This is a genomic window from Ruegeria sp. CDSB013, assembly GCF_059611165.1.
Window position 1 is genome coordinate 226,853 of record NZ_JBXWPA010000005.1, and the last position, 57,671, is coordinate 284,523.

A 57,671-nucleotide genomic window follows, 5' to 3' on the forward strand; every position below is an offset into this window, starting at 1 on the left:
CTGAACCCTGAGCCGGGCGCGATCATTCCCGTCTACGAGACCCGAGATCACGCCGATCTGTGTATGCCCCAATTCAATAACATGGCTGGCGAGGTTGAACATAGCCGCGCGATTGTCAAATCCGACGGAAGGCAACTTGGAGTCCGGCAAATAGGACCATGCGACCAATGCCGGAATTTTCCGCTGGCTCAGAAAGTCGTAGATCTTGGGATCGCGGTCATGTCCGATCAGCAGCAGCCCGTCGGCCCCACGTGCAATCAGGGTCCTGATTTGCTCTTCTTCGATTTCAGGTTTGTAAGCTGAACTTGAGACCAGCAGCGTATACCCGCGCTGGTGCAGCTCTTCCTGAAAGGCCTGAAGGCCACGCGCGAAGATCGCGTTTTCCATGGTCGGTATGATCGCCCCGATGGTGAACGACCGCTTGGCGGCCATGACGCGCGCCGCAAAGTTTGGAGTGTACCCTAACGTTTCAACTGCAGACAGGACGCGTTTGCGGGTCGCTTCGACAACTCGGTCCGGGCTGTTGAGGCAACGCGACACTGTAGCCGTCGAAACGTCAGCCATTTTTGCCACATCATCCAGTGTCGGCGCCGACCGAGGTTTCTCCATTTCCAAACTCACAATTTGCTTTTGCCAATAACTCTAAACTCAACTGACGCCAGAGGGAAGTGGATATGTAAGCGCTTGCATTTTGCATGTAAGCGCTTACAAAGGGCATTGGGCCGAATCTGAAAGGGGAGTCCAAGAGATGTTTCTGGCTGCGTCCGCACTCGTGTTTGCCATCTATTTTGCGAACGTGGCGCTGGGGGCTTTTGCAAACAGCGCCTTTCTTGGTGACGTCGGAGAGATGTTGGTTCTGTTCGCGGCGTCGATTCTGTTCGTTGTCGCGATTCTAAAAAAGGAAGCCGCTCGCGACGCAAAAAGCGATGGCTGATTTTTTGCTTGGGAGGGCACATAATGAAAAACGATAGAAATGAACTGGCGTCCGTCGAACGTCGTAATTTCCTGAAGCTCAGCGCCAGTGGTTCATTTACTGCTGCGCTGGTTGCAGGTGCCGGTGGCGTTCTGTGGTCGTCCGAAGCTGTGGCGCAGACAGCCAAAGAAGAAAATGAGCGTGAAAAGGCAGCGGACCACGTCATGACGGTCGCAACCGCATATGTATTGGGCGCTTCGCGCAGCTATCCGATCATGCAGCTTGACCTGAAAGAAAACATCCAGAACGCAACAAACGGGAAAGTGTACGTCAAGCTTGCGCCTGGTGGCCAACTGGGTGCCGGTGGTGCTTTGGTACAGAAGGTGCAGGGCGGAACCATTCAGGCGGCGCAGCATTCGCTGTCCAACTTCGCACCGTTCGCGTCGACCGTTGACCTTATCAACATGCCGTATCTGTGCGGTTCGAACCAGCGGTTCACCAACCTTGTGCATTCCGACACATGGCAGAACGAAGTTCACCCGAAAGTCGAAGCAGCCGGGTTCAAGGCACTGTTCTATGTGGTGATCGACCCGCGCGTCGTTGCCGTACGTCAGGGTGGTAATGCAATCATCACGCCCGGTGACATGAGCGGTGTGAAGTTCCGCGTACCCGGCTCGAAAATGCTGCAGCAGTACTACCGCATGGTCGGTGCAAACCCGACGCCTGTTGCTTGGGGTGAAACCCCCTCAGCGATCAAGCAGGGTGTTGCGGATGCGCTCGATCCGTCGGTCGGAGCGCTGTATGTGTTTGGCTTCAAGGACATCCTCAGCCACGTGACCTTTACGCAGGCCGTTCCGGACAGCCAAGTTTATTCGTGTAACCTCGAATGGTTCAATTCGATGCCGCCGGACGTTCAGGAAGGCATCATGTGGGGTTCGGAAATGACCAGTCATCAGAACCTTTCCAAAGTTCCCTCGGCCCGTGCCTTTGCCATGGCCGAGCTGAACAAGGCCGGAGTGGAATTCCACTCGCTCAACGCGGATCAACTGGCCGAGTGGGAAAGCGTTGGGGGCTACCAAAACGCCGATTGGGATCCGTTCAAGACAGAGCTGGCCGGGTCGATGGACGCCTTTGAGAAACTGGTCGAAGCGGCCGGGACACAAGGAAAATACTACGTCCACGACGCATGACCTAAACCGGCGGACGTCTTTTTGGCGTCCGCAATCACTCAACAGCAGTCAGGCCTGAAAGGGCCCAAAACAGAAGGCCGCGCCTGACTGTTCTGTCGCCGAGGGAACCGATGACCTTACTCCAAAACATAGATCGCAACGCCGAGCGCTGGCTGCTGCTGGTGTTCTACGTGATGCTGGTCATCACCATGGCCATCGAGGTTCTGCGACGCGAGATATTCGCCTATTCCTCAATCTGGGGGGAAGAAATCGTCCGGTATTCCTTCATCTATTTGGCCTGGATCGGCGCTGCGGCGGCGGTCAAAGAGCGGGCGCACATCCGGATTGATGTGGTCATGCATTACCTCGGGCCGCGTCCCAAGGCCCTACTGTACATCTTCGGCGATCTGGTGATGTTCGCAGTCGCTGTGATCGCGCTTTACTGGTCGTACGAGGCGGTTCACGTCTCGGCCAAGTTTGGATCAGTGACTGACGGCCTCCGGGTGTCGAAAGTCTGGTTCCTGATGGCAGTGCCGACCGGATTCGCGCTGATGATCTGGCGCCTGATCCAATCGTTTATGCGTGACTTCAAATCCCTTCGCGACGGCACGCCCGTCTTCGAAGGTGACAAGCTGTTTGACTGAGGGGATTTGAGATGCTCTGGAATACTCTCAATCAAACCGTAGAACTGGGCTGGGATTTCTACCTGCCCGTCATTCTGTTCGTTGTTCTGATCGCCATGGCTGTTCCGGTTTGGGCAGCGATTGGTTCTGCCGCGATCGTAATGTTAGTCATGTCGGGCGATCTACCGCTGAGCCTGGTGGGTGAGAGTCTGTTTACCGGGATCGACGCCTTTGCCCTAACGGCTGTGCCGCTGTTTATCCTGACGGGTGACGTGCTGGTCCGTACCGGTTTGTCACGTAAATTCCTGGATGTGGCTGAGGCGCTGACTTGCTTCGCCAAAGGCGGGTTTGGCTCGGCCACCGTTTTGGTTTGCGGCATGTTCGCCGCCATTTCGGGGTCGGATGCCGCTGGCGCGGCCGCTGTCGGTCGCATGACCATCAACCGGCTGGTCGAAAGCGGGTATCCGCGCCCCTACGCCTGCGCGTTGGTCGCGGCCGGGGCCTGTACCGGCATCCTGATCCCACCGTCGATTGCCTACATCATCATCGGTCTTGTGCTGGGGATTTCTGCGTCGACCCTTTTTCTAGCAGCCCTGATCCCGGGGCTCGCCATTCTGGTTTCGATCCTGATCACCAACATCATCATGAACCGTCTCTACGCTTATGAGGGTGGCGGCATGATGACGATGGGCGAGTGGCTGGCCAATTTGGGCAAGGCCCTGAAATCCGGCTGGTACGCGTTTATCGTGCCGGGGATTATCTTCTATGGCATCTTCTCGGGTCGCCTGACCCCGACCGAGGCGGGTGCCACCGCCGTGGTTGTCACCATCATCATGGGTTTCATCCTGCGCACGCTGACATTGGCCGACTTTCCTTCGATGCTGGTCAGCTCAGCCAAGGTGAACGGGGTGATCCTGCCGATCATTGCCTTTTCGGCCCCCTTGGCCGAGGCGCTGGCGATCATGGGCGTGCCGCAAGGGTTCGTCGCCTCGATCACTTCGCTGACCGACGATCCGTACCTGCTGATCCTGCTGATGATCGGTATCCTGATTGCTGCGGGCTGCGTTATGGAAACGACGCCCAATATCGTAATCCTAGCTCCTATCCTGAAACCGCTGGCCGACAATATCGGCATGAACGAAATCCAGTTCTGCATCATGATGATTACCGCGCTGGGTGTCGGGTTTATCACGCCGCCGCTTGGTCTGAACCTGTTCGTCGTATCTGGCATTACGGGTGAGTCCATTCTGAAGATTGCGGCCCGTGCTATACCATTCGTATTAACAATGCTGATCGTAGTTCTTCTGATTGCTTACGTTCCGGCGGTTTCGACCACCTTGCTTCCTGAAATCTACCAATAGGACCTACTGAATATGCCTCGCGACTATCTGAAAAAGGCGACCCTGACGGCTCAATCTCATGCCACGGAAGTGCATGACACCGTGAAGACAATCCTTGCCGACATTGAGGCTGGCGGGGATGCCAAAGCGCTGGAATATGCGGTCAAATTCGACAAGTTTGACGGCAACGTTTTGATGACTGCCGAAGAGATCGAGGCCGCCTGCGCGCTTGTCCCCGAAAGGCTCAAGGCGGATATTCGGTTTGCTCACGACAATGTTCGCCGATTCGCCGAAACGCAGAAGTCCACGGTGTCTGACGTTGAGATGGAAATTGTCCCGGGCTTTATCGCCGGCCAAAAGGCCATCCCTGTGGACGCGGCTGGCTGCTATGTGCCCGGCGGGCGCTATAGCCATATTGCCAGCGCGATCATGACGGTCACTACGGCCAAGGTTGCCGGGTGCCGCCACATCACGGCCTGCTCGCCTCCGCGTCCAGGAGAAGGCGTTGCGCCTGCGATTGTGTATGCAGCGCATATCTGCGGTGCGGACAGCATTCTGGCCATGGGCGGCGTTCAGGGCGTGGCCGCCATGACCTATGGTTTGTTCGGCCTGCCGAGCGCAAATATTCTTGTGGGCCCAGGCAATCAGTTTGTGGCCGAGGCTAAACGTATTCTCTATGGCAAAGTTGGCATCGACATGATTGCCGGGCCGACGGACAGCCTGATCCTTGCGGACGGTTCCGCAGATGCGCATGTAGTTGCCACCGATTTGGTGAGCCAGGCGGAACACGGCTATAACTCTCCGGTTTGGCTGGTGACGGATGACCGGGACCTTGCGCAAAAAGTCATGGAGCTGGTGCCAGCGTTGATCGAGGATCTGCCTGAACTCAACCGAGAAAACGCTTTTGCTGCGTGGCGTGACTATGCCGAGGTCATCGTCTGTTCAGATCGTGAAGAAATGGCGGCCTGTTCGGACGATTACGCGCCCGAACACCTGACCGTTCAGGCCGAGGACCTGGATTGGTGGCTGGGTCGGTTGACCTGCTATGGATCGCTGTTTCTGGGTGAAGAAACAACAGTGTCCTACGGTGACAAGGCGACTGGTACGAACCACGTTCTGCCGACATCCGGCGCGGCCAGCTATACCGGCGGCTTGAGCGTCCATAAGTACATGAAGATCGTCACATGGCAGCGCGCTACACGCGAAGGCTCGAAATCCATTGCCGAGGCGACCGCTCGCATTTCCCGGTTGGAGGGTATGGAAGGGCATGCGCGGGCTGCGGACGTGCGCCTTGCCAAATACTTCCCTGACGAACAGTTCAACCTGACCGCCGATGAATAATCCGCGCGCGTTGTTCGATCTGACCGGGCGTGTCGCTTGCGTGACCGGCGCAAGCTCGGGCCTTGGGCGTCGTGCAGCGCTTGTGTTGGCCTCAGCGGGTGCGTGCGTCGTCGGCGTCGCCCGTCGACCGGAAGCATTGGCAGAATTGCAAGCTGAAGGGGGCGACAACGTGGCCACAGTTGTTGCCGACGTGGCCGATCGGTCGCGCGTGGCATCGCTCGCCGAGGAAGTCGCAGCCAGTTTTGGCGCGCCGGACATCATCGTGCATGCGGCGGGTATCAACACGCGCGAAGTGGCAGATGACGTGACCACCGAAGGCTGGGACAAGACGCTTGAGCTGAACCTGAGCGCGCCGTTCTTCCTAAGCCAGGCAATGGTTCCTGCGATGAAAGCTCGGGGGTGGGGGCGGATCGTGAATTTCGCCTCGCTTCAGACCACGCGTGCTTTTCCGGGCGGTATTGCTTATGGGGCCAGCAAGGCCGGGGTCGGGCAACTGACGCGGGCCATGGCCGAGGCTTGGTCCGCTGACGGCATCACTGCAAATGCCATCGGGCCGGGGTTTTTCCCGACCGAACTGACGCAGGCTGTGTTCAATGACCCCGACCGGGCAACCCGTAACGCGGCGCAAACCTGCATGAACCGAAACGGGCAGATGGAGGATATCGATGGGCCGATCCTTTTCTTGTGCTCACCGGCGTCCAACTACGTCACAGGGCAAGTTTTGATGGTCGACGGAGGGTTTACAGCGAAATGAAAGCGCTTGTTTATCAGGGTGTTGAGCATTTGACCTATGAGGACGTACCAGATGCTGCGCCCGACATAGGTGAGCAATTGATCCGGGTCGAGGCTGTCGGGATTTGCGGCTCGGATATGCACGCCTATTTGGGTCACGACGCGCGCCGACCTGCACCACTTATTCTGGGCCACGAGGCCGCAGGGACGATTGTTGGAGGTCCACGCGACGGTACGCGCGTCACGATCAATCCTTTGGTCAACTGCGGTGTCTGCCCGGCGTGTGAGGCAGGGCGGGAAAACCTGTGTCCCAGCCGGCAGATCATCTCGATGCCACCGCGTGAAGGGGCTTTTGCTCAATATATTGCAATGCCGGATGCAAATCTGGTTGAGGTGCCGGACCACGTATCCTTTCAGCAGGCCGCCCTGGCAGAGCCATTGGCCGTTAGCTGGCACGCGGTTCGGTTGGGGCTTGAGGCACTGCATCAGGGAATGGCGCGTGATGCGTTGGTGATAGGCGGCGGCGCGATTGGTGTGGCCGCAGCTTTGGCACTGGCGGCAGCTGACTTCGATGATGTTGTCATCGTTGAGCCGAATGACGTGCGGCGCGCCTATCTGCAAAGTTTGGGTTCTTTTAATGTGGTCGAAGCCACGGATGATACGTTCTCATTGGTTGTTGACGCAGTGGGGTATTCTGCAACCCGCGCGGCCGCTTCCGAAAAGGTTCAACCGGGCGGCGTTATCGTGCATGTTGGGTTGGGTGAGGATACGGGCGGTTTGGATATACGTCGTATGACGTTGCAGGAGATCACGTTTATCGGCACCTATACTTATACTGCCGATGATTTCCGAAAGACCGCGCAGGCGATATTCGATGGCCGTTTGGGTTCGTTGGACTGGATAGAGGAACGGACCTTGTCTGAAGCTGCTGACGCCTTTCGCGATTTGCGGAAAGGTGCCGTGGCCGCACCCAAAATCATCCTCGCACCCTGGATCTAGTCCAGGCAGAAACGGAGGTATTCATGTACAAAAAAATTCTCGTCCCAATGGCGTTGGATCATGGGATTTCACCGCACACTTTGGAAATCGCCAAGGCCTTATCGGCTGAAAGGGCCGAGATTGTGGCCCTGCATGTCTACGAGATGCCTCAGGGCTCTGTCAGTGCCTATCTCGACAAGGATGTCGTCGCCGAAGGCTTTCGCGCGGCACGCACCTTGTTGCGGGAAAAAGTTTCGGGGCTTGAGGGCGTTCAGGCCGAGATTGTCAAAGGTCACACGGCCCGCACGGTGATCGACTTTGCGACACAAAACAAATTTGACTGCATCGTCATCGGTTCGCATGAACCGGGTGTCAGCGATTATTTTCTGGGATCGACCGCCTCACGCGTCGTCCGTCATGCGCCTTGCGCCGTGCACGTGCACCGCGGGCTGTAAACCGTCAATCGCGCTAACTGCGCCCCATACAGGACTAACATATCGGACATGAACATAGACAAAAAGATCACCGACGATTTGGTGGCCAACGACATCTCATTCGTCACCACGGTTCCGTGCAAGCAATTGGCCGGCGTCATCGACGAAATCGACGCGCGTGACGGCATCTATCATATCCCATCGAACAAAGAGGATGAAGGCATGGGCCTGTGTGCCGGTGCCTGGATGGGTGGCAAACGCCCCGCGATAATCATGCAGAACACTGCCATCGGCGTAACCATCAACACGTTGGCGACGCTGATCCAGTATTACCGGATGCCTTTGCCCATGCTGATTTCATATCGTGGAGAGCTGCGCGAACCCGTCGCCTGCCAGGTTGAAATGGCGGTCCATACCAAGGCGCTTCTGGCCCAGATGAACATCCCGACCTACCATTTCCATCATCAATCGGATGTCGAGGAACTGGATGCGATCCTAAAATACACGTTCATGAGCAACAAGCCGGTCGCCATTCTGACCGACGCCAATTTCTGGGGAGGCTATGGCGACCAATGATCCGTTCTGAAATCCTGAAAGAAATCGCGCCGATCCTGCGGGATCAACTGGTTGTCTGCAACATTGGCATTCCCAGCCAGGAGTTGCACGCCATCGACGACCAGCCCACCAATTTCTACATGCTGGGCACTATGGGGTTGGCCTCAAGCATCGGCCTGGGTCTTGCCTTGTCTCAGCCAAAGCCGGTCATCACAATCGACGGTGACGGATCCATCCTGACCAACCTCGGCACCTTGCCGACCATCGCCAATAACGTGGCTGACAACTACATTCTGCTGATCGTCGATAACGGATCTTATGGGTCGACCGGGGATCAGCCGACTTACGCAGGCAAGAAGACGTCGCTTGCAGCCGTAGCGCAGGCATGTGGCTGCGAGAATGTGGTCGAGTGCCAGGCCGAAGACACTGGGGCCGCTTTGCAGGCAGCGCTCGACAGCGGCCAAATGACAATCATCGTCAGCAAGTGCGAAAGCGGCAATGCCAAGATGCCGGTAATCACGATGGACCCGGTTGTGATCCGCGACCGCTTTATGAAGGCCGTCCAAGCGTCCTAAAGAAGTCGACCTGCAGGTATTCAGCTTATGCCGTCCCGTTCGGGGCGGCGTTTCTTTGGTCGATTGCACCCCAATTTGATGCAGTTTCCTGAATGTGATATGACGCTACGTAAAGTGAATTTCAAAAACATTTTTAGAAGTTTCATCGCAAGGGGGGAAATTATGAAATTCAAGTTGCTTGCGCAAAGCGTACTTTTCGGTGCCGGGCTGTTGATGGTTGGCCTAACGCCGGCGCAGTCTCAGACCCGCGAGGAAAGTCAGGGCATGGTTCTGCTGCGCGGTTTGCCGACGTTGGATACAAATCACAGCATCGCGATTGTCGAGCTGGATCCGGAATCCGACCAGTTCGGAGAGCTACTGAGCGAAGTTGAACAGCCGGATATTCAGCATCCATTGCATCACCTCTACTACAGCCCAAACGGGCGTCTCTATTCGACCGGGTTGGACCCGTCCTGCAGCCTGGCTGAAATTGGACTATCCCGCGATTCCAGCGGAACGCCGGTGATTGAGGGCTTTACCTGTCTGGATACCCAAGGGCAGATCGTTGGCGAGGACATCATGTGGGCCACGTCGAAGGGGCAGGAGTATATGTTCGTGACCTTCATGGGTGGCACTGGAGGCGATGATGGCGGCTCGGTCGGTGTTTTCGACACTCAGACCAACGAGGTGGTCAAAATTATCGAAGCACGCAAAAGCCAAGTCGGCGAGGGTGAGCCATATATCATGTACCCACACGGGATATCTGCGTTCGACGACCGCATGGTGGTCACCTCGACGATACATCCCGATATGACGACTGGCGTTGGAAATGTGTTGACGATCATAGACCTCAACACGCTTGAACCCATCCAAAACATCGTGGTGGAAAACGAAAAGCCGTTGGATTTTCCGTCTTCACCTGTCGAGGTGCTGTTCGCACGACCTGACATGCATGCTGACATTGAACCAGCCATTCTGGCCAATACGATGTTCGGATTCGAGACCTGGAAAATCCCCTATGACGCCGGTTCCAAAACCTTTGGAGAAGCCGAAGTCATATATAGTGGCGTGGCCAATGAAACCGCTGTTCCGCTCGAGTTCTATGGCACTGAAGATGAACTGTTCATCTCTCATGGATTACCGGGTGTTGTGAAGCGCTATGAAATGGCCGCACTGCCCGAGCTTGTGTCCAGCGGGCCGGACATAGTTGCTGATCCGGGTGCACATCACATGATCTTTTTCACGTCCGCTTCGGGCCGAGACCTGATCGCCGTTCAAAATAACCTGCTCAATCTGGGCAACGCCGCTGATGACGACCCAACGGATGTGGATTTTATTGCCGACCTGAACGCACACACGATCACGATCCATGATCTTGAGACCGGCGAACGTATCGCCGAGGTCAATTTCAAGGAGCGCTACAACAAAGGCGTGGACAACGTTGAAGGGCTGTTCGGTTCGGGTTTTGTGCACCACCACTAATGCTCTGGGGGCGCTATGCTTCGGGTGTTTTTGACAGCGGCCGTCGCTGTGGTGATCGCGGCGACGGCGTGGGTCTTCTGGGACCGTGCACGCGGGCCGACGGCAACGCCGATTGCTGGCTTCTCGGCGCCCTTCGTATTTGGACGCTTTGCTGTGCCCGCGGACAACCCGCTGACGGAAGAGGCCTTTGCTCTTGGGCGGCACCTGTTTTATGACCCCATCCTGTCCGGCAACAATCAGGTGTCCTGCGCGACATGCCACGTGCAGGCCCTTGCGTTTACCGATGGATTGGCAAAGTCGCCCGCATTGTCGGGCGGAGAGCTGGAGTTCAGCTCCATGAGTTTGACCAACCTTCTTTGGGGGCAAGAGCGGTTCTTCTGGGACGGTCGCGCAACGTCGTTGGAAGCGCAGGCGTTGATGCCGATTCAACACCCGGACGAGATGGATCAGGACTTGGATGCGCTGATCACCGAACTGCAAGCATCCCGCGATTATCGACGGATGTTCCGCAAGGCATACGGGGAAGTAAGCGTCGAAAACGTGGCCCGGGCGTTGTCGACCTTCATGCGAGCGCTGATTTCGTCGGATTCAAAATACGACAGGTTTCTGCGTGGCGAAGTGCGTTTGACCGCGCAGGAAGAACATGGCCGCAAACTATTCATGGCGCATCCGGACACCAAGGTTTCGCTGCGTGGCGGGAACTGCATCGACTGCCACAGCCAGTTTTTGACTTCCGGGTTTCGGGACGCATTGGATGGGTTTTCAAACAATGGGCTGGATTCCGATGACGACCTGCCGGATGGCCTGATGGCCGTGACCGGCAATCCGGCGCACAAGGGCTTCTTCAAAGTGCCGACACTGCGCAACATCGCAGTAACTGCGCCCTACATGCATGATGGTCGGTTCGAGACGTTAGAAGAGGTCATGGATCACTACAATGACGGGATTGTCGTCAGCGATACGCTCAGCCCTTTGATCCTTGAGGCCGACAATGCACCAGAGGCCGGGCAAGGCACTGTGGGCCTGCGTATGACGCCCGACGAAGTGCAGTCCATCATCGCGTTCCTGCACACGCTGACGGATGAGGGTTTTTTGACAAACACACAGTTATCCAATCCTTTCGGAGGAGACGGCTGATGCGTATTTGGATGACGGGGCTTGCGACGCTGTTGGTCGTTGGCGGAGCGCTGTTCTTTGCTCTTGGTCCGCAGCGCACCACGTCGATCACATTGACCTTTCACGCGAAGATGGGTGACGATCCGTTGGTATTTGATGAGTTCGTGTACGAAAACCCCGGCGGGCCCGGCACGTTCAGGGTTCGTGACTTTCGGCTCTACCTCAGCAACCTGACCCTCTCGCAAGATGGGGCACTGTTTGCTGAGCCTGACAGCTATCATCTGCTCCGGTTCGACAACCCGGAAACAACCCATTCGCTCAGACTGAACGACATTCCCCTGAGCAGCATTGCGCACGTCCGTTTCATGATCGGCGTAGACCCAGAAGCCAATGGCTCGATCCAAGCGCGCGGGGACCTGGACCCGAACAGCCAAATGGCCTGGAACTGGGAGGTCGGCTACAAATTCGTCGTGATGGAAGGAACGTTGCGGATCGGGGAAGAGGTCGCTCCGCTGGTCTACCACGTTGGGTTTTCGGAAAACGCGCGCGAGGTCGATATTCAGTTGCCACCGGATTTCGGTTCTGATGGCAATGTCGACCTGCACGTGAACGTAGATGTTGCAAAGCTTTTTGACGGGCCTTCGCAAATTGACCTGCAAAAGCTCTCATCGGTCAAGTTCAACCGCGAAGACTCCGCCATGCTGGCCGACAATTACGCGACCATGATGACCCCGATGTTTCGGTGATTTCGGATCGTGCAAGCCCCTTAGAATCGATAGGTCGCGCCGATCAACGGGCCGGACTGGTCAAACGTGAAATCGTTGCCATCAATCTCGTGATCGAAAGAGATATAGCGATAACCGCCGCGGATCACCCATCTGTCGTTGATTTCATAATCCGCAGTCAGCAAGACCTGCCATGTTTCGCTGTCGTTGCTGAAGCCACCGTAATCAAAAAAGCCAGTGCCAGACCACCTGTCGTTGAATGCGACGCGGGCTCGGACGCCGATGACCGGGTCTGTCCAGCTTTCATCGACACTGACGGACCGGCCCGGGGCTGCCCCGGGAAGGACGGTGAAATCGGTCTGTGTCCGAAACCAGCGGAAACCGCCGACCAAGTCCACATAGGACGTATCTGTAGTATAAGCCCGGTACCCGACATAGCCGCTGAAAAATTGCGTTGTGAGAGAGGTTTCAAGACCAGAACTTGCCGGACCAGGCGTGTCATTGCTGAAAGAGACATCGACATAGTTGTAGTCGGCCAATAGCGACCATCGCCCGTTCGATGCACCAAAGACGCCCATGAAGGCCAGATCGAGATTTTCTAGCGCGTCAGAGAAACTCAGCGTTCCATCAACAGTGCCGCGGGCCGTTTCTTGCGTAACCTCTGTTTCAGGCATGAACAGGTATATTGTTGCCTCATAGGACCAATCGGATTGCTGCGCCACAGCGGCAGTTGTCATTGGTATCCAGACCGCCACGGCCCACGCAGCGGTTGTTATTTCCCTCTTAAAGACCATTTTGATCCTCCGTTTGTTCCAATTTGGCAATCTGATCTGATTGCTCACTCATTCAGCGGCTTCGCCAGACTGTTGAACGCGCGGTCCGACACGGTTGATATCGGTTTCCGGAAAGAACTCGGACCAGACATGCCAGAAAACACCGGCTCGCAAGGTCTCGACGCGTTGCAGTTTTCCCTGATCCGACATTCCCCAGAAATCGCAGCGCGTGATGGGCTGGCCTTTGTCATTGTACCAAACGCCAAGGCTTTCGTACTTTGGGTCCAGACTGACAACCACGTCACGCCCACCGACATTTGCGTTTACGATCCAGTCATTCTCGACCACGAAATCATCGGTCCAGCAGGCGGCGTCGTTGCGGATCGTGATCCCCCAGACATAGGTCTTGTTCGGAAGCCGGTCGTCCGAACTGTCCATATTGTCCATGACGGGCGCATCTTCCTGATGCTGGCGCGAGATCCCCCAGCCAAACGTAATTTCCGTCACCATATCCAACAGCCGCAAAAACGGGTTCGGCGAGGGCGTGTTCAGATACACCTCGCCATCGGGAAACGCTTTTTGAAATCCGCGGAACGTCATCCGATACGTGGGCCAGGGCTGCATCTTTGCGTCAGGGCGCACAGGGCAGGCAGGTCCGTCCGCGCCAGTATCGCGATCCGCCTCGCGAAATCCATAGATCTGCTGGATGGGTTCCCCGGTTTCGTTGTCCCGCAGGATCAGGTTGTTGCCATGTTGGGCCAGAACCTCAAGATCCAGGCGGTTACCCTCGATGCGTGGGGCATACCCTTGCCCAAGGTTGGCCATCGCGCAAAAGGTCATTACGATATCTTCGCCACCCAGCCCGTCGGCATTGCCGGCCAAATGGGGCCGCATGATTTGCGCATCGGGATGCGCCCGGGCATGGCCGTTGTTTTCAATAACGATGACTGGCGCGGTCGGGCCGATGAATTTTCGCGCCTCGGAAATGGGAAAGAAGGCCGCAGTGTTGAGTTGATTCCTCAGCCCCAGATGGACCCACACATAGGGAAAGCCATACAAAACCAAAACCAGAAGCGTCGTGACCAGCCACAGCCAGAACGGGCCGCCGCCCAGAATGAAATGCGCAAGTGTTGCGACGGCGAACCCGCCCAAACCGACAGCAATCAGGCGGTACTCGTGCCGGATAAAACGGATCATGTTTTTGCGTTTAACCTTAAGCACCATTTGCGAAATGTCGCCAAGATCGCGGAAATAGACGAACCCGATACCCAGTGTAACGACCAATCCCAGAGCGAAAATGATGTTTCCTGCCATATGCTTATCCTATTTTCGAGTTCCAATAGACCGCCTGCAGGAAAACCGCGGGCGGTCAGGAATTATTGCTGCGGTGACGCGCGTTTTATGAGAAACGCATCTACGGCTAGCTGGGTTTCGGGGCGGGTGTTTTCGATCCCCTCGTAGGGCGCGCCATATGCTGGAGGCACATCCGGGAATTTTTCCTTTCGTGCCATGTGACGACCCAAGATGCGCACAAATTCCTGGCCGCCCCATGCGCCAACCTCGGTCGAGACTGAAAATTCTTCACGAGTATCTCGATAGAGGTCAAAGAACTTGGCCGCGATCGGGTTCTTGCCCGGAGGCGGCAAGATGAGTTTGAGCTGATCCTTGACGATCGCCTCGGGTTTTTTGTCCGAATAGATGATCACGTGATCGCGACGCGATTTGGATTCATCGTCGAAAAGTAGCGCAGCGGATTGATCCACTCCGTCAATCAGGCGGTCGCGCGGTATGAACTCATCAGCACCGGCAAAGCGCGACAAGGTGGTATAAAGGTCCGAGACGTGGATGATACTGTTGAGCAGCCCGTCCGCTTCGATCATGCCGGGCCATCGGATAAAGGCGTCAACTCGTACGCCACCTTCAGTGGTGTCGGCCTTGCCGCCACGGAAGATCATCGGTGTGAACCCAGATTGCGGTGAATATTTGGTAAAATGGCCGTTGTCGCCCATTACAATAACGATGGTGTTCTCAGCCAATCCAAGCTCGTCAATCTTGGCAAAGAGATCTCCAAGCCATTGGTCAAGTAGCTGCATTTTGTCGACATAAAGGCCGCCATTTGCGCTTTTTGGTCCGGTCCGGCCGGTCCGTGTGTTGTCCAGTGGGATCATCGGCCAGTATTGCAGGAAGAACTGATCCTCGCCACCAGCCAAGCGCTCTAGTTCTTCCATGGTCTTGTCTTGGAAGGCTTGGTTCATCTCGTCATACTTGGCCGCGTTCCAACGTTCGCCGGGTTTCATCCTAATTTCGCGGATGGGACCCCCGGCCTCGCCTTCAATCACGGTCATCATGGCCGAGGCGTCGGGGCGGAACCACTTGTCGACAGTATACTTGTCGTCATAATCGTTGATGGCTACGGAAACCTGCTCCTTAATCGCGTCATCGTGGAATATGGTTAACTGCCCCTGCTGATGAATCGCATGCTGGGCATAGTCAAACCCCTGATTCATTGCCCAGCTTTCTGAAATGTCACCCATATGCCATTTGCCAACATGACTCGTGGAGTAGCCGGCCTGCTTAAGCACTTCAGCGAGTGTAATTTCGCCACCCGGCAGGCCTTCTCCGGCAATATCAACTTGTGTGTTCCCCATACCCATACGGACAGGCAGGCGTCCGGTCATTTGTGCCACGCGCGTCGGCGTGCACGATGGTTCGGTGTACATCCGAACCATCCGCATGGCCTGATCCGAGAAGTCATTAATGTTCGGTGTTTCATACCCGCGTATTGCATTCAGCTCTGGGATGCCCATATCCCCAAAGCCCAAGTCATCGATCAGCACACTGACGATATTTGGAGGGTTTCCACCGTTACTTTCCCGAAACGCAGCTAATGCTTGGTCAACGGCTGCGTCATCTTGGGCCCATTGCGATCCAAGCTGTGCTTGAAGGATATAGAATTCCGCATCGTGTTGAATTGGGTTTTCCTGCGCTTCAGCCGATAAGGCAGCAAAGCCCATCGACAACACAAAAACACACTGCAATTTCATTCCAATCTCCCCTTCAGAATACCGACTCCACGGCGCAGGCTGTTTGTCATATTGAAACATTATTATATTTGCTGTTGAAACGCTACGCCGCAAAAGCCGGGTGGAGGTAACCTCTCAATTTCTTAGGAAAGTCCGTCACACGCCGACCGTATGCCACGTGTCTTAGGGGCTAACAGGGGGGACCCCGGAAGGTTGCGCAAGACCACGCGAAATGTACGAGCGAAGCGACGTGGATGAACTGCGTGTTTCGGTTCGTCAAACACTTGGCCCGAACACCGACCATCCGGTCGCGCGAACCAGCTCCTGATATGCAATGCTGGCCAGATGCGAGTTGCCTTTTGCGTCTAGTCCTGGGCTCCAGGCTGTAACGGCTGCGATGCCTGGTACAATACACAGGATACCGCCTCCCACACCGCTTTTGGCGGGAAGCCCGACGCGGAATGCAAACTCGCCCGAGGCGTCATAAGATCCGCACATCATCATCAATGCGGTTACTCTCCGTGCGCGTTGTGCGGACAACACGGTTGACCCGTCGGCCGGGTTCTGGCCTGCGGCGGCCAAATAACGGCCAGCCACCGCCAATTGACGGCATGACATGGCGATGCTGCATTGGCGGAAATACAGCGACAGAACATCTTCGACTGGCGCTTTTAGGTTTCCCTCGGCCTTCATGAAATGCGCAAGTGCCCGGTTTCTGGACCCTGTCCGCATCTCAGATTCTGCAACGGCCTTGTCCACTTGAATGGACTGATCCTCTGCGAGCGTTCGGCACAGATTCAGTACGTCGTTGACCGCCTCATCAGAACTTCGGTCTTCAAGCAGAACGTCGGCCACGACAATGGCGCCGGGGTTAATAAACGGGTTTCTGGGAATTCCGCGTTCATGTTCGAGCTGGACGATGGAATTGAACGGATCGCCTGAAGGCTCTCGGCCTACCCGCTGCCAAAGGGTCGCGCCTACACGTTGAAGGGCTTCCGTCAGCGAAAAGACCTTTGAGATGCTTTGTATCGAAAACAGCGTGTCCGCGTTTCCGGCCGATACAGGCACGCCGTCAATGGGCGCGACGGCGATGCCGAACTGGTTCAGGTCAACCGTGGCAAGCTCGGGAATGTACTGGGCAACCTTCCCGCGGTCAGACATACCTGCGACGCGGTCGGCAATGTCATCCAGAATGACCTGCAACTCACCGGTTTCAATCACGCTGGGTCTCGGCATATGCCTCCTCCGTCCAGACCGAGTGATCAACGCCCTTGTCAAATTCAGGGAATTTGCTTGCCACAAAGCGGGGCTCAAGATTCTGTCTGCGCTGTGCGAAATAGTCCACGGTCAGTTTGTACACCGTGCCCGACAGCAGCACGATGGCGACCAGGTTGATGGTTGCCATTACACCCATGGCTGCGTCTGCAAAATTGAACACTGTGCTGACCGCTTGCACAGCGCCCCAGACGACCATGGCAAGACAACCCAGGCGCAAAATGTAGATGGGCACTTTGCCTTCCAGCTTCAGAAACGTCATGGCGTTTTCTGCGTATGAGTAATTGCCCAATATCGACGTAAAGCCAAAAAACACGATTGCGATTGCGATAAAATGGCGGCCGATCTCACCCAGATGGACCGCTGCCGCATCCTGAGTTAGCCGCATGCCGGTGGCCCCGTCCGGTTCGATAGCGCCAGACAGCAGGATCAGCAATGCGGTCGCGGTGGCGACCAGTATCGTATCCACGAAACAGCCAAACGCCTGAACCAAACCCTGGCTCGAAGGGTGGTGCGGTTCCGGGGTAGCAACGGCTGCGATGTTGGGGGCCGAACCCATGCCGGCCTCGTTTGAAAACAATCCGCGCTTGATGCCATTGAGCGCTGCGGCCATTACGCCACCCGTGACGCCGCCTGCGGCCTCCTGAAGGCCAAAGGCCCCTGCAACGATGGACCACAGCATTGCAGGCACCTGTGGCAGGTTCAGGACAACGACGACACAGGCCAGCAACAGGTACAGCCCGGCCATGAGTGGGACGACGATTTCGGCAAATCGCGCAATGGTTCGGATGCCGCCAAAGATGACCACAGCCGCCGCCGCTGCCAACGCCAGACCGGCAATCAATTTGTTCAGCCCAAACGCGCCTTCGAACGCCTCAGCGATTGAGTTGGATTGGACGGCGACAAAAACCAGGCCGAAACTGACGATCAGGCAGATCGAAAAGATCACCCCGGCCCAGGGCGCGTTCAGGGCATTGGCCATATAAAAAGCAGGACCGCCACGGAACCGTCCGTTTGAAGACGTGACCTTGTAAAGCTGCGCCAGTGTGCTTTCGGAATAAGCCGTGGCCATACCGACCAGGGCCACGATCCACATCCAGAAGATTGCGCCAGGGCCACCCAAGGTTAAAGCCACCGCGACACCGGCCAGATTCCCAGTGCCAACGCGTGACGCCAGACTAACGGTCAGTGCCTGAAACGGTGTAATTCCGCGTTTGTCAGTGGATTTGGACGAGGTCAGAACACTGATCATCTCGCCGAAATGTAGAAACTGCAGCGCGCCCAGACGAATGGTAAAAAATATGCCGACGCCGAGCAACCCGTAGATCAGGACGTAGTTCCAAAGAATAGTGTTAATGCCGTTAACAATTGCTTCCACCGTCCGCCTCCTGAGAACTCAAACCGTTCGAAAAAGCAGCTAAAATACTATGCTTATTCTTTCATCATGCACGAAGGGAGGGTTGTCGAGTCAAGCTTCAAACCCGAAAATCGGCGAAACGCCCGGACATATACAATTGATTTAGCGATAAGAATTCATTCGGGTGACGACTTTTTGCGCGGCTTCAACTACAGACTGACCTGCGTGTTCCGAAGGTTGTAAGCGCGCTGCGAAAAGCGCATTCGGGGCACAGACCGTCCCGAATGCCATAGTCATAGAAGCGTCCAGATGAAGTGTGCTTTGCCTATTCAGCGGCCATCTGTGCCGAAGGTGTCGACATCGAAATCACGCGCTCGTCTTCGGTCATATCTTCTTCGATCCCGTCGAAAAGTGGTGTGGAGAGATAGCGCTCGCCCGTGTCTGGCAACATCACCAGAAAAACGGATCCCTGCGGGGCTTGCTCGGCCACTTTCATAGCAACAGCAAGCGTCGAGCCACCAGATATTCCCGTAAAAATCCCTTCTTCCGACGCCAGCCGTCTGGACCATTCAATCCCCTCGGCACCGGGGACAGGGATCAATTCATCATAGTAATCCTTGTCGATCGCCTCTTGCAGAACCCATGGGATAAAGTCTGGGGTCCAGCCCTGAATGGGGTGAGGTTCAAAATTCGGATGGCTTTCCGTGGGTTGGTGGCCCTCGTTGCGGGTGTTTGTATAACCCGATGACACAATCGCCGCGTTGGCGGGTTCTGTTAGGATGATTTTCGTGCCGGGGCGCTCTGCGCGAAGAACGCGTGCGACACCGGAAACGGTCCCGCCGGTGCCATAGCCGGTGACCCAGTAGTCCAGCCGCTCACCTTCGAAATCTGCCATGATTTCTCGGGCAGTGGTGTTCTCGTGAATATCGGCATTTGCCGACGTCTCGAACTGGCTGGCCAGAAACCATCCATTCTGTTCGGCAAGTTCCTTGGCTTTGACATACATGCCAAAGCCCTTTTGAGCGCGCGGCGTCAGCACGACCTTTGCCCCCAGAAAGCGCATCAGCTTGCGGCGCTCGACCGAAAAGCTGTCGGCCATGGTCAGGACCAGGGGATACCCTTTGGCAGCACACACCATCGCAAGGCCGATCCCGGTGTTGCCGGATGTGGCCTCGACCACAGTCTGGCCGGGCTTCAGCCGCCCGTCACGTTCCGCCGCCTCGATAATGTTCAGCGCGAGACGATCCTTGACCGAAGCTGCAGGATTGAAAGCCTCGAATTTCACATAGACCGTCACATGCGACGGCGCGATCTTGTTGATGCGTATGCAGGGCGTGTCACCTACGGTGTCGAGAACGCTGTCATAAAGCCGTTTGCGTCCCTCAGTCTGTCGAATTCCCATGGCGGGGTCCCTCTTTTGGTTGGCAAAATCCGTGCCAGTTTATACCAATTTCGCTGCTTCGGCGCTTTAAACATTTGTCTTGGAGGTGACCGACGAAGTCCCGTACTGAACCGCCAGTTCAGGATGCCCATAAGCTTTTGGGTACGTCATCGGCACGAATGGGCCTGCGGGAATGACACCATTCCAGCTTCGACCAAAGTACCCTTGCCGACAGTGATCCAGCGAACTGCTGGTTGCCACCCCGGGCAGATCATGGACGCGACAAAGCCAGCGCCAGAGAAACGGGTAGTCAAGGATCTTGGCGCCATTCAGCTTCATGCGCAGGTAGTAAACCGGGTCGTGGCGGTAGAGCGTCGGGAAAAGGCGCAGATCGGCTTCTGTATATCGGTCCCCGGTCAGAAAAGGTCTGCCATCGCTGGCCAAGCGGTCTTCCAACTGCGCCAATGTTTTGAAGTATGTCCCGAAACTGGCGACATAGACGTTTTGATCAGACGAGAACCCGGCCTTGTATGCCCCGTTGTTGATGGCGACGTAGATTTGCACGTTCAGTTCGTCAATTTCAGCCCGGATCGCAGGATCATCCGGGTAGAGGTTGGGCCGGTTGGCTTCATTGCAGTAGCTGCCCAGCAGCGCTGCATTGCCATTCAGCATTCGAATGATCTCGGCGCTTTCATTGTTCACGATACGGCCGGCTATTTTGTCATACAGGATTGGGACTGAACGTTCTTCTGAGCCTTCAGCCCGGTAAATTTCGCGAACCAACCTGAAACCTTGTCCCGTTGCGGTTTCCAAGGTGCATTCAGGCAACGTTGCCCCAGTTGCTGAAGCAACAAGCTCGGGGGCGAACTGCCAGTTGTTCGGACCCTCTGGGTCGTCTTCTGTGGTGCGATTGGGAAAGGCCACATCCATCGAAATGCTGTCCTGCAAACCCAACACATTGCGCGCCAGCGTCACCCGATGACACCATGGGCAATTCAGCGCAACAAACAGGTGATAGCGCCCTGGTTCAGCCGGGAACTCTGGATCGCCGATAGCATGTCGGAAGCCACTGACGCCGCGCACGAACTCTCCTCGTGCGCGGCGCTCTGCGGCATTGGCCTGATCTTCCTGTTTGGATTGATCGGTCATGCTTGGCTTTAACCTCTTAGCCGGTGGTGAAGGATGATTGGGACGGCAAGGTCTTCCTCATCGCTCAGGTGCCGTTTCAGAAAGGCCTCGATGGCCTCTGAGGTGTCGCGCAGAGATCCGACTTCGGATCGGGCCTGAGCCTCATCCAATTGAATGAGCTTGATCACACGATTGGCCGTCCTTGTGTATTGGTCAAGAACCAGATCGAGATCGGCATGGTCTTTTTCCAAAACCTCTAGCCCGGCGTCAAAACGGGCATCCGCAGCAGAAAGCTCGGGGAAGTAGCTATGATCTTCCCAACCGTGATGGCCGTGCAAGTTTCCAACAAGCGCGTTTCCGTAATAGGACAGGCGCGCGGCATACTCTTCGGGGGAAAGGTCCTTTTCAAGATAGCTTTCTGCATCGGAGCGAACCAGCCGGGCAAGGCGCCGAAACATCAGATGGGCACCCAGCCAGTGGCGGGTTTTCTCGGTGAAGCCAGGGTGTGCTTCCCAGCTGTCGCGTGGATATTGATCGAGCAAGATCTGCATCTCGCCCGGCATATCAGCGGTGCGAATGTTGTATGTATCAAGCATGCGCTTACTCCTTTCCGCAAACATGTGTGTGGAAAACTCGTACCGTTAGGCTCAAAGGTGCACAGTTGGTGTCTATCACTGCACATCGTTAGTTTTGTGTCGCTCAAATTTGCCAGTTTGGTGCGCATGCCAAGCTCTGGCGGAATAAACCAGAAGTTCAGCCGAGGAAATTGCGCTGCATAGCGAGAGTTTGGACCCTGCGGTAAAGCGGCATTTCGCCACCCTCGGTGGCAGGCGCATTTCTCCCTTTTTGAAATTATGGTCGGTACGGCGTTCTCGCTGATGTTGAGCCGTGATGCGGCTGTTCGAATGATTTGAAAATCTCTCAGGAAATCAACGAGATCGCATGGATCGACAAACAATGAATGCGACCGCAAACCCTGAGTGTTCAGAGGTTTATGAAGTCGCGAAAAAAATCAGATATGATAGGCGTGAAAGTAATCGAGAGGGTACTCATCAACCACAGAACATTTCTTGGTATTTTCAACTTTGGCATAACAACAGCATGAGACAGGTTGCCGAACTCTACGGGGTCAACGTTGGTCTCTTCAGACGCCAGCAACCTGCGGCTACGCGTGTCCCCGGCTTAGACCCGACGGCAAAATGCTCAATTCCACCTTTGCTCGCTAGAGATGCACAGCGGCTAGCAGCGTCCGAATAGCGCAAGGCATCCCTCCGAGTAGCAGCATCGCCCGTTCCAGTGTCACGCCTGTCCGGTCCGGGAATCCAATCAGCACAGGCGGGTTATCGACGTGCGACCTACCTTGGGACTTAGGGAAGAGGGGCACAAGACGCACCATCTGCGCATCCGTTAGAGAGAAAAGATCAGACATGTTCACCGCTCGGTGTTCGAACCGGGACACACGAAGCCCAATGGAAATCAATGGGTCCTGCGCCTAATAGATAGTGCTCACTGCAGAATAGAGCCTGCGAAATCGCCTCAACCGCTGGAAGAGCGTGGCCATGTCAGCGGGCTCGAACCGATCCGTTGTTGGTGGCTGAAGCGCTAGATCGGCTTTGCCCAAAGCACCATTTCCACAGGCTGCCAGACGGGCAGCGCCATAGGCCGGACCGGAACTCGCGCCTTCCGAACGCAAAATGGGCTTGCCCGTCACCGTAGCGATCAGGCCCAGCAGGAGATCCGATTGACTGCCTCCTCCAATAGCTGCCAGTTCCGGAAGGTTGTCTATCGTGTCTCCAAAGCTCTGCGCGGCATCGGCAAAACAAAAAGCAATTGCTTCGACTACGGAACGGCAGAGATCCGCGCGCGTTGTCGAATCCTCAAGACCAAAGAAACAGGCGCGAATATGCGGATCCCCGAGGGGACTGCGTTCACCTGTCAAATACGGCAGGAAAATCGGCCCGCGATCACCGCTGACCGTTTCAGCAAGCGCAACAACTTCGGCAGCGGACAGCGCCAGTTGGCCGCCAATCCAAGAAATTGGCCTTGCGCCGTTCAGCATAGCGGCCATTTGATACCAACGGTCGGGCAATGTGTGCGCAAACGCATGCACATAGCGTTCAGGATTGGGCTTGAACCGATGGTCCGCCACGAACAACTGGCCGGACGTCCCCAGAGAAATGAACCCACGTCCCGGTTCGGTGGCGCCCAGAGATACCGCCCCTGTTGCTGCGTCTCCGCCTCCGGCAACGACGGGCACGCCGGGTTTCAGCCCGGTTTCAGCTGCGGCTTGCGCCGTCACGGTTCCGACGACGACGTGACCGTCGAAAACCTGCGGCAGCCAATCGGGCGCGACATCTGTGGCTTCGGCAACTCCGACATGCCATTTTCGCGATGCCTGATCGAGCCACATTGTACCGGCTGCATCGGACGTGTCGGTTGCCAACTCTCCATGCAGGCATAACCCGATGTAATCCTTGGGCAGCAGGATATGAGCAAGTCGGGCATAGTGTGCCGGCTCATGTTGTTTCAACCAGGCGATTTTGGGTGCCGTGAAACCCGGCAAAGGGAGGACGCCAGAGATATGACCAATCTGCGGCTGGGCTGCGCGCAGTTCATCGCATTCACGTACCGCTCTGCTGTCATTCCACAGGATCGCCGGGCGGATCGGGCGCAGATCGCGATCCAGCAAAACGGCCCCATGCATCTGACCGGACAACCCGATGGCCTGCACCTCAGACAGCGTGACTTGTTTTGCAAGTTGGCTCAATGCATCGCGTGTCGCCTGCCACCAAATATCCGGGTGCTGCTCTGACCAACCAGGCTGCGGCGAGGAAGTCTTTATGTCTATTGAAGACGTTGCAAGAATTCGATCGGTATCCGCACAGACAAGTTTGACCGCTGACGTTCCGATATCAATCCCGAGAAACATTCAATCCCCTTGCCCGCAGAAACGCCCGGACCTTGCAATGCTATTGATTTTTTAGCGCGCGCAAAGAATATGTAAAAATATGATAAGATCAAGGCGGCTCAGATCCGCAGGCAGACTGACATGACCAAAATAAAGAATATGGAAGAGTTCGCCGCCCTCAGTGGCATCTCGCGGCCTACGGTATCCAAGTACTTTCACGATCCCGACAGCGTTCGCCCGACAACGCGGGCCCGTATCGAAGAGGCGCTGGAGCGGTTCGACTATCGCCCCAATATTTATGCGGTGAACCAGAACCGGAAGCTAACCAAGAATATCGGCATCGTAGTGCCCTATCTGGCTGATCCGTTCTTTGCTGAAATCGCGCGCTATTTGGAACAAAGCTGTATCGCGGCGGGGTATCGTCCGTCCCTCTTTAGCTCTCATGGTGAACAAAAACTGGAAAACGACATTCTGGACGGGCTGCAATCCATGAAGCCTGCCGGGGTTTTGTTGGCGCCATTGGGACGGACCTCAGACCAATCAGTGATCGAGAGATTCTGCGCGAATGTGCCGACTGTTTTGTTCGACAGTAACCTTGATGGTCTGGGTGCCGCGTTTATCGGGTCGGACAATTTCAGCTTTGTGTCGCAAACCGTGGAATACATGATCCGGACGGGCGAGCCCCCGTCATTCTTCGAAATGCGAACGCCTGCAAACCCGAACGCCAATAAACGCCGAAAAGCCTATGTTGAAGTCATGGAGCGTCTCGGGTTCGAGCCGCATATCATCAAAGTCGACGGTAAGGGCTGGGCGTTTGAAGAGATCGGTCACAAGGGTGCGCTGAAAGTTCTGGCGGAAAATGAGCTGCGAACAAACTCGGTCCTGTGCAGCAATGACCGGCTGGCAATCGGTTTTCTGGCGGCTTGCTACGAACAAGGGATTCGGGTCGGTCGACGGGACGATTGCGAGCTGCGTCTGGCTTCAAATGACGATCATCCCTTCGCAAAATTTACGTGCCCCTCTCTGACCACGGCTGCGCATGACTATGACAACGTGGCCGGGCGTAGCGTCGAAACTCTGTTCGAACTCATTGAAAGTGGAGGGAAATTTGAAACTCGGTCGGAAACGTTGTTCCCTGCAAGGCTGGTTTTAAGGGATTCCGCGTAATCTTAAAATTTAACGCGCGTAAAGTTTTCATTGACGCCGCGACAATTATTGCATTACGTTCTCTGTACGACATCCAAGCTCAGGGAGGACAGGGATGTATTTGAGAAACGCACTTCGTGCGGCGACTGCAATGACACTCGTCGCGACGGCAGCAGCTCATGCGGATACCTTAACAATAGCGACCGTAAACAACGGCGACATGATCCGGATGCAGGGCTATACCGATAAATTCACCGAGGCGACCGGCATTGACGTCGAATGGGTGACGTTGGAAGAAAACGTGCTGCGTCAGCGCGTAACGACCGACATCACGACCAAAGGCGGTACGTTCGACATCATGACGATCGGCATGTATGAGACGCCGATCTGGGGCGCGAATGGCTGGCTGGTACCGCTGGATGGCCTGTCCGAAGAATACGACGTTGGTGACATTCTGCCAGCGATGGCAGGTGGGTTGAGCCATGACGGAACGCTTTTCGCGGCGCCGTTCTATGGTGAAAGCTCGATGATCATGTACCGCACTGACCTTATGGAAAAGGCGGGCATGGAAATGCCTGATGCGCCGACCTGGCAGTTCATCAAAGAAGCCGCCGCCGCGATGACCGACCGCGACGCCGAGATCAACGGCATCTGCCTTCGCGGCAAAGCCGGTTGGGGTGAAGGCGGAGCCTTTATCACTGCGATGTCCAATTCATTCGGTGCCCGCTGGTTCGACGAAGAATGGAAGCCTCAGTTCGATCAGCCCGAGTGGGCAGATACACTGAATTTCTACGTTGAAATGATGAACGAATCCGGTCCTGCCGGCTATGCCACCAATGGGTTTAACGAAAACCTGTCGCTGTTCCAGCAGGGCAAATGCGGCATGTGGATCGACGCAACAGTTGCGGCGTCTTTCGTGACCAACCCTGACGACTCTACGGTCGCGGATCACGTAGGATTTGCGCTGGCACCTGACACCGGATTGGGCAAGCGGTCCAACTGGCTTTGGGCGTGGGCACTGGCTATTCCTGCTGGCACACAGCAAGAAGATGCTGCCAAGCAATTCATCGAATGGGCGACCTCAAAGGACTACATTGAGCTAGTGGCCGAAAGCGAAGGATGGGCAAACGTTCCCCCGGGTGCACGTACGTCTCTGTACGAGAATCCGGAATACCAAAAGGTTCCGTTCGCCAAGATGACACTGGACTCAATCCTGTCAGCTGATCCGAACAGCCCGACGGTGAAACCCGTCCCGTATGTCGGCATCCAGTTTGCCGCGATCCCGGAATTCGCAGGCATCGCCACACAGGTGAGCCAGGAGTTCTCGGCGGTATATGCCGGACAGCAAACGGTTGAGGAGGCACTTGCCAAAGCGCAGGCTTTCACAGCCGAAGAAATGGAAGCCGCCGGTTACTGAGGCATCCTCCCAACGGGTGGGCAGAGGTCTGCCCCCCCGTTCAACCCTTCCACAATTCGCGTTTTTCTCGCAGGCTGAGTTACGCCTGAACAGAGAGGGTTTGCGTTATGGCTACTCAACATTCTCGATCAGTTGCCCGCCTGATGATGGCACCCGCAGTGGTCCTGCTGCTTGGCTGGATGCTCGTGCCTCTGACGATGACGCTGTATTTTTCTTTCAAGAAGTACCTTCCGCTGCGTGGAGGCGATCTGGGTTGGGTCGGGTTCGACAACTACGTTCGTTTCGTATCCTCCAGTTCCTTCTGGCCCGCGGTCCAAGCAACATTAGTAATCGTTGGCGGCGTGCTGGTGATTACGGTCATTCTGGGCATTCTGCTGGCCATGCTGCTGGATCAGCCCATGTGGGGGCAGGGCGTTGTCCGCATCCTTGTGATCGCGCCATTCTTTGTCATGCCGACCGTATCAGCGCTGGTCTGGAAGAACATGTTCATGGACCCGGTGAACGGTTTGCTGGCCCATCTATGGCGCTTTTTCGGGGCCGAGCCGATTTCGTGGCTGTCCGAGGCTTCGATGACCTCGATCGTTATGATCGTTTCCTGGCAGTGGCTTCCCTTTGCGACGCTGATCCTGCTGACGGCTATCCAGTCTCTGGACAGTGAACAGCTGGAAGCGGCCGAGATGGACGGCGCGCCGGTGCTAAAACGCTTCTATCACATCATTCTGCCGCATCTTGGTCGCGCCATTACGATTGTGATCCTGATTCAGACGATTTTTCTACTGTCGATTTTCGCCGAGATTTTCGTGACCACCGGCGGCGCCTTCGGCACCCGTACACTGACCTACATGATCTTCCAGCGCGTGTTGGAAAGCCAGAACGTTGGCCTCGGATCAGCCGGTGGTGTCTATGCAATCATCCTTGCCAATATCGTTGCCATCTTCCTGATGCGCATCGTCGGCAAAAACCTGGACGCGTGAGGAGACAAAACCATGGCCCGCACCGTCACGACACAACGCAAAACACTAAACACTGCCCTTGCCTGGGCCGTAGGTCTGCTGATCTTTTTCCCAATCCTCTGGACGATCCTGACCAGCTTCAAGACCGAGGCACAGGCGATTGCAAGCCCACCGATCTTCCTCAACTTCGACTGGACGCTCGAAAACTACGCCATCGTGCAGGAACGCTCTGACTATATGCGGTTCCTGTGGAATTCGGTCATCATCGCAGGCGGATCGACCGTTCTGGGTGTGATCGTCGCGATACCCGCAGCCTGGGCGATGGCGTTTGTTCCGTCCAAACGCACCAAGGACATTCTGTTGTGGATGCTGTCCACAAAGATGTTGCCCGCAGTTGGTGTTCTGTACCCAATTTACTTGCTGTTCATTCAGTTGGGTTTGCTGGACAGTCGCGGTGGGCTGGTCGTGGTGCTGATGCTGATCAATCTGCCGATCATCGTCTGGATGCTCTACACCTATTTCCGCGAAATTCCGGGGGAAATCCTCGAAGCGGCACGGATGGATGGTGCGACGCTGAAAGAGGAAATCCTTTATATCCTGACACCCATGGCCATCCCCGGCATCGCATCGACCGTTCTACTGAACTTCATCCTGGCCTGGAACGAGGCGTTCTGGACCCTAAACCTGACGGCCGTCGATGCGGCCCCACTTACTGCATTTATCGCCAGCTATTCCAGCCCCGAAGGCTTGTTCTTTGCCAAGCTCAGCGCGGCCTCGACCATGGCGATTGCACCCATCCTGATCCTTGGCTGGTTCAGCCAGAAACAACTTGTCCGCGGCCTGACTTTCGGCGCTGTGAAATAAGGAAGACTTCGTATGGGACGTATTCAACTCAAGTCCGTGACCAAAAGCTTCGGCGACGTAGAGGTCATTCCCCCGCTGGATCTGACCATCGAAGATGGCGAGTTCACCGTATTTGTCGGCCCCTCGGGTTGCGGCAAGTCCACTCTGCTGCGACTGATTGCGGGACTGGAAGACATGACCTCTGGCTCCATCGACATTGACGGCGCCGACGCAACAGACGTGCCGCCTGCCAAACGCGGGCTGGCGATGGTGTTCCAATCCTACGCCTTGTACCCGCACATGACCGTTCGCAAAAACATCGCATTTCCGCTGCGCATGGCGAAACTGGACCAGGCCGAGATCGACAAACGGGTCGAAGGTGCGGCGAGCGTTCTGAACCTGACTGACTACCTGGATCGCCGTCCCGGCCAACTGTCTGGCGGGCAACGTCAAAGGGTGGCCATCGGTCGGGCCATTGTACGCGAACCGGCTGCGTTCCTGTTTGATGAGCCGCTGTCGAACCTGGACGCCGCCTTGCGCGTTGGCATGCGGCTGGAAATCAGCGAACTGCACGAACGTCTGGCGACTACGATGATCTACGTCACCCACGATCAGGTCGAAGCCATGACTATGGCCGACAAGATCGTTGTGCTTCAGGCAGGTGTGATCGAACAGGTAGGCAGCCCGTTGGAGCTGTACCGTACGCCGCGCAACCTGTTTGTTGCAGGCTTCATCGGTTCGCCCAAGATGAACTTCATCGAAGGCCCCGAAGCGGAAAAGCTCGGTTCCCAAACCATCGGAATTCGCCCTGAACACATTGCGGTGTCTGAATCTGAAGGAGACTGGTCCGGCGTCGTAAGCGTTTCTGAGCACCTTGGTTCGGACACTTTCTTCCACGTCCACGAAACAGGGTTGGCCGAGACCATCACCGTCCGTGCAGATGGCGAGGTTAACTTTCGCCACGGTGACCGAATCCATCTGACACCACGACCGGATGTCATCCACCGGTTTGACGCGAAAGGCTTGCGGATCGAATGACGCGCCTGGCAGGCAAAACCGCCCTGATCACCGGGGCAGCGAGAGGCATTGGACTGGCGTTTGCCAAGGCTTATGTGGCGGAGGGCGCACGCGTCGCCATCGCCGATATAGACATGCAGCGCGCGCAGAGCGCTGCAACTGAGATCGGCGCAGCCGCGTTGGCCGTCGAGATGGACGTGACCAGCCAACAAAGCATTGAAGACGCCGTTGCTCGAACGGCGGCACATTTTGGCCCAATTGACGTTCTGATCAACAATGCGGCCATCTTCTCCGCCGCTCCAATCGTTGAAATTGAGCGCGCTGACTACAATCGCGTTTTTGACATCAACGTTGCTGGCGCGCTGTTTACGATGCAGGCCGTCGCGCGCCACATGATTGATCGCGGAACCAAAGGTCGGATCATCAACATGGCGTCGCAGGCCGGGCGCAGGGGCGAGCCATTGGTCGCCGTGTACTGTGCCAGCAAAGCCGCGATCATATCCTTGACCCAATCGGCCGGGCTGGACCTGATCTCTCACGGGATCAACGTGAATGCGATTGCCCCTGGTGTTGTCGATGGCGAGCACTGGGATGGTGTTGATGCGTTTTTCGCAAAGCACGAAGGCAAACCACTGGGTCAGAAGAAACGCGAAGTGGCTGCAGCCGTTCCTTTTGGCCGAATGGGCCGCGCCGAAGATCTGACCGGGATGGCCGTGTTTCTGGCTTCTGACGATGCCAAGTACATCGTCGCACAAACCTACAATGTCGATGGCGGAAACTGGATGAGCTGATGGATCCTGTGGCGAATGCAAACCCTCCTGTATGGTTACGGCGAAATACCCTTTCAGACCTGCCTGCGACGGTCAGAACCCCGGTGTATGAGCGTTCGGATCTGACGCCCGGCATCGTCCATATCGGACTTGGCAATTTTCATCGCGCGCATCAGGCTTGGTATGTTCACCAGTTGATGCAGTTGGGCCAGGCCCATGACTGGGCAATCATCGGGGCCGGTGTCCGAAGCTATGACGCCGACATGCGAGAACGACTGCTGGCGCAGGACTGCCTGACAACGCTGATCGAACTGGACCCAAAAGGAATGTCCGCCGAAGTGATTGGTCCGATGATCGACTACCTTCCAATCGAAGACAACAATGCCGCGCTTATCCGGACGATGGCGGACCCTGCCATACGAATTGTGTCGCTGACTGTAACTGAAGGTGGATATTTTCCGGACGCCAACACTGATGCGTTCGATACGGATCACGCAGACATTCGTCACGATGCCGAGAACCCGGACCAGCCGCGCACAGCTTTCGGCGCTATTGTCGCGGCGCTCAGGCAACGGCGTACAAATGGCTTGAAACCCTTTACTGCGCTCAGCTGCGATAATCTTCAGGGCAACGGTGGAATTCTGCGAACCTGCGTTGTTGGTTTGGCGCGTCTATCCGACCCGGATCTGGCCGATTGGATCGATCAGAATGGCGCGTTCCCAAACTCGATGGTTGACTGCATCGTGCCCGCAACGACCGAGCAGGTCGTATTGCAATGCCGCACACTGGGCGTCGACGACCGCGTACCAGTCACGCATGAGAACTTTCGCCAATGGGTGATTGAGGACGATTTCTGCGCCGGGCGACCGCCCCTCGAAGAGGTCGGAGTAACACTGACGCAGGACGTCCACAGCTACGAAGCGATGAAACTGCGCATATTAAATGGAGGTCACCAGCTGCTCGCAAATGTCGGCGAGATTCTGAATGTGCCCACGATTTCAGACTGCATGCGGGACCCGGACATCGTGGCGTTTTTCGGAAAAGTTCAGACAGAAGAGATTTTGCCTCATGTCGAAGCTGTTCCCGGGACGACAGCAAAAGAGTACCTCGGGTTGGTTAAGAGGCGATTTGCCAACACTGCCATTCACGATACAACACGTCGGGTCGCATTTGACGGGTCGGCGCGACATCCCGGGTTCCTACTACCGTCGCTGCGCGCAGCAACTGCGTCTGGCTCTTCGGTAAATGGGCTCGCGTTGGCCGAAGCATTCTGGTGCCGGATGTGCGTAGGTGTTCGTGAAGATGGCTCCGAAATCGCCCCGAATGACCCCCAATGGGAGAAACTACATAAAACCGCACAGGCGTCCAAAGCCGACCCACAGCTTTGGCTCGAACAAAGCCAATATGGCGGTGAATTTGGCCGCGGCACAAAGTTTTCTGAAGCCTTTGCCTGGTGGCTAACCGGGATCTGGCAGAGTGGCAGTCGAGCAGTTTTAACTGAATATGTCTCTAACGGCTCAATGCCACACTAAATTAGTGTCACTCAGGTTATTCAATTGCGGACACATCTTTCTTTTTTCGCCGGCTAAGGGTTGTCGCAAATTGCCTTGCTGCTTCGGCATCCATAGGATGCACAGCCTGCCCTCCAATCTTTGCTGCAACTTCCCTTGCGATCCGAACAGGGCGCGATAAGTCACTGCCCCGTATCTCGATTTGAAGGTGTTCGAGCTCGGCGCGCAGGTGCGAGATTTGTGCTTCAGCATCGAAGGCTGGATAAGAGAAGTTGCTGAGTAACAATTCGAATTGGCTTCGAACAATCTCTCGTGAAATGGCGTGGATGGCGCCCAGCGTTGCTGGCGTTGTAGGTTCGATGATAATTTTCTTTTCTTTTCTTTTTCCCCGGGCACTGGAGCAGGGATCCCCAATGCAGGTGTGGGAGGGACGTGAGTCTTGCTTCGCCCAGACAGAAACGAGATTGAGAACCGGTTTGATTGTTTTTTCGTTTGCCCAAAGGGGCTTTGGTTCACGTTAGCTGTTTGGCAATCACGCGACAGCCGGGCAATCGTGCCAGCATCTATTTTAAACCGATCCACTGATTTTATTGAATTTTTCATGGAAAGTGGCTGGGGTGGTAGGATTCGAACCTACGGTACACTGTACCAAAAACAGTTGCCTTACCACTTGGCTACACCCCAACGGTGAGGCGCTGTCTACGATTGTTGATCGGTGGGTTCAAGACCTTTCGGGTAAAAAAATGAGTGCGGATTAAAAAAAATCTGAAGGCGCTAATCGAAGATCTGAGAGTGGCTTGTTTTCATAGGTAAGGTGTTCGATCTTGCTGAGATCGGGTCGTCTGAAAGCACTGCAGAATGTATGCGGAATGAGTAGCCCATTGGCCTGATCTTACGGCGGGGATTTGAAATCCAGTGTTTCGCGAAGAGCTGGATGCGCGCATTGATGGCAGGGCGCTCAGATTGGAAACTCTGAAAGGGAAGAGAATGAAGTTTCTACGTACGCCAGATACTCGGTTTGACGAGCTCTCAGATTACCCGTTTGCACCGAGTTACACGCAGGTGGATGACACCGAAGGCGGCCAGTTGCGGATGCATTATGTGGATGAAGGGCCAGCCGAGGCTGATCACGTACTGATGATGCATGGCGAGCCAAGCTGGTCCTACCTTTACCGCCACATGATTGCGGGATTCGTCGCGCAGGGACATCGCGCGGTTGCGCCAGACCTGATCGGATTCGGACGATCCGACAAACCAACTGAACGAAGTGACTACACTTATGAACGCCACGTGGCTTGGATGGGTGAGTGGCTGCGCAAGGTGGACCTGCGCAACATCACTCTGGTTTGCCAGGACTGGGGCGGGTTGATCGGGCTGCGGTTATGGGCAGAGATGCCCGACAGGTTCGCGCGTATCGTCATTGCCAACACGGCGCTGCCGACCGGCGATCAGCCAATGGGCGAGGCGTTCGAGAACTGGCGCAGGTTTAGCCAGGAGGTCCCGGTATTTCCGGCCGGTGGAATTCTAAAAGGTGGAACTGTATCGCCCCTGTCAGAAGACGTTATCGCGGCCTATGATGCACCTTTTCCAGATGAAAGCTACAAAGCCGGGGCGCGGCAGTTTCCCATGCTGGTGCCAGCGACGCCTGATGATCCGTCCTCGGGTCCGAACCGGCAGGCGTGGGAGGTGATCCGAGGGCTAAAGACGCCTGTCCTCACAGCTTTCGGGGCCGATGATCAGGTCATGGCGGGGATTGATTCTGTGTTCCAGAAAATGTGCCCGGGGGCTGTGGGGCAGCCTCATGTCATCTTGCCGAATGCGGGACATTTTTTGCAAGAAGACGTTGGTCCGGAACTGGTCAAGTTGACCTGCGATTTCATCGCGCGCACACCCCGATCCGACTAGGTTATTCTCGGATTTCGGCTGGGTCGACGCCCCAGAGGTTCGTTTTCTGTGCCCAGCCGCGATACCCGCCCGCAGAAATCTGGCACCAGTCCAGCGAACAACTTCCCAGGCGCGCCACAACGCCCGTTTCAAACTGTGCGCTGATCGGCGCGTTTGCATCGGGGCTTGTGTAAACGGTCAGCAATTCGGCGTCGACCAACACAGTTCGAACACCGGACAACAGGGCATAGTGGACCCATCCTCCTGCTCCGTCGCGGTCCTGAACTCTGCGCCAGTTTCCGTATTCTGCCGTTATCTGCAGTGGCATGCCGCGCCGTTTGAAAACCCAATCGATTCGGTGAGTCAGGGATGGGCCGCGGCGCACATTGCCCTCAGCAGCTTTCATCGAGACAAACCGTGGAAGGGGCAGGTTGGTGACTTGGCCACGCTTGTCCTGCGCGCTGGCAGCCAAGCCACCAAACACCGTCAGGAAAACAGCGAATGCCGCCGAAACAAGGCGTTTTACGGGTAGAAAACCACTCACTTACTGTCTGCTCTTGTGCCTGTTGATCTTGCTTCGAAAAAAGGTCGACTCAATGCCTATGGGGTTCTTGTGCCCCGCCTTATCCTGCGCCACGATGACATGGCGCGCAAAGGTTTGCAAAGCAGTGGGAGTGCAGAGGTGTCAAGAGAACGTCTGAGTGTTGTCGTTACGCGACGGTTGCCCGAGGCGGTTGAAACCCGGTTGAGCGAATTGTTCGATGTGCAATTGCGCGACGATGACAACCCGATGACCCGTGAAGAACTGGTGGAGGCCGTGAAAACCGCCGATGTTCTGGTGCCAACCGTAACCGATACGATCGACGGTGGCCTTTTGGGGCAGGCGGGTGAAAACCTGCGCTTGATCGCGAATTACGGGGCGGGGGTCGACAATATCGATGTCTCGACCGCGCGTCAGAGGGGCATTCTGGTGTCGAACACCCCGGGCGTGCTGACCGACGATACCGCTGATATGACCATGGCACTGATTCTCGCTGTGACCCGTCGAATTCCCGAGGGTCTGTCTGTCATGCAAAAAGGCGATTGGACCGGGTGGGCGCCGAATGCCTTGTTGGGCGGGCGTATCGGAGGGCGGCGTTTGGGCATTTTGGGCATGGGACGTATCGGTCAGGCCGTGGCCCGCCGTGCCTGTGCTTTTGGGATGCAGGTGCACTACCATAACCGCCGCAGACTTCGCCCCGAAACCGAGCAAGAGATGGAGGCGACCTATTGGGAAAGCCTCGATCAGATGGTGGCGCGGATGGATGTGATTTCGGTCCATTGCCCGTCGACACCGTCTACCTTCCATTTGATGAATGCGCGGCGGCTGAAATTGATGAAGCCGACAGCCGTTATCGTGAATACATCAAGGGGTGAGGTGATCGACGAAAACGCTCTGACACGTCGGATACGCTCGGGCGAAATCGCCGGCGCGGGCCTGGATGTCTATGAGCATGGGACGGATGTGAACCCAAGATTGCGACAGTTACCAAACGTTGTCCTGCTGCCTCACATGGGGTCGGCCACGTTAGAGGGTCGGATCGAAATGGGCGAGAAAGTTATTATAAATATCAAGACTTTCGAAGACGGTCACCGCCCACCGGATCAGGTGGTCCCCGCAATGCTTTGATCAGGTGTTTCCCGTGTTTTGATGCGGGCGGTGCCAAATTTTAACACGCATATTTTCAGGAGGATACGATGAAACGAAGTCTGATTTCGGGAGTGTTGCTGTCGGCGGTGGTGCTGGCAGGACCATTGACTGCTCAGGAAACGGCGGACGCCGTTGCGCCCGAAGGCGCGTCCGAGGGGCAGGTGCAAGGCCTGACCGAAGAGGTGATCGCTGCGCTTGAGGCCAAGATGGCAGGGCAGCCGGTCACATCTGAAAACTGGATGGTCACTGCCGCGAATCCATTGGCGGTTGAAGCTGGCGCAAAGGTTTTGCGCGCTGGCGGGTCGGCGGCTGATGCAATGGTCGCCGTTCAGGTTGTGCTGGGGCTTGTCGAACCACAATCCTCGGGCCTTGGTGGCGGCGCATTTCTGGTTTGGTATGACGCTGCATCGGGCAAGCTGACCACACTGGACGGGCGTGAAACGGCCCCGCTTGAGGCGAACCACAGGCTGTTCCACGACGAAAACGGCGAACCGCTGAAGTTCTTTGATGCAGTTGTCGGCGGATTGTCAGTGGGTACACCTGGGACACCGGCCTTGCTGGAAGAGGCGCACCGGCGATGGGGGCGCAGTCCGTGGCCAAGCCTGTTTACCGATGGCATCGCTCTGGCGGACGACGGTTTTCTGGTATCTCCGCGCCTTGCTGGCCTGGTCGAAAAGGATGCCGAACGCCTGTCGCGCTTTCCTGCAACCGCAGAATATTTCCTGCCCGATGGTAAGCCGCTTGAGCAGGGGCAACGCCTGACCAACCCGGCCTATGCCGAAACTCTGAGTATTTTGGCCGAGGAAGGCTCAGCCGGTTTCTACGGCGGTGAGATTGCCGCTGGCATCGTCAGCACCGTACGCAACGCCGAAGGTAACCCGGGCGTTCTGTCGGGAATTGATCTGGCGCTGTATCAGGTGATCGAGCGTGAACCAGTGTGCGCAACCTATCGCGCCTATGAGGTCTGCGGCATGGGCCCGCCATCGTCAGGCGCGCTGACTGTCGGTCAGATTCTGGGCATGCTGGACGGCTATGATCTGGCTGAAATGGGCCCCGAAGACACCAATGCATGGCGCCTGATCGGTGATGCCTCGCGTCTGGCTTTTGCCGACCGCGGTCGCTACATGGCCGATCATGATTTTGTTCCTATGCCAACGCAGGGACTGGTGGATCCTGCCTATCTGTCGGATCGCGGTGCACTGCTAAGCGGCGAAGCCGCCTTGACAGAGGTCGCGCCGGGAAATCCCGAGTTCGATCATGCGTCGAATTGGGCCGACGATGTCTCGATCGAATTACCCTCGACCTCGCATATCTCGATTGTTGATCAGTACGGAAACGTCCTGTCGATGACGACGACGATTGAGAACGGGTTCGGTTCACGACTGATGACAAACGGGTTTCTTCTAAACAACGAACTGACGGATTTCTCGTTCAAGACCCACAGTGACGGTGTGCCGATTGCCAACCGGTTGGAGCCGGGCAAACGCCCACGCTCGTCGATGAGCCCGACAATTGTTATGCAGGACGGCGCACCTGTTCTGGCCATCGGATCACCGGGCGGCAGCCGTATCATCGGCTATGTTGCCAAGTCGATCATCGCCTGGGCGGATTGGGACATGGATGTGCAGCAGGCCTTGTCACTGCCGCACCTCGTCAACCGTTTTGGCACCTATGACGTGGAAGAAGGAACCGCGGCCGAAGGGTTCTCGGACGCGTTGATTGAGCTGGGTTTTGAAGTGAACCCGCGCGATCTGACATCGGGCCTGCATGCGATTGAGATCGGGGACGTTCTGATCGGCGGTGCCGATCCACGTCGTGAAGGAATTGCGCTGGGCGAATAACCCGGCGTTTCAAAGGGGAAGACCATGGTGCAGGCAGTTGCTTTGCCGCGAAACGAAGTGGGGATCGAGGCAGCTGTCGGCATCCTGAAACAAAAGTTTGGTGACCGGTTGCAAACCGGTCAGGCAATCCGGGAACAACATGGTCACACGACCACCTGGATCGAAAACCAATCCCCGGATGCTGTGGTTTTTCCGCATTCCACGGAAGAGGTCTCCGAGATCGTCAAAACCTGCGCCACGCACAAGGTACCGGTGATTGCATTTGGTACGGGTACATCGTTGGAGGGTCACGTGAACGCCCCTGCTGGTGGTATCTCGGTTGACCTGACCCAGATGAACAAGGTGCTGGCTGTGAACCCGAGTGATCTGGATTGCGTCGTACAGCCGGGTGTGACGCGCGAAGACCTGAATACCCATTTGCGGGATCAGGGCCTGTTCTTTCCGATCGACCCCGGCGCGAATGCCTCGTTGGGTGGAATGGCGGCGACGCGGGCGTCCGGGACCAACGCGGTTCGCTATGGCACGATGAAGGACAATGTCCTCAGTCTTGAGGCGGTCATGCCGGATGGGCAGATCATCCGAACCGGGCACCGGGCCAAGAAATCCTCGGCCGGTTATGACCTGACCCGACTGCTGATCGGGGCCGAAGGGACGTTGGGCATCATCACCGAGCTTACCTTGCGCCTGCAGGGCATCCCCGAGGCGATCACCTCTGCCCGTTGTTCATTCCCATCGGTGGATGCGGCCTGTCAGGCTGTCATGATGACGATCCAGTACGGTGTTCCGGTGGCGCGGATTGAGCTGCTGGATGAAATGTCGGTCAAGGCTGCCAATGCCTATTCCGGGCTGAGCCTGCCGGAAACGCCATTGCTCTTGCTCGAGTTCCACGGCTCGGAAAACGGTGCGGTCGAGCAGTCCGAAACCTTCAACCAGATCGCGGAAGAGTTCGGTGGCACCGATTTCGCGGCGACCTCAACGACTGAGGAACGCAATAAACTCTGGCAGGCCCGGCATGATATGTACTGGGCTTCCTTGCAACTGCGTCCGGGCGCCCGGGGAATCTCCACCGATGTCTGCGTCCCGATCTCGCGTTTGGCAGAGTGCGTCACAGCGACTCAGGACAAAGCGCGTGAGCTAGGGCTTATGGCCCCCGTGGTTGGGCATGTCGGGGATGGAAACTTTCATTCCTTACTACTAATCGACATGGAAAACGCGGACGAGGTCAACAAAGCCGACGATTTCGTCGGGTGGCTGAATGATCTGGCCATTTCAATGGAGGGCACATGCACGGGCGAACATGGGATCGGACAGGGCAAACAACCCTATCTGGTCAAAGAGCTTGGGCCAGCCGTCACGTATATGACTGCCATCAAAAAGGCTCTGGACCCCAATAACATCATGAACCCCGGAAAGATCCTGTCGAACACATAGAAACGGCGCAACCTTGGGAATTCCGCCTCAAAGCCACAAGGGCGCCCAATTCTGCGGCTATCAATTGCGAAAATGAGCAGCAATTGAATTTGAGGTCATAATGGGCGCGCTAAGGTTCATTGGGTTTGCGTTGATAGTAGGTCTGGTCGTTGCGGGCTTAGATTATTTTCAACAGGACAAAAAATCTGACGGTACGCTTTCGCTTAGCGGATATGTTGAAACTATCTCGGCTCGGTTCGATCAAAGCCAAAAAGAGCGGGAAGTGAAACAAGCGGCGCGAGAACGTCAAAAGCTATGGGATGCCGGTGCAAAGTCCTTTCTTCCGAACCCCCCAGAGGGTTGGGCACAATTTGCCCTGACCGAGTCTGACATCAAGGCAGTTTCCAGAGTTCTTTCAGAGTTTGGGCCGGTGCCCCTTATCAGTTCGATCAGCGGGCCAGCCGAATTGCTACAGCTCAACGCTGCCGGCAAAGATGGCGCGCTTCGAAAGCTGGATGAGACAGGCACTGTTTACGCAAAAGAAGGTGAACTGATCTGGCTTGATATCACCCTCAAACCACAAGCGGCGCGAAACACTTTGGCCGGATTGGCGCTGAGCGCGCAGGACGCGTTTCTGGATGGGATGAAGGCCGAACAAGGCTATGCGGTGATCGACGGCGTCGCCTTCATCGAAACAACCGGAAATCTACTGGATGATACCAAAAAGACCAACCATCGCGCGTTCACAGGCCGTATCGGCTTTGATCAAGAAGTTGTAATCCGCCTTCATGCAGATGCCAGCGATGCGACGATCCGAGAGTTTCTTGGCTTGGTAGATTACGCAGGCCTGAACGCAATGTTGCCGCATCCAGCGCTGGTTGTTGGAAAGGGAATCGAGGTCCCTCTGACCCGGCAGCCCGAGATCGCGGATGAAATGCACGATCTTTATGAAACGATGCAAATAGCGCAGCTAAGGTTGGGTCAGGAAAAGCTGGAAAATCTGGATGCGGCCGCTTTGGTGGCGAACACGCTAAGCAGTTCGGGCTTCAACTCTGAAGGCGTCATGGACATCACCAACGGCGAAGTCTTCGAAAATCAGGAGCTGTCGCAATTATCTTACATTCGCACCCAGAACTTGCTGCTTGAATCTGCGCTGAGCGAGGTGGAAACCGAAGTGGCCAGCACAGGTGGTATCGGCGGGTTCATTAAGGGATTGATGGGCAAAGTGGCCCACGCCGACGCAAAAGCGGATGAACCCCAGCCTCAGGTTGCTCCATCGGGTGAGGTCAAAGTCAGGAAGGGTGGTTTGGGCAAATCATCCTGTGCAACGTTGGGCAGTAGCAAACGGTGCTCTGTCGGGGGCAACTGAAACCGTTCACCTGAAAAATCGACGCTCTGCGCCGTGCACGGGTCGTTTTCTTTATATCACTGGTCGGATGAATGTCGCGCCGGGGCATTCAAATGCGCCATATGGTGTCAACTGAATTCAAGGGGAGACGCCCGGTAATGAAAACCCAAGTCAAAGCACTGGTTGTTGGCGGCGGTGCCGTCGGCACTTCGATTGCATATCACCTGGCCAAGGCAGGCTGGGACGATGTGATGCTGGTCGAACGGGATGAGCTGACCTCAGGGTCCACATGGCACGCTGCGGGGCTGTTGCCGCTGTTCAACATGTCCTATGCGACGACACACATCCACAAGTACTCGGTCGACTTCTACAAGCAGCTTGAGGAAGAAACCGGTTTGAACGCGGGCTTTGCCGTAGTTGGCAATCTGCGCATGGCACAGACGCAAGAGCGCATGGATGAATACATGCTCTATGCGTCGACGGCTGAGACTTGTGATGTCGCATATGAATGGCTGACCCCTGATCAAATCAAGGAACGCTGGCCACTGATCGAGACTTCAGATCTGAAGGGTGCGATCTATCACACCGAAGACGGTTATATTAACCCCGCTGACGTAACGCAGGCGATGGCCAAGGGCGCCCGTCAGCGCGGTGTCGACATCGTGCGCAAAATGCAGGCCGATGCCTTCCATTGGAACGGCACTCACTGGGAAGTCACCTGCACCAAAATGGTCGAGAAGGGCGGTAACCTCATCCCGTCTGACGAGCAAGTTGTGATTACCGCCGAGCATGTCGTGACCGCATCGGGCAACCACGCGCAGCGCACGGCCAAGATGCTGGGCATCAAGATGCCCGCGATCCCAGTCGAGCATACCTTTATCGTCATGGACAAAGACCCTGAGCTGGTCAAATGGCGTGAAGCGGGCAACCCCGAACACCCAGTTGTCCGTGATGCCGACAACGAATCTTATGCACGCGAGGAACGCGGCGGATGGATACTTGGCATCTATGAACATGGCGCGCCGGCGCAGTTCGAACATGGTGTACCGGACAGCTTCCGTGCTGATCTGTTCCCGCTCGATCTCGACCGAATTGCAGACCAGTATATGGCAATGGCCGAGCGCGTGCCGTCCTGTGCCGAATCCGGCCTGAAAGACGATTTTAACGGCCCGATCTGCTACACGCCCGACGGCAACCCGCTGGTTGGTCCCGCGCCTGGCTTGCGCAACATGTGGCTGGCCGAGGGATTTTCGTTCGGTATCACCGCCGCAGGCGGCACCGGCTATTATCTGGCGCAGATGATGGTCGACGGCGAAGCCGAGATCGACATGGCTTCGCTGGACCCCAAACGTTACTCGTCGAACTGGATGACCACCGAGTTTGCGGCACGCAAGAATGAAGAGTGCTATGAGCACGTCTATATCCTGCACCACCCCGATGAAGAACGCGCTGCCTGCCGCCCGCTGCGGACTGTTCCGGCCTATGACCGTCAGAAAGCGCGTGGCGCACAGTTTGGCTGGGTTAACGGCTGGGAGCGTCCGAACTATTTCGGTCCGCTGGATGCACCCGAAAACTTCGACCATGATGCCCGCTCGTTCCGCCGCGGCGGCTGGTGGCAGCATGCCGTTGACGAAGCCAAGGCGATCCGCGAAGGCGTTGGCCTGATCGACGCATCGGCCTTCACAAAGCATGTCGTCAAAGGCCCCGGTGCGACCCAGTTCCTGGATTGGTTCACCTGCAACAAGCTGCCCAAGGTCGGTCGTATCAACCTGACTTACGCACTGACCTCGCACGGTACCACCCGCACCGAATACACCATCGTCCGTAACGGCGAGAACAACTACTACATTGTCTCTGCCGGGGCCTGGACTGAGTACGACGCCGATTACCTGCGCAAGGCGGCCGAGGACAAGATGGAGGAGTTCGGTTACATCGAGATCCAGGACGTGACCACTCAGTGGGGCGTTTTTGCCATCGCCGGACCCAAATCGCGGGACGTTCTGAAAGAGGTCATCAAAGACGCCGATCCGGAAACCGCACTGTCCAACAAGCGCTTCCCATGGCTGTCGGCCCGTCAGATCGAACTGGGCATGTGCCCGGTCAACGCGATCCGCGTGGCCTATACCGGTGAGCTGGGTTGGGAACTTCACCACCCGATCGAGATGCAGAACTACCTGTTCGACCTGCTGGAAAAAGCTGGTGAGAAACACGGTATGAAGCTGGTCGGTGCCCGCGCCCAGAACTGGCTGCGTCAGGAGAAATCCTATCGCGCCTTCGGCACCGAGCTGGGCCGCGACGCGACCCCGCTGGAAGCCGACCTGCCGCGCTTTGTCGACCTGTCCAAGGACTTCTATGGCAAGGCCAAGCTGGAAGAGACTGGCGTACGCGTGAAATGCTGCACCCTGCTGATCGACGGACCGGAGGATGCCGATCCGTGGGGCCGTGAAGTGCTGTATACGCCGGAAGGTGAACGCGTCGGTCGTCTGACCTCGGGCGGTTATTCGGTGGCCTTCGAGAAATCCATCGGCATGGGCTATGTGAAGCCCGATCTGGCGGTCGAAGGCACCAAGCTGAAGGTCAAGCTTCAGGACAAATTGTGGGATGCGGTCGTAACATGCGACAGCCCCTATGATCCGAAAAACGAAACCATCCGCAAGGACGGCTGACTAAGCAAAGGCCCCGGAGATCTCCGGGGCCTTTCTTCATACTGATAGCTCGTCAAAGCATTCCAACGCCTTGGCCGCGTACATCATCGACGGTCCTCCGCCCATTTGAATGGCCATGGCCAGAACGTCTGACACTTCTTCGCGGCTTGCTCCGGCATTGATCAGAGCTTCGGTGTGTAGCGTTATGCAAGGTTCGCAGCGGGCAGCGATGGACATACCCAAAGCGATCAGCTCTTTGGTTTTGTAATCCAGCGAACCGCCTTCTTTGACGGTTTTTCCCAGCGCACCGAAGGCACGGGCGGTATCAGGGATTGCAGCGTTGAGGTTGCGCAGATTGTTGCGCGTATCCGAGAGCTTGTCTTGCCAGTTCATTTGTGGGCTTCCTTTAAACATATCACCTTGTGAATATGTTTATGGAAGCTGCCTGACTTTGATCTTGATCAGACTGCAGGTCTTTCAGCGACAAATGCCAGGTTGTTTGCCGGCATTTCAACAGCACCAATTAAACTCAGTTGAACTCGACGCAGCAGGCCCAGAATGTCGGCGTCATCCTTGTATCCGATGTCCGGGTCTTGTTGGCTCAACGCAGCATGAAAGTTCTGGTCTCCGTTACTGGTCAACTGGCCGGAGCGCATGAATGGCCCGTAGAGGATTAGCCGACCGCCCGGGTTCAGAGCCAGCGCGGCCTCGGTCACCAAGGCTTCCACCTCCGACCAGCTGATCAGATGCAGCAAGTTGATCAAGAGGATCAGGTCATTTGCCCCGTGAACAGAATGCCAACCGGGTTGGACCGCATCGAGCTCTATCGCCGGGGCTATGTTTTCTACGCCTTCGGCATACGCGTCGATTGAAGCGCGTCGTTCAGGTTCAACCTCACTGGGTTGCCAATCCAGACCGGGCAGTCGAATTGCAAAAGCCACGACGTGCTGCCCTGTACCACTGGCCAGTTCCAGCGCGCGACCGGACACAGGGGCGAACTGAGCCAGCAAATCACACAGCGCGTCGGCATTCCTGCTGGCCGCCGGAGCGACCAATTTTTGCCCATCGGATACCGTCGCCACGCTGGCATTTGCGGGAAGTTTGCGTTTCGTCATCCACGTAACCTTTCTGGCCTTAGGGCGGAAACGCTCGCCGCCTCCAATTCTGAACGAGCACCAGTCGTCAAATCTGCCACCAGCTGTGAGGCCGCCGGTGCCGTTTGAAATCCATAACCACCTTGCGCTGCCGACCAGATAAACGTGGGTTCGGCAGGGTCGGGTCCTAAGACCAGCGTACCATCCGGCGCAAAGCTGCGAAGCCCGGCCCAGTTCGCCTCGACCCTTGTGACCGACTCGGTCACCATCGCTTCGTACCGCGCCAGACCCTCGGCCAACACCATGTCGTCCGCATAGGCATCATGGGGAAAGGTCGGATCAGCCTCGCAAGGGGAAACGATCAGCTTTCCGGCATCCGGTTTCGCATACCAGCCTTCGCCAGCGCCCAACATCAAAGGCCAACCGGTCACGTCATGACCGGCAGGGGCGGGAATACGGGCCACAGATCGCCGGCGCGGTTCTATGCCGATCGGTGTAACGCCAGCCATCATGGCGATCTCATCCACCCACGCGCCTGCGGCATTCACAAGGGCTCGGGCCTCGAAGGTTTCTGCCGCTTCGACAAGCCAGTGTCGGGCTTTGATGATGCCGTTGACCTTCTGACGGGTCAGAACCAAGCCACCGTTGGCCCGGATCACACGTGCGAAATCTTGCATCATCCGGTCGGTATCAATGTCAAAAGCAACGTTGCTGGCGGCGGCAAACCCAACAGTCTGTGGATTCAGTATCGGAACCCGCGAAATGGCCTCGTCAACCGAGATTTCTGACAGACGAAGGTCAGCCTGATCCTGAAAAAACTCATCTCGTTGATCATGCCCGGCAATCAGCATCAACCCGCGTGGCGACAGATAGCCGTTCGATCTGAGGTAAGCTTCGCTCGCTGCATTCAGGGTCTTGACGGAAGGTGGTCCATACCCCTTTTCAAACAACGCCGCTGACCGGCCAGAGGTGTGATATCCCAGCGCGTCTTCGCCTTCGAGCACGACGACATGACCATGTTCGGACAAACGCGCGCCCGCGCTTAATCCGGCGATGCCGCCACCGATGACCAAGAAATCGATCATGTTAGAAACTCCGCCCTGGGATCACCCCAAAACGGGTGGATTTGAGATCTGCTTTTATTCATGCGCAAAGCTTCGCATGCGTAACACTATTGGAAAAGAGGCGTAATTTCCGCAATGTAAACTTGAACCATAGAGATTGGCCTGTCTTTAGTGCGGCCAACATCGGAATCGGAGAAAAACGTGACACCGGCAGAGCTACACCCAATGGCCACGGGGCATATCCCCTCTTACGTCACGCAGGCGGATGGCAGTGACTTTTTGCTAACCTTCATGTTTATTTTTACCGTTCTGGTGATCGTGCTGATTGGCGTTGGCTATTTCACCCTGCATTCGATCCCTGAAAAAATCGCGCATGAATCAAATCACCCTCAGTTTCAGCTCGTAGGGATCCTGGCACTGTTGGCGCTATTCACCCATAACGGCTTGTTCTGGGTGGCGGCCATACTGGTGGCTGGCTTCCAGTTCCCGGATGTAGCGGCTCCCTTGCGGGCAATTGCGGACGCGATTCGATCGCTGGGTAATAAAAGCACTGATAACCCCGCCGCCGCAGCCCCTTCGCAGACCACCGCACAGCAGGAGCAGTAAAAAATGCTTGAGACACTGATGTGCGCGCTGGTCACTGTGCTGCCCGATTACCTGTTTCGTCGCTACGTACAGGGCAAACGCATAGGTCACGAAATCACGCTGTTCACCATGTGGTATGAACTGCGCTGGGGCCTGACCACCTGTGCCATTCTTGCGCTGACGGTGATCACCACGCTGTTCTACTTCCATCCTGCAAGCAAAACGGCGGCGTCATATTTCCGCACGGTCACGATCCTTCCACAGCTCGGCGGTCGCGTGTCCGAGGTTTATGTCACCAATAACCAGCAGGTCACTGCGGGCCAGCCGATTTTCCGGATCGAAGATTTCGCTCAAACCGCACAGGTTGAGGCCGCGCATGCGCAGATCGCGCAAGTTCAGGCCTCACTGAAAGTGGCAGAGACTGATCTGGCCGAGGCCGACGCAGGCATCGCAGGCGCGCGTGCTGCATTGGATCAATCGCTTGAGGACTTGGAGCGTAACACCACCTTGCGGGACGAAGGCTCAAGCGCTGTGCGACTGGCCGAGATTGACCGGCTGGAAAACCTTGTTGCCGAGCGTGAGGCGCAGCTTACTGCGTCCCAATCCCGCCGTGCCGCTGTGGTGCAGCAGATCGAAGAACTGATCCCGGCCCAACTGGCCAGCGCCAACGCGCAACTTGATGCGGCTCTGACCGAGTTGGACAAGACAGTCGTAAGCGCAGGTGTGACGGGCCGGGTTGAACAATTCGGCCTGCAGGTGGGCGACTATGTCAGTCCTTTGCTGCGGCCTGCGGGCATTCTGGTTCCGTCAAGCTCGGGCCATAACCGGTTTCAGGCTGCATTCAACCAGATGGCCGCTCAGGTCATCAAGCCGGGCATGATCGGAGAGCTGGGCTGCATGACTAAACCCTTCACTGTCATTCCGATGGTTGTGGTCGAGGTGCAGGATGTCATCCCGTCCGGCCAGATACGCCCCACGGATGAGCTGCGCGATGTTCAGACCAACAAGATGCCCGGCTCGATTTTGGTCTATATGGAGCCGCTGTACAAAGACATGGCCGATGACATACCGCCCGGCAGCAACTGTCTGGCCAATGTCTATACCGATAACCATGAACGGCTTGAGCATGAAGATCTGGGCTTCTGGCACGCCGCTGCCTTGCATGTGATCGACACAATCGGTGTTGTTCATGCTGCCGGCTTGCGCTTGCGTCTGATCCTCATGCCCGTGAATACGTTGGTTTTGACGGGGCATTGATCCATTCAAGCGCTTTGATTTCAAACCCGGTCTGCGTGAGGCTTAAACCGCTGGGCGGTCGGGTTTGTTATCTGAGGCGAGGGACGTGTAGGCAAACGCAAGAACGCAGGCAGCGAACGCCGCAACGAAACAGAAAACCAGAGTGAACGAGCCGGTTATGGCGAATACCGAACTGCCAAGGGCCATCCCGACCGTACCGCCCAGCAGCTGAAATGTCATCGAGATGCCACTTGCCTGTCCGTGCAGAGCTTGCGGTACCGTTGACATGATGGCCCGCCTTGGGGGGACAAACAGAAATGGCACGCAGCATCCCCAGAGGAAGTAGCCGACATAGATCAGCGCGGCGACGTCTAAGTGCATTCCCAGTGCGACAATAAGTATGGCGATCGTACCCAGCGCTGTACCTGTCAGAGAAGGGCCGCGAGAGCCAAATTTGTCAGCAAGTTTCCCCGCCATCGGGGCAATGAAGATCTGCGGAAAAGCAATCGGCAACAGGGCGACACCAGCAGTCAGCGGTGAAAACCCGAGCTTTGATTGAAAGTAGGATGCACCGAACACGAACAGAGTAATCTTGCCGAATTGTGCGGTGAACAGGATCATGTTTGAAGCAGCAAACCCGGGGCCGGCAAAAAGGGAGATGGCAATCAGAGGCGATGTTGCCCTCTGTTCGACGCGGACAAATAGCACCAGAAACACAAGACCCACTGACAGGGCCATAAGAACTTCGGGCTGTGCCCAGCCTCTGTCCGGGCCCTCCATGACACCGAACACAATAGCCGCCAACCCCGTCACCAGTAGAATTAGGCCTTTCAGGTCGAACTCGCGCTCCCGTTGGTGCGGCGGATCCCGCCAGAAAACCCATGCGACCAGAGCGACCACAAGCACGATTGGGGGGTTGACCCAGAAGATCCAGCGCCAAGACAGATATTCGGTCAGAACGCCTCCAACCAGCGGACCCATTGACAGGAATACTGTCCCGATCCCGCCATATAAACCCAGTGCCAGCCCGCGTTCCTTTTCGTCAAAAGACTGGATCAGAACCACTAGCGACAGCGGGAAAATCAGTGCTGCACCGATGCCCTGTGCGGCGCGTGCTGTCAGAAGTTCAAATCCGCTTTCGGCAAACCCTCCCAGTGCAGAGGACAAGCCGAATATCAATAAACCCGCACTGAGCAAAAGCCGAATGCCCAGTACATCGCCCAATCGTCCTGCTGCGCCCGCAAAACAAGCCAGCACCAGCAGATAGATATTCACCACCCAATGCGCTTCAAGCAGAGACAGGCCAAGCTCATTGCGGATGGTTGGAAGCGCGACGCTGACGACCGTTTCGTCCAGCAGAATAACACCCAAGATGGCACCCATCGCGCCGAGTATCCACCAGCGGCTGTGGTCTTGCGCTTTGATCTCCATGGGATTTTTACGTTTCGTGTTGAGACAGGTAAAGCATTAACCCCATCAGGTCCGTCGTGTCTGCAATCGTCAAGACAGTATTTAGTTAAGGCTAGGCGAGGTGCTCCCATAGACACGAAAAAGGGCCAGCCAAATGGCCAGCCCCTCAACGTGTTCGTGTAAAGGTTTACTGCGGAATTTCGCCTTCCAAACCTTCAACATAGAAGTTCATACCTGCCAGTGTACCGTCATCGGCGGTTTCGCCTTCAGCCAGCCAGTCGCTACCGTCCTGCTTTTTCAGCGGACCGGTGAAGGGGTGGTATTCACCCGCGGCCATGGCGGCTTTCATCGCCAGTGCTTCTTCTTTGATGTCGGCTGGAACGGCGTCCGAGATCTCACCGATCTCAACCATGCCTTCCTTGATGCCGTCCCATGTGTTCACGGTTTCCCACGACCCATCCATGACCGCTTGGGTGCGTGCGATGTAGTAGGGCGCCCAGTTGTCGATGATCGACGATACGCGCGGCTTGGGGGCATATTCGCTCATGTCCGAGGCCTGACCGAAGGTGATCACGTTGCCTGCCTCTTGCGCAGCTGCCTGCGGCGCCGTCGAGTCGGTGTGTTGAAGGATCACGTCCGCGCCCTGTTCGATCAGAACGGAAGCAGCGTCAGCCTCTTTCGCCGGGTCGAACCAAGTGTAGGCCCAGATGATCTTGAACTCGACATCCGGGTTCACCTTTTTGGCGTGGATGTAGGCCGAGTTGATGCCGCGGATCACTTCGGGGATCGGGTAGGACCCGATGTAGCCGATGATGTTCGACTCGGTCATTTTACCCGCGATGTGGCCCTGAACGGCGCGGCCTTCGTAGAAGCGGGCCGAATAGACGGACACGTTTGGGGCGGTTTTGTAGCCGGTCGCGTGCTCGAACTTCACATTCGGGAATTTCTTGGCCACGTTGATGGTCGGGTCCATATACCCGAACGAGGTGGTAAAGATCAGGTCAGCACCCTCCAGTGCCATCTGGGTCATCACACGTTCCGCGTCCGGGCCTTCGGGAACGGATTCAACAAACACGGTCTCGACTTTGTCGCCGAATTCTTTCTCAACCGCCAGACGGCCTTTGTCGTGTTCATAGGTCCAGCCGCCGTCGCCCACCGGGCCGACATAGACAAAGCCTACTTTTGTTTTGTCCTGTGCGACCGCGCCGGTCGCCAGACCCAGCACCATCGCGGCGCTGGCAAGAAGTGAAGTGAATTTCATGTGGTTACTCCCCAAGTTGGTTCAATTGGCCCCGTCTAGTGCGAGGCGTGGAAGGTCCGGCCCAGTGAGGCAGGTGCGCTGCTCTTGTCGGCCGAAAGGATCACAAGCACAAGGATCGTGATGATGTAGGGCGACATTGCCAGATACTCGACTGGGATGGCAACGCCCGCTGCCTGCAGATTAAGCTGCAACACCGTGATTCCGCCAAACAAATAAGCACCCAGCAATGCACGCCATGGTTTCCAGCTGGCAAAGACCACCAGCGCAAGAGCGATCCATCCAACACCGGCGGTCATGCCCTCGGTCCACTGCGGAACGCGGATCAGGCTGATATAGGCTCCACCGAGGCCAGCGCAGGCGCCACCGAACAAGATCGCCAGGATGCGGATCTTGATAACCTTGTAGCCCAGGGCGTGTGCGGCGTCGTGGTTTTCACCCACTGCGCGCAGGATCAGACCGACACGAGTGTATTTCAACGTGGCCCAGACGGCTGCGGTCAGAGCAATACCGACATACAGGATCGGGTCATGCTGGAACAGGATTGGGCCGATCACCGGTATGTCGCTGATCAGAGGGATGTGAATGTCCCCCATGCTGGGCGGCTTGATACCCACATAACTTTGCCCAAGCAGAGCGCTGAAACCGAGGCCGAACAGCGTCAGGGCAAGGCCACTGGCGACCTGATTGGCAAGCGCGACCTGTGTCAGGAGGACAAACAGCAGCGACAGCACCGCGCCACCAATGGCAGCCGCAATAAAGCCCAGCCAGGGTGAGCCTGTCTCGACCGAGATCGCAAATCCGCTGATTGCGCCAACGATCATCATGCCTTCGACGCCAAGGTTAAGAACACCGGCTTTCTCGACGACCAGCTCTCCGATCGCGGCCAGTAGCAAGGGGGTTGCAGCGACCATTAATGATGCCACCAGAAGGACTGGGTTGATTGCTGAAAGGTCCATGATTCAGGCTACCTCGCTACGGGCCGCACGGATGCGGTAGTTGGTCAAAAGGTCGAAGGCGAGCAGGAAGAACAGCAACATTCCCTGAAACACCTGAATGGCGGCCGCAGGCAGGCCCAGTTGAGACTGTGCGATCTCGCCGCCGATATAGGTCAGTGCCATCAGGCCACCGGCCAGCAAGATGCCCAGCGGGTGCAAGCGTCCCAAGAAGGCCACGATGATCGCGGTAAAACCATACCCCACATTGAAATCGATGCTGACCACGCCGGCGGGACCGGACACTTCGAACATGCCCGCCAATCCGGCCAAAGCACCTGCCATACCGAGGCAAAACAGGATCAACCGTGCGGGGTTCACACCGGCGAACTTTGCCGCGCGGGGTGCTTCTCCGGTCAGTCGAATGTGAAAACCCAGCATGTGCCGGTTCAGCAGGACATAGGCGAAGATCACCGCAATAAAGGCCGCAACAACACCCAAGTGCATACCCGATCCCGCGATCAGCTCGGCGTTATGTGCGCTGTCGTAAGCTTGTAAATTGCGTGAACCGGGAAAACCGTGGCCCTCCGGGTTTTTCAGCAACCCCAGCGAAACAGAGGCCAGAAACTGCTCGGCCACATAGACCAGCATCAGTGAGACAAGGATTTCATTGGTACCAAAGCGCACCTTCAGGAAGGCCGGAATCATTGCCCATATCCAACCGCCAAATGCACCGGCGATCACCATGATCGGGAAGACATACCAGGCATCCAGCGGATAAAAGGCCAGACCTGTACCTGCGCCAAAGATAGCGCCCATGATGTATTGGCCTTCGGCTCCGATATTCCAAATGCCGGCACGGAAACCCAAAGACAGACCAATTGCGATCAGAACTAGCGGAGCACCTTTCACCAGCAATTGCGGGCGATAGTAGAACGAGAATTCACCGAACAAAGGCTCCCAAAAGATGGTGCCAATGGCTTGGATCGGGTTCTTGCCCAGAATGGCGAACAGGATGCCGCCGAAAACCATGGTTGCCAGCACGGCCACCAATGGGGTCGCGTAAGACCACGCTTTGGACGGCTGCGGCCGTTTCTCCAACACAATCATCCGCTCATTCCCCTGTTTTCACTTCTTTTTTGATATGTCTTAGACATGGGCCACCTCCATGCCATGCGCGCCGCCCATCATCAGGCCAATTTCGTCGACCGTCAGACCTGTGGTCGTGCGTGGAGCGCTAAGCCGGCCTTCATTGAGCGCCGCAAAGCTGTCCGAGATTTCCATCAGCTCATCCAGATCCTGAGATATGCAGATGACCGCTGTGCCTTTTGCCGCCAAATCCAGAATGGCTTGGCGAATGGACGCCGCGGCGGCTGCATCCACGCCCCATGTTGGTTGGTTCACAACAAGCACGTCAGGGTTTTGCAGGACCTCGCGTCCTATGACGAATTTCTGCAGGTTACCGCCTGACAAGGATCGCGCAGCGTTTTCAGGTCCGGGCGTGCGGACGTCAAAAGCACTAATGATCTTTTCCGCGAAGCTCTTGGTTTCTGCCCATTTGAGGAACCCGTTGTTCTCAAGTCCTTCCCGGACCGAACCAGTCAGCAACGCGTTTTCAGTCAGGCTCATGTCAGGGGCGGCCGCATGTCCCAACCGCTCTTCCGGAGCGGTCAGAATACCCAGCTTGCGACGTGCGGTCGGTCCCAATTTTCCAATCGGCTGGCCGTTGAACTTAATCGCGTCGGGCGCTGTGATGATCTCACCTGACAGAACGCCCAGCAATTCGTCCTGTCCGTTGCCAGCGACACCGCCGACGCCCAGAACCTCGCCTTTACGGACGGTCATGTGGACATTCTTCAACGCAGTACCGAATTCGGATGGTGATGGAACCGACAAACCGCTGACATCCAGGGCGACCTCACCGAACTCACGCCCCGAACGCTCGGGCGTTTGCAGGGTCGAACCCACCATCATCTCGGCCATGTCGCGCGCTGAGGTCTCAGCGGGAATGCATTCGCCGACATTCTTACCCAAACGCAGGATCGTGGCGTGGTCGCACAGCGTGCGGATTTCTTCCAGCTTATGCGAGATATACAGGATCGAGGTACCCTCGGACCGTAATTTGTTCAGCGTTTCAAACAGAATATCGACTTCCTGAGGTGTCAGAACCGATGTCGGCTCGTCCATGATCAGAAGCTTGGGGTCCTGCAGCAGACAGCGGATGATTTCGACCCGCTGACGCTCACCCGCGGACAGATCACCGACAGTGCGATAAGGATCCAGTGGCAGACCGTAAGTTTCCGAAACTTCGCGAATACGCGCAGCCAGATCGCCCATGGCTGGTGGATTCTCCATCCCCAAAGCGATGTTCTCGGCCACGTTCAAAGCGTCGAACAACGAGAAGTGCTGAAACACCATCGCAATCCCATCAGCCCGTGCGGCGCGGGGTTCGGGTGGCGCGAAGGCTTGTCCGCGCAGCAGCATGGTTCCGCTGTCGGGCTTCACCAGACCGTAGATCATTTTGACCAACGTGGATTTGCCGGCGCCGTTTTCGCCAAGCAAGGCGTGTACCTCACCCTCACCGATGTCAAAGGACACCTGATCATTGGCCACGACGCCGGGATAGGCTTTAGTCAGCCCTTGTAAGCTTAGAAGTGGAGTGGTCACGCGCTCAGGTCCTTCTTTATTTCGTTTTGCTGGGCAGGGCGCAGGATCTGCGCCGCGACACCAACTGCGATCATCTGCGGGTGTTTGCCCAAGGCTGGATCTCCGATTGGGCAGGTGATCCGGCCAATCCGCTCGGGCGCATGTCCCAAAGCGGCCAGCCGGGATCGGAACCGCGCCCATTTCGTAGCCGAGCCAATCAGGCCCGCAAAGCGGAAATCATGCAAAAGCAACCTGTTGCACAGTTCCAGGTCCAGATTGTGTGAATAAGTAAGCACTAGGTGCTCGGCATCACGCGGCGCATGGCGAACCAGCTCGGCCGGTTTGCTTGCCGGAACCGTAGTAACGCCGTTGGGTACTTCACTCGGAAAACGCTCTGGTCCGGTATCGACCCATGTGATCGACAGATCGGGCAACGGTGACAGGACATCGACCAGAGCCCGGCCAACGTGACCAGCACCCCATATCCACAGATTGCGCGCCGGTTCGTGAACTGGCTCGACCATCCAGCCGTCGGTCAACTGCGGTTGGGGCGCGACGCCCTGACCGCGGGCCCGCGACAACAGACGCTTGACCGACAGCGGCATCTCACCACCCGAAGCCGAGCGCGCAATGACTGCATCATCCAGTCGGTCGACGGCCTCAAGGTCATAGATTTCACTCAGCAGAGTTACTGCACCGCCACAACACTGGCCCATATCCGGGCCAAGCGCGTGGTGCGTTTGGCGCATGAGCGCTAATTGGGATCGGGCTGCTTCAGCCGCCTGATACTCCAACGTGCCACCGCCGATTGTGCCCGACTGCCCGTTCTCCCAAACAAGCATTGCAGCGCCAACTTCACGGGGGGATGACCCCTTGATCCCGGCGATGACCACCCGGGTCACCTTGCCGTGGGTTTTGACCGCCTCCCTCAAAGCCTCTCGATCAAATCCCATCAGGTCTCTCCCTTTACCCGCTGGACACCCTTCCAGACTTCTTCAGCCGTGGCGGGTGCATCAAGTGCCGGGTAGCTGCCCCCGCAGGCCGCCACCGCATTCGACAGGGCAAGCCACGCGGAAATACCCAGCATGAAGGGCGGCTCTCCGACCGCTTTTGAGCGATAGATCGTGTCCTCGCGGTTTTCACCGCTCCAGAGCGCGACATTGAAAACGTCAGGCCGATCCGAGCAAGCGGGAATCTTGTAGGTCGACGGCGCATGCGTGCGCAGGTTCCCTTTGCCATCCCAAACCAGCTCTTCGGTTGTCAGCCAACCGGCACCCTGTACGTATGCGCCTTCGACCTGCCCAATATCCAGCGCCGGGTTCAGCGACGCGCCTGCATCATGCAGGATATCCGTCCGCAAAATGCGGTTCTCGCCAGTCAGTGTATCGATCGCGACTTCGGTGATCGACGCGCCGTAGGCGAAATAAAAGAACGGACGCCCCCGGCCTTTGATCCGGTCCCACTCGATCTTGGGTGTCTTATAGAACCCGGTCGCAGACAGGCTGACCCGGCCCTGATAAACCAGCGCAGCTGCTTCTGAGAATGTATAGCGCTCTTCGCCAACTGAGACGTAGCCATCCGAAAACGTCACCGTTGAGGGATCGGCCTGATGTCTGTGCGCCAGATAGTCAGCCATCCGGTCGCGGATCGTGTCGCAGGCCGCTTTGACCGCCATACCGTTCAGGTCACTGCCCGAGGACGCGGCCGTGGCAGATGTGTTAGGCACTTTAGCTGTATCTGTTGCGGTGATTTTCACCATCTCCAACGGAATACCAAAGCGGGACGCGGCCACTTGCGCTACCTTTTGGAACAGACCTTGCCCCATCTCGGTACCGCCGTGGTTCAGGTGGACCGAGCCGTCCTGATACACATGCACCAACGCACCCGCCTGGTTCAGGTGGGTCAGCGTAAACGAAATGCCGAACTTGACCGGAGAAAAGCCGATGCCCTTCTTGATCACGCTGTTCTCGGCGTTCCACTTCTCAATGGCAGCCTTGCGTGCGGTGTAGTCGCTGGATTGTAGCAACTTGGCGGTCATGCCGTGCAATTCGAAATCGCTGACCTCCATCCCGTACGGCGTGGTATTGCCGCCTGCGGGCAACGGACGCACTGGCGCGTCGCCCATTTCCACTGCACCTCGGCTGGTCAGGTCTTCGTGCGGGTCAGAGTGGCCCAGCGGTTTGTCAGCGACCACGGGATCCGCAACAATATGCGCCGGCTCATAGTAGTTCCGGCGACGCAATTCGACCGGGTCCATTCCCAGCTCATACGCGGCGTGATCCATCACGCGTTCGATCCCGACCATACCCTGAGGTCCGCCGAACCCGCGATAGGCGGTGGCGGATTGAGTGTTAGTCTTCAGCCGGTGGCTTTCGATCCGGGCATTCGGCAACAGATAGGCATTGTCCGAATGCAACATCGCACGGTCCGCGACGGGCAGGGACAGGTCCTGTGCCCAACCACAAATCGCATGATGCAGGAAGGAAACGCCTTGGATGTGACCGTTCTCATCAAACCCGGCCTTATACGCAATCCGGAACGCGTGGCGCTTGCCGGTGATGATCATGTCATCATCGCGATCATAGCGCATCTTGCAGGCCTTGCCGGTTGCACGTGCAGCCACAGCGCAGGAAACGGCCAACGCGTTGCCCTGACTTTCCTTGCCGCCAAAGCCGCCGCCCATACGGCGCGTTTCAACGCGAACCGCGTGCATTGGAACACCCAGAGCGTCCGCTACTTTGTGCTGAATCTCGGTCGGGTGCTGGGTCGAGCTATGCACCAACATATCCGCGCCCTCATTGGGCACGGCCAGTGCGGCTTGACCTTCCAGATAGAAATGCTCCTGACCGCCAAGTTCAAACCCACCTTCGATCACATGCGCCGAACCCGCAATGGCAGCATCCGCATCGCCCTTGGCGTAGATGCGCGGGCCGTCCTCGAACCGGCTGTCCGCGGCAAGCGCCTCTTCAACCGTCAGGATCGGGGTTTCTTCGGCATAACCGATCTGGCCCAAACGCGCCGCTTTCCGCGCGGCAATGTGGCTGGTCGCGATAACGAGGAAAACGGGTTGCCCGATATAGTGAACCGTACCATCAGACAGCAGAGGTTCATCATGGATCGACGGTGAGACGTCATTGGCAAACGGCAGATCGTCGGCCGTCATCGCCAGAATGACACCTTCGGCCGCCTTCACCGCCGACAGGTCCATCGTGATGATCTTACCCTTGGCAATCGGGCTGATGCCAAAAGCCAGATGCAACGACCCTTTGGGCGTCGGAATGTCATCCACATACCGTGCGGTTCCCGCGACATGCAATGGCGCCGCGTCATGGGGGAGGGGTTTGGTCACGCTCATGCGGACACCTCCAATACATTTGTCACTTCGCCCTGATCCTCAAGGAAATATCGTTCGAGCAGCGCTTTGGCGGTCTGCAGCCGATAGTTGGCCGATGCGCGCATGTCCGTCATCGGAGTGAAATCACTGTCGAAGGCCGGAATGGCGGACTGAACAGTCTCATGCGTCCATGGCTTGCCAACCAGCGCGGCTTCGACATTTGAAGCCCGTTTTGGAGTGCCAGCCATACCACCAAAGGCAATACGCGCATCAGCAACCATTCCGTCCGAAACAGTGATGTTGAAACACCCACATACGGCCGAGATATCCTGATCGAACCGTTTGCTGAGTTTGTAGGCCTTCAAACGATCCGCCTGACGCGGAAAACTTACTGATTCGACAAATTCGCCAGGTGACCGGTCTTGTTTGCCGTAGTCGATAAAGAAGTCCTCCAATGCGACCGAGCGACGTTCGTCGCCCTTGCGCAGATCTAGCGTCGCGCCCAAGGCGATCAGTGCGGGCGGATTATCTCCGATGGGCGAGCCGTTTGCGATATTTCCGCCCACGGTGGCCGCGTGCCGCACCTGAACGCTGGCGTAACGGCGGATCATCTCGGCGTAAGACGGATGCAGGTCCGCCAGTGCTTCGCCCATCCGGTTCATATCGACCATCGCGCCGAACCGAACCTCGTCCTCCGTGATCGTGATCTCTTTCAGATCATCGCAGCGGTTCAGAAAAATCACTGGGTCGAGATCACGCAGTTGCTTGGTCACCCAAAGCCCAACGTCCGTCGCGCCGGCGACCAGGGTGGCGTCCGGGTGTTCCGCATAGATTTTGGCCAATTCATCCGAAGACTCCGGCAACATCTGCGATGTAACCCGCGTCGCGACTGGCTTGTCTTTCACCCAAACCGGCACCGGAACTTCTTCGGCAGCCTTGGCGGCGCGAATGATCGGCGCGTAGCCGGTGCAGCGGCACAGGTTGCCAGCAAGCTGCGTGTCATGATCCTTTGCGCCATTTGCATGACTTGCCACCATCGACATAACGAAACCGGGGGTACAGAAGCCACATTGCGAGCCGTGCAGATCCACCATCGCCTGCTGGGCTGGGTGCGCCTCGCCGTTGGGGCCACTGGCGCCTTCGACCGTGCGAACCGCCTTACCATGCAGTTGAGGCAGAAACAGGATGCAGGAATTCAGCGCCTTGTGGCCACCTTCATCCGTCACCATGACAGTGCATGCCCCGCAATCGCCTTCGTTGCAGCCTTCTTTGGTGCCGGTCAGGCCGCGATCCTCACGCAGCCAATCCAGCAGGGTCGCTGTCGGATTGACATCCGCCAGTTCCACTGTCTCTCCGTTCAGAAGAAACGTGATATTCATTCGAGAAACCCGTCGCCTTACCCGGTTGCGCCCTTGCGTGCCCCCCTTCGATGCGACGTAGAAAGAGTAGCGGGCGGATAGCTTGCCATCTGATGTTAGAAACAGCGCAGGTTGTCTGGCAAGAAAAACTACCTATGTGATACACCATTGAGCACTGACGCTGCGTGATTGTTATCTTCGTTTAGAGATCACCTGATTGAAACTAAAGCGTTTTTTGTCTTTGGCTGCTGTCGGGCTCCGAAGCACCTTCTGGAAAAGCCGAATAATCAAAGCCCATCTTTTTGGCAATCCAAAGCCAAGGTTCCTGCTTTTGCCGGGCGCGCGGCTGGGATAGCGTGGCAGTCATGAGCAGTACTCCTCGATTCATTCACCTCCGTGTTCACACCGAATATTCCCTGCTGGAAGGCGCCGTGCGGCTGAAAAAGCTGCCCGGTCTGTGTGGCAAGAT

At 56.7% G+C, this 57,671-nt stretch carries 51 protein-coding genes, 1 tRNA gene and 1 pseudogene (2 of these 53 running past the window's edge); 29 read left to right on the forward strand and 24 right to left on the reverse strand.

The annotated features are described in order from the left end of the window. Window positions 1-609: the 5' portion of a LacI family DNA-binding transcriptional regulator gene (locus AC2FJF_RS11400; protein WP_496725512.1), read on the reverse strand. It extends 417 nt beyond the left edge of the window; 609 of the gene's 1,026 nt are visible here — the first part of the coding sequence; it begins with the start codon at window positions 607-609; the stop codon falls past the left edge of the window. Between the two features lie 139 nt (window positions 610-748). Between AC2FJF_RS11400 and AC2FJF_RS11405 the strand changes: the two genes are divergently transcribed. The 13 genes from AC2FJF_RS11405 (at window position 749) to AC2FJF_RS11465 (ending at window position 11,983) form a co-directional block, all read left to right on the forward strand. Beyond that, window positions 749-934, forward strand: a complete 186-nt coding sequence (locus AC2FJF_RS11405) for a hypothetical protein (protein WP_480794296.1) — start codon at window positions 749-751, stop codon at window positions 932-934. 23 nt (window positions 935-957) lie between these two features. After that, window positions 958-2,103, forward strand: coding sequence for a TRAP transporter substrate-binding protein (locus tag AC2FJF_RS11410; RefSeq protein WP_496725513.1), 1,146 nt, complete (start codon window positions 958-960; stop codon window positions 2,101-2,103). A gap of 110 nt (window positions 2,104-2,213) precedes the next feature. Next, window positions 2,214-2,726 (forward strand): TRAP transporter small permease, encoded by a 513-nt coding sequence (locus AC2FJF_RS11415; protein WP_496725514.1) that lies wholly within the window; start codon window positions 2,214-2,216, stop codon window positions 2,724-2,726. An 11-nt stretch (window positions 2,727-2,737) separates the two neighbouring features. Next, on the forward strand, window positions 2,738-4,066 hold the full coding sequence (locus AC2FJF_RS11420) for a TRAP transporter large permease (protein WP_496725515.1): 1,329 nt from the start codon (window positions 2,738-2,740) through the stop codon (window positions 4,064-4,066). A gap of 12 nt (window positions 4,067-4,078) precedes the next feature. Beyond that, window positions 4,079-5,386: a histidinol dehydrogenase gene (gene hisD / locus AC2FJF_RS11425; protein WP_496725516.1), complete on the forward strand. Its 1,308-nt coding sequence runs from the start codon at window positions 4,079-4,081 to the stop codon at window positions 5,384-5,386. Beyond that, complete coding sequence (locus tag AC2FJF_RS11430; protein WP_496725517.1) at window positions 5,379-6,140, forward strand: SDR family NAD(P)-dependent oxidoreductase; 762 nt, start codon at window positions 5,379-5,381, stop codon at window positions 6,138-6,140. The genes hisD and AC2FJF_RS11430 overlap by 8 nt, the downstream gene beginning before the upstream one ends. Beyond that, entirely contained in the window at window positions 6,137-7,117 is a 981-nt protein-coding gene (locus AC2FJF_RS11435) for a zinc-dependent alcohol dehydrogenase (protein ID WP_496725518.1), read from the forward strand. The genes AC2FJF_RS11430 and AC2FJF_RS11435 overlap by 4 nt, the downstream gene beginning before the upstream one ends. Before the next feature lie 23 nt (window positions 7,118-7,140). Beyond that, the gene (locus tag AC2FJF_RS11440) at window positions 7,141-7,551 is read left to right on the forward strand and encodes a universal stress protein (RefSeq protein WP_496725519.1); all 411 of its coding nucleotides are present in this window, start codon (window positions 7,141-7,143) and stop codon (window positions 7,549-7,551) included. Window positions 7,552-7,599: 48 nt separating this feature from the next. After that, window positions 7,600-8,106, forward strand: coding sequence for a sulfopyruvate decarboxylase subunit alpha (comD, locus tag AC2FJF_RS11445; protein WP_496725520.1), 507 nt, complete (start codon window positions 7,600-7,602; stop codon window positions 8,104-8,106). Then, the gene (gene comE, locus AC2FJF_RS11450; protein ID WP_109312501.1) at window positions 8,103-8,660 is read left to right on the forward strand and encodes a sulfopyruvate decarboxylase subunit beta; all 558 of its coding nucleotides are present in this window, start codon (window positions 8,103-8,105) and stop codon (window positions 8,658-8,660) included. The genes comD and comE overlap by 4 nt, the downstream gene beginning before the upstream one ends. A gap of 162 nt (window positions 8,661-8,822) precedes the next feature. Continuing rightward, window positions 8,823-10,121: a hypothetical protein gene (locus tag AC2FJF_RS11455; protein WP_496725521.1), complete on the forward strand. Its 1,299-nt coding sequence runs from the start codon at window positions 8,823-8,825 to the stop codon at window positions 10,119-10,121. A gap of 15 nt (window positions 10,122-10,136) precedes the next feature. Then, window positions 10,137-11,258 (forward strand): cytochrome-c peroxidase, encoded by a 1,122-nt coding sequence (locus tag AC2FJF_RS11460; RefSeq protein ID WP_496725522.1) that lies wholly within the window; start codon window positions 10,137-10,139, stop codon window positions 11,256-11,258. Next, window positions 11,258-11,983 (forward strand): MbnP family protein, encoded by a 726-nt coding sequence (locus AC2FJF_RS11465; RefSeq protein WP_496725523.1) that lies wholly within the window; start codon window positions 11,258-11,260, stop codon window positions 11,981-11,983. Before AC2FJF_RS11460 ends, AC2FJF_RS11465 begins: the two co-directional genes overlap by 1 nt. Window positions 11,984-12,003: 20 nt before the next feature. Here AC2FJF_RS11465 and AC2FJF_RS11470 read toward each other — a convergent pair whose 3' ends face one another. From AC2FJF_RS11470 to xylB, 10 genes and pseudogenes are all read right to left on the reverse strand, one after another. After that, window positions 12,004-12,756 carry an outer membrane protein gene (locus tag AC2FJF_RS11470; protein WP_496725524.1) on the reverse strand — a complete coding sequence of 251 codons (753 nt, stop codon included), beginning with the start codon at window positions 12,754-12,756 and terminating at the stop codon, window positions 12,004-12,006. A gap of 48 nt (window positions 12,757-12,804) precedes the next feature. Continuing rightward, entirely contained in the window at window positions 12,805-14,049 is a 1,245-nt protein-coding gene (locus AC2FJF_RS11475; RefSeq protein ID WP_496725525.1) for a DUF3179 domain-containing (seleno)protein, read from the reverse strand. A gap of 62 nt (window positions 14,050-14,111) precedes the next feature. Next, window positions 14,112-15,779, reverse strand: coding sequence for a sulfatase-like hydrolase/transferase (locus AC2FJF_RS11480; protein WP_496707009.1), 1,668 nt, complete (start codon window positions 15,777-15,779; stop codon window positions 14,112-14,114). A gap of 255 nt (window positions 15,780-16,034) precedes the next feature. Continuing rightward, complete coding sequence (locus tag AC2FJF_RS11485; protein WP_496725526.1) at window positions 16,035-16,994, reverse strand: glutaminase; 960 nt, start codon at window positions 16,992-16,994, stop codon at window positions 16,035-16,037. Continuing rightward, entirely contained in the window at window positions 16,972-18,411 is a 1,440-nt protein-coding gene (locus AC2FJF_RS11490) for an alanine/glycine:cation symporter family protein (protein ID WP_496725527.1), read from the reverse strand. Before AC2FJF_RS11490 ends, AC2FJF_RS11485 begins: the two co-directional genes overlap by 23 nt. A gap of 304 nt (window positions 18,412-18,715) precedes the next feature. Beyond that, window positions 18,716-19,792 (reverse strand): PLP-dependent cysteine synthase family protein, encoded by a 1,077-nt coding sequence (locus AC2FJF_RS11495; protein ID WP_496725528.1) that lies wholly within the window; start codon window positions 19,790-19,792, stop codon window positions 18,716-18,718. Window positions 19,793-19,858: 66 nt separating this feature from the next. Beyond that, window positions 19,859-20,920, reverse strand: a complete 1,062-nt coding sequence (locus AC2FJF_RS11500; RefSeq protein WP_496725529.1) for a glutathione S-transferase C-terminal domain-containing protein — start codon at window positions 20,918-20,920, stop codon at window positions 19,859-19,861. A gap of 8 nt (window positions 20,921-20,928) precedes the next feature. Further along, window positions 20,929-21,495 (reverse strand): hemerythrin domain-containing protein, encoded by a 567-nt coding sequence (locus tag AC2FJF_RS11505; protein WP_496725530.1) that lies wholly within the window; start codon window positions 21,493-21,495, stop codon window positions 20,929-20,931. Window positions 21,496-22,199: 704 nt separating this feature from the next. Continuing rightward, a pseudogene (locus AC2FJF_RS11510) lies at window positions 22,200-22,328 on the reverse strand (IS5/IS1182 family transposase); the annotation flags it as partial. Between the two features lie 63 nt (window positions 22,329-22,391). Then, a complete protein-coding gene (xylB, locus tag AC2FJF_RS11515; protein ID WP_496725531.1) occupies window positions 22,392-23,828 on the reverse strand; it encodes a xylulokinase in 1,437 nt (478 codons plus the stop codon). Between the two features lie 120 nt (window positions 23,829-23,948). On the opposite strand from xylB, the gene AC2FJF_RS11520 reads away from it, so the two are divergent. From AC2FJF_RS11520 to AC2FJF_RS11550, 7 genes are all read left to right on the forward strand, one after another. Next, entirely contained in the window at window positions 23,949-24,974 is a 1,026-nt protein-coding gene (locus AC2FJF_RS11520) for a LacI family DNA-binding transcriptional regulator (protein WP_496725532.1), read from the forward strand. Window positions 24,975-25,068: 94 nt separating this feature from the next. Beyond that, window positions 25,069-26,370 carry an ABC transporter substrate-binding protein gene (locus AC2FJF_RS11525; protein ID WP_282120191.1) on the forward strand — a complete coding sequence of 434 codons (1,302 nt, stop codon included), beginning with the start codon at window positions 25,069-25,071 and terminating at the stop codon, window positions 26,368-26,370. A gap of 107 nt (window positions 26,371-26,477) precedes the next feature. Then, window positions 26,478-27,344 (forward strand): carbohydrate ABC transporter permease, encoded by an 867-nt coding sequence (locus AC2FJF_RS11530; protein ID WP_108859810.1) that lies wholly within the window; start codon window positions 26,478-26,480, stop codon window positions 27,342-27,344. A 12-nt stretch (window positions 27,345-27,356) separates the two neighbouring features. Then, complete coding sequence (locus AC2FJF_RS11535) at window positions 27,357-28,187, forward strand: carbohydrate ABC transporter permease (protein ID WP_113791433.1); 831 nt, start codon at window positions 27,357-27,359, stop codon at window positions 28,185-28,187. Window positions 28,188-28,199: 12 nt separating this feature from the next. Then, a complete protein-coding gene (locus tag AC2FJF_RS11540; protein ID WP_496725533.1) occupies window positions 28,200-29,204 on the forward strand; it encodes an ABC transporter ATP-binding protein in 1,005 nt (334 codons plus the stop codon). Beyond that, a complete protein-coding gene (locus AC2FJF_RS11545; protein WP_496725534.1) occupies window positions 29,201-29,974 on the forward strand; it encodes an L-iditol 2-dehydrogenase in 774 nt (257 codons plus the stop codon). The genes AC2FJF_RS11540 and AC2FJF_RS11545 overlap by 4 nt, the downstream gene beginning before the upstream one ends. After that, entirely contained in the window at window positions 29,974-31,485 is a 1,512-nt protein-coding gene (locus AC2FJF_RS11550; RefSeq protein ID WP_496725535.1) for a mannitol dehydrogenase family protein, read from the forward strand. Before AC2FJF_RS11545 ends, AC2FJF_RS11550 begins: the two co-directional genes overlap by 1 nt. A gap of 588 nt (window positions 31,486-32,073) precedes the next feature. On the opposite strand, the gene AC2FJF_RS11555 is transcribed toward AC2FJF_RS11550, so the two are convergent. Beyond that, a tRNA-Gln gene (locus AC2FJF_RS11555) sits at window positions 32,074-32,148 on the reverse strand. Window positions 32,149-32,451: 303 nt separating this feature from the next. Between AC2FJF_RS11555 and AC2FJF_RS11560 the strand changes: the two genes are divergently transcribed. Beyond that, a complete protein-coding gene (locus AC2FJF_RS11560) occupies window positions 32,452-33,369 on the forward strand; it encodes a haloalkane dehalogenase (protein WP_496725536.1) in 918 nt (305 codons plus the stop codon). 1 nt (window position 33,370) lies between these two features. Here AC2FJF_RS11560 and AC2FJF_RS11565 read toward each other — a convergent pair whose 3' ends face one another. After that, window positions 33,371-33,892 (reverse strand): SH3 domain-containing protein, encoded by a 522-nt coding sequence (locus AC2FJF_RS11565; RefSeq protein WP_496725537.1) that lies wholly within the window; start codon window positions 33,890-33,892, stop codon window positions 33,371-33,373. A 138-nt stretch (window positions 33,893-34,030) separates the two neighbouring features. Here AC2FJF_RS11565 and AC2FJF_RS11570 point away from each other — a divergent pair, with 138 nt between their 5' ends. The 5 genes from AC2FJF_RS11570 (at window position 34,031) to AC2FJF_RS11590 (ending at window position 42,303) form a co-directional block, all read left to right on the forward strand. Further along, window positions 34,031-35,017, forward strand: a complete 987-nt coding sequence (locus tag AC2FJF_RS11570) for a 2-hydroxyacid dehydrogenase (RefSeq protein WP_496725538.1) — start codon at window positions 34,031-34,033, stop codon at window positions 35,015-35,017. Window positions 35,018-35,085: 68 nt separating this feature from the next. Continuing rightward, window positions 35,086-36,879: a gamma-glutamyltransferase gene (gene ggt, locus AC2FJF_RS11575; protein ID WP_496725539.1), complete on the forward strand. Its 1,794-nt coding sequence runs from the start codon at window positions 35,086-35,088 to the stop codon at window positions 36,877-36,879. Between the two features lie 24 nt (window positions 36,880-36,903). After that, window positions 36,904-38,310: an FAD-binding oxidoreductase gene (locus tag AC2FJF_RS11580; protein WP_496725540.1), complete on the forward strand. Its 1,407-nt coding sequence runs from the start codon at window positions 36,904-36,906 to the stop codon at window positions 38,308-38,310. Window positions 38,311-38,410: 100 nt separating this feature from the next. Next, entirely contained in the window at window positions 38,411-39,658 is a 1,248-nt protein-coding gene (locus tag AC2FJF_RS11585) for a hypothetical protein (RefSeq protein WP_496725541.1), read from the forward strand. A gap of 137 nt (window positions 39,659-39,795) precedes the next feature. Beyond that, window positions 39,796-42,303 (forward strand): GcvT family protein, encoded by a 2,508-nt coding sequence (locus tag AC2FJF_RS11590; protein WP_108859216.1) that lies wholly within the window; start codon window positions 39,796-39,798, stop codon window positions 42,301-42,303. 36 nt (window positions 42,304-42,339) lie between these two features. On the opposite strand, the gene AC2FJF_RS11595 is transcribed toward AC2FJF_RS11590, so the two are convergent. From AC2FJF_RS11595 to AC2FJF_RS11605, 3 genes are all read right to left on the reverse strand, one after another. After that, window positions 42,340-42,675, reverse strand: a complete 336-nt coding sequence (locus AC2FJF_RS11595) for a carboxymuconolactone decarboxylase family protein (protein WP_058275472.1) — start codon at window positions 42,673-42,675, stop codon at window positions 42,340-42,342. A gap of 68 nt (window positions 42,676-42,743) precedes the next feature. Then, window positions 42,744-43,397 carry a DUF938 domain-containing protein gene (locus AC2FJF_RS11600; protein WP_496725542.1) on the reverse strand — a complete coding sequence of 218 codons (654 nt, stop codon included), beginning with the start codon at window positions 43,395-43,397 and terminating at the stop codon, window positions 42,744-42,746. Next, a complete protein-coding gene (locus tag AC2FJF_RS11605; RefSeq protein ID WP_496725543.1) occupies window positions 43,394-44,461 on the reverse strand; it encodes an NAD(P)/FAD-dependent oxidoreductase in 1,068 nt (355 codons plus the stop codon). Before AC2FJF_RS11605 ends, AC2FJF_RS11600 begins: the two co-directional genes overlap by 4 nt. Before the next feature lie 204 nt (window positions 44,462-44,665). Between AC2FJF_RS11605 and AC2FJF_RS11610 the strand changes: the two genes are divergently transcribed. Together AC2FJF_RS11610 and AC2FJF_RS11615 are read left to right on the forward strand one after the other, a co-directional pair. Beyond that, complete coding sequence (locus AC2FJF_RS11610) at window positions 44,666-45,046, forward strand: hypothetical protein (protein WP_496725544.1); 381 nt, start codon at window positions 44,666-44,668, stop codon at window positions 45,044-45,046. Window positions 45,047-45,049: 3 nt separating this feature from the next. Beyond that, window positions 45,050-46,282, forward strand: coding sequence for an HlyD family secretion protein (locus tag AC2FJF_RS11615; RefSeq protein ID WP_496725545.1), 1,233 nt, complete (start codon window positions 45,050-45,052; stop codon window positions 46,280-46,282). Between the two features lie 42 nt (window positions 46,283-46,324). On the opposite strand, the gene AC2FJF_RS11620 is transcribed toward AC2FJF_RS11615, so the two are convergent. The 8 genes from AC2FJF_RS11620 to xdhA all read right to left on the reverse strand — a co-directional run bounded on the left by AC2FJF_RS11620 (window position 46,325) and on the right by xdhA (window position 57,223). Continuing rightward, window positions 46,325-47,692 (reverse strand): MFS transporter, encoded by a 1,368-nt coding sequence (locus tag AC2FJF_RS11620; protein ID WP_496725546.1) that lies wholly within the window; start codon window positions 47,690-47,692, stop codon window positions 46,325-46,327. 166 nt (window positions 47,693-47,858) lie between these two features. Next, on the reverse strand, window positions 47,859-48,932 hold the full coding sequence (locus AC2FJF_RS11625; RefSeq protein ID WP_496725547.1) for a BMP family ABC transporter substrate-binding protein: 1,074 nt from the start codon (window positions 48,930-48,932) through the stop codon (window positions 47,859-47,861). A gap of 35 nt (window positions 48,933-48,967) precedes the next feature. Further along, entirely contained in the window at window positions 48,968-49,888 is a 921-nt protein-coding gene (locus tag AC2FJF_RS11630) for an ABC transporter permease (RefSeq protein ID WP_496725548.1), read from the reverse strand. Window positions 49,889-49,891: 3 nt separating this feature from the next. Then, window positions 49,892-50,974 carry an ABC transporter permease gene (locus tag AC2FJF_RS11635; protein WP_496725549.1) on the reverse strand — a complete coding sequence of 361 codons (1,083 nt, stop codon included), beginning with the start codon at window positions 50,972-50,974 and terminating at the stop codon, window positions 49,892-49,894. A gap of 39 nt (window positions 50,975-51,013) precedes the next feature. Beyond that, entirely contained in the window at window positions 51,014-52,531 is a 1,518-nt protein-coding gene (locus AC2FJF_RS11640; protein ID WP_496725550.1) for an ABC transporter ATP-binding protein, read from the reverse strand. Beyond that, window positions 52,528-53,463 carry a xanthine dehydrogenase accessory protein XdhC gene (gene xdhC / locus AC2FJF_RS11645; RefSeq protein WP_496725551.1) on the reverse strand — a complete coding sequence of 312 codons (936 nt, stop codon included), beginning with the start codon at window positions 53,461-53,463 and terminating at the stop codon, window positions 52,528-52,530. The genes AC2FJF_RS11640 and xdhC overlap by 4 nt, the downstream gene beginning before the upstream one ends. Next, a complete protein-coding gene (gene xdhB / locus AC2FJF_RS11650) occupies window positions 53,463-55,865 on the reverse strand; it encodes a xanthine dehydrogenase molybdopterin binding subunit (protein ID WP_496725552.1) in 2,403 nt (800 codons plus the stop codon). Before xdhB ends, xdhC begins: the two co-directional genes overlap by 1 nt. Beyond that, complete coding sequence (gene xdhA, locus AC2FJF_RS11655) at window positions 55,862-57,223, reverse strand: xanthine dehydrogenase small subunit (RefSeq protein WP_496725553.1); 1,362 nt, start codon at window positions 57,221-57,223, stop codon at window positions 55,862-55,864. The genes xdhB and xdhA overlap by 4 nt, the downstream gene beginning before the upstream one ends. Window positions 57,224-57,567: 344 nt before the next feature. On the opposite strand from xdhA, the gene dnaE reads away from it, so the two are divergent. After that, a protein-coding gene (gene dnaE / locus AC2FJF_RS11660) for a DNA polymerase III subunit alpha (protein WP_496725554.1) crosses the window boundary here: on the forward strand, window positions 57,568-57,671 show its beginning. It continues 3,397 nt past the right edge of the window; only the first 104 of its 3,501 coding nucleotides appear in the window; the start codon lies at window positions 57,568-57,570; its stop codon lies beyond the right edge, outside the window.

Bases quoted from the DNA above. Each gene is read 5' to 3' on its own strand.
- AC2FJF_RS11540 (WP_496725533.1), top strand. From the start codon at position 28,200: ATGGGACGTATTCAACTCAAGTCCGTGACCAAAAGCTTCGGCGACGTA.
- AC2FJF_RS11505 (WP_496725530.1), bottom strand. From the start codon at position 21,495: ATGCTTGATACATACAACATTCGCACCGCTGATATGCCGGGCGAGATG.
- AC2FJF_RS11635 (WP_496725549.1), bottom strand. From the start codon at position 50,974: ATGATTGTGTTGGAGAAACGGCCGCAGCCGTCCAAAGCGTGGTCTTAC.
- xdhC (WP_496725551.1), bottom strand. From the start codon at position 53,463: ATGGGATTTGATCGAGAGGCTTTGAGGGAGGCGGTCAAAACCCACGGC.
- AC2FJF_RS11480 (WP_496707009.1), bottom strand. From the start codon at position 15,779: ATGAAATTGCAGTGTGTTTTTGTGTTGTCGATGGGCTTTGCTGCCTTA.
- AC2FJF_RS11520 (WP_496725532.1), top strand. From the start codon at position 23,949: ATGACCAAAATAAAGAATATGGAAGAGTTCGCCGCCCTCAGTGGCATC.
- AC2FJF_RS11410 (WP_496725513.1), top strand. From the start codon at position 958: ATGAAAAACGATAGAAATGAACTGGCGTCCGTCGAACGTCGTAATTTC.
- AC2FJF_RS11605 (WP_496725543.1), bottom strand. From the start codon at position 44,461: ATGATCGATTTCTTGGTCATCGGTGGCGGCATCGCCGGATTAAGCGCG.
- AC2FJF_RS11500 (WP_496725529.1), bottom strand. From the start codon at position 20,920: ATGACCGATCAATCCAAACAGGAAGATCAGGCCAATGCCGCAGAGCGC.
- AC2FJF_RS11595 (WP_058275472.1), bottom strand. From the start codon at position 42,675: ATGAACTGGCAAGACAAGCTCTCGGATACGCGCAACAATCTGCGCAAC.
- AC2FJF_RS11550 (WP_496725535.1), top strand. From the start codon at position 29,974: ATGGATCCTGTGGCGAATGCAAACCCTCCTGTATGGTTACGGCGAAAT.
- AC2FJF_RS11485 (WP_496725526.1), bottom strand. From the start codon at position 16,994: ATGCCGAGACCCAGCGTGATTGAAACCGGTGAGTTGCAGGTCATTCTG.
- AC2FJF_RS11610 (WP_496725544.1), top strand. From the start codon at position 44,666: ATGGCCACGGGGCATATCCCCTCTTACGTCACGCAGGCGGATGGCAGT.
- ggt (WP_496725539.1), top strand. From the start codon at position 35,086: ATGAAACGAAGTCTGATTTCGGGAGTGTTGCTGTCGGCGGTGGTGCTG.
- AC2FJF_RS11560 (WP_496725536.1), top strand. From the start codon at position 32,452: ATGAAGTTTCTACGTACGCCAGATACTCGGTTTGACGAGCTCTCAGAT.
- AC2FJF_RS11585 (WP_496725541.1), top strand. From the start codon at position 38,411: ATGGGCGCGCTAAGGTTCATTGGGTTTGCGTTGATAGTAGGTCTGGTC.
- AC2FJF_RS11530 (WP_108859810.1), top strand. From the start codon at position 26,478: ATGGCTACTCAACATTCTCGATCAGTTGCCCGCCTGATGATGGCACCC.
- AC2FJF_RS11475 (WP_496725525.1), bottom strand. From the start codon at position 14,049: ATGGCAGGAAACATCATTTTCGCTCTGGGATTGGTCGTTACACTGGGT.
- AC2FJF_RS11405 (WP_480794296.1), top strand. From the start codon at position 749: ATGTTTCTGGCTGCGTCCGCACTCGTGTTTGCCATCTATTTTGCGAAC.
- AC2FJF_RS11470 (WP_496725524.1), bottom strand. From the start codon at position 12,756: ATGGTCTTTAAGAGGGAAATAACAACCGCTGCGTGGGCCGTGGCGGTC.
- AC2FJF_RS11590 (WP_108859216.1), top strand. From the start codon at position 39,796: ATGAAAACCCAAGTCAAAGCACTGGTTGTTGGCGGCGGTGCCGTCGGC.
- AC2FJF_RS11525 (WP_282120191.1), top strand. From the start codon at position 25,069: ATGTATTTGAGAAACGCACTTCGTGCGGCGACTGCAATGACACTCGTC.
- xdhA (WP_496725553.1), bottom strand. From the start codon at position 57,223: ATGAATATCACGTTTCTTCTGAACGGAGAGACAGTGGAACTGGCGGAT.
- AC2FJF_RS11545 (WP_496725534.1), top strand. From the start codon at position 29,201: ATGACGCGCCTGGCAGGCAAAACCGCCCTGATCACCGGGGCAGCGAGA.
- AC2FJF_RS11430 (WP_496725517.1), top strand. From the start codon at position 5,379: ATGAATAATCCGCGCGCGTTGTTCGATCTGACCGGGCGTGTCGCTTGC.
- AC2FJF_RS11440 (WP_496725519.1), top strand. From the start codon at position 7,141: ATGTACAAAAAAATTCTCGTCCCAATGGCGTTGGATCATGGGATTTCA.
- AC2FJF_RS11495 (WP_496725528.1), bottom strand. From the start codon at position 19,792: ATGGGAATTCGACAGACTGAGGGACGCAAACGGCTTTATGACAGCGTT.
- AC2FJF_RS11535 (WP_113791433.1), top strand. From the start codon at position 27,357: ATGGCCCGCACCGTCACGACACAACGCAAAACACTAAACACTGCCCTT.
- AC2FJF_RS11465 (WP_496725523.1), top strand. From the start codon at position 11,258: ATGCGTATTTGGATGACGGGGCTTGCGACGCTGTTGGTCGTTGGCGGA.
- AC2FJF_RS11580 (WP_496725540.1), top strand. From the start codon at position 36,904: ATGGTGCAGGCAGTTGCTTTGCCGCGAAACGAAGTGGGGATCGAGGCA.
- AC2FJF_RS11620 (WP_496725546.1), bottom strand. From the start codon at position 47,692: ATGGAGATCAAAGCGCAAGACCACAGCCGCTGGTGGATACTCGGCGCG.
- AC2FJF_RS11630 (WP_496725548.1), bottom strand. From the start codon at position 49,888: ATGGACCTTTCAGCAATCAACCCAGTCCTTCTGGTGGCATCATTAATG.
- AC2FJF_RS11415 (WP_496725514.1), top strand. From the start codon at position 2,214: ATGACCTTACTCCAAAACATAGATCGCAACGCCGAGCGCTGGCTGCTG.
- AC2FJF_RS11460 (WP_496725522.1), top strand. From the start codon at position 10,137: ATGCTTCGGGTGTTTTTGACAGCGGCCGTCGCTGTGGTGATCGCGGCG.
- hisD (WP_496725516.1), top strand. From the start codon at position 4,079: ATGCCTCGCGACTATCTGAAAAAGGCGACCCTGACGGCTCAATCTCAT.
- AC2FJF_RS11600 (WP_496725542.1), bottom strand. From the start codon at position 43,397: ATGACGAAACGCAAACTTCCCGCAAATGCCAGCGTGGCGACGGTATCC.
- AC2FJF_RS11435 (WP_496725518.1), top strand. From the start codon at position 6,137: ATGAAAGCGCTTGTTTATCAGGGTGTTGAGCATTTGACCTATGAGGAC.
- AC2FJF_RS11615 (WP_496725545.1), top strand. From the start codon at position 45,050: ATGCTTGAGACACTGATGTGCGCGCTGGTCACTGTGCTGCCCGATTAC.
- AC2FJF_RS11455 (WP_496725521.1), top strand. From the start codon at position 8,823: ATGAAATTCAAGTTGCTTGCGCAAAGCGTACTTTTCGGTGCCGGGCTG.
- xylB (WP_496725531.1), bottom strand. From the start codon at position 23,828: ATGTTTCTCGGGATTGATATCGGAACGTCAGCGGTCAAACTTGTCTGT.
- xdhB (WP_496725552.1), bottom strand. From the start codon at position 55,865: ATGAGCGTGACCAAACCCCTCCCCCATGACGCGGCGCCATTGCATGTC.
- AC2FJF_RS11420 (WP_496725515.1), top strand. From the start codon at position 2,738: ATGCTCTGGAATACTCTCAATCAAACCGTAGAACTGGGCTGGGATTTC.
- AC2FJF_RS11625 (WP_496725547.1), bottom strand. From the start codon at position 48,932: ATGAAATTCACTTCACTTCTTGCCAGCGCCGCGATGGTGCTGGGTCTG.
- comD (WP_496725520.1), top strand. From the start codon at position 7,600: ATGAACATAGACAAAAAGATCACCGACGATTTGGTGGCCAACGACATC.
- comE (WP_109312501.1), top strand. From the start codon at position 8,103: ATGATCCGTTCTGAAATCCTGAAAGAAATCGCGCCGATCCTGCGGGAT.